We start from the raw sequence: 55214 nt of genomic DNA, 5'->3' as shown, positions 1-55214 counted from the left end.
AAGGCACCGTGACTGCCGCGCAGGTCTCGGCGGCGCGCGCGGCGAAGTAAGGTGCGCGCATGATCGTTCGGACTGGCGAGCGCGGCCTGCCGCCGCGTAACGTCGGCGACCGTGGCTTTGGCGCGGTGTCCATGCGCGTATCTATCGGCGGAGGTCTTTCGGCATGGACGCCATCGATCTCATGGTTTTTCGCGCGGCGCGCGACTGGCGCTCGAACGGCCATCGCATCGTACTGGCCACCGTCGTCAGGACATGGGGCTCCTCGCCTCGCCCTGTCGGCTCGATGAGGGTCCTGCACGACGACGGCAAGACCGTGGGCAGCGTGTCCGGCGGTGCAGCAACTGCTGCCCGATCCCGTCGCGACTCGACTTTGTTCTGGTCAGGTATGGCCTGAAGTAGCGCGCCGTGTATCCGAACGCTGGTTCGGCCTTGCGAGCGTCCGGTTCGGACAGCCTCAGCAAGCTGGATCCGGGCGTAGGCGGACATTTTGAGACATTCGACAACACCCCATCAATCGTCGACAATCATCACCCGATATTTCGATACCGATAAATTCAGTCGAAAGGATACCGAAATAGATGAATAAAAGTATCGAGGAGCTAGTCGCCGATTTGGCCGAACAAGACATACATCTACCTAAAGGGTGCGTTCGAGTTGGTGGATTTGGGGATTCGGAAGCACTTTCGGAGTCGCTGATCGCACTCATTCGTGCCGGCGTAAAACGGGGTACCTGTAGTCTGGCGTGGTCGTGGGACTTCGACGGCGAGTCAATTCCGGATACCGGAGACATTGAAATAGTGCTTGACTGGCATGGTCGACCGGCGCTCGTTCTACGAGTGACTGACGTGCATATCGTGCCTTTCGATTGTGTCGGTGCTGAATTTGCGGCTAGCGAAGGAGAAGGTGATCTTTCACTAACGCATTGGCGGACGGAGCACTGGCGCTTCTTCACAGATGAGTGCAGCCGAATTGGTCGGGTGGCTGAAAGTTCGATGCCTCTCATATGCGAGAGCTTCGAGGTGCTTTACACGCTTACGCCCATTCAGCGCGCGAATGACTGCTCGCGGAGATACTGAAGATCCCTTCCGGGTCGACCTACACCTCTCGCCTCCATACCGCACAACTCCCAGGTTTGCGGCCTGACTGCCCTCTTATAAAGGGTACAAAGAACATCGTGCCATCACAGCGATGATTCCCATCGGCGCCCCTTTCAGGCAGCGCACCGGTGCGACCGCTTTCTGCAGTTCATCGCTGCGCGGCGCTGCAGTGGGCACGCGAGCCAATCCCGACCAACCGGAGATCGTGAAGCGCCGAACCTAACGCCGCTCGAAAAACGACAAAGTCGAGATTCCTGCACACGCCTGAACATCCGTATCGGCACGCTTTCTGCTCGCCAGGCAAAGGCGTCGTTGATGAGTGACCTGCAAGGTGATCCGCACGCGGTCATTCGACGCCTTAGCGCGTGGCGCTGCTCTATTGTGTGACGTTTAGCGCACCGCAAGAACACATTGAACCGGTTTGGTATTCAAAGGAGCGACAAAATGAATGTCCTTTGGCGTTGCTTTACGATCGTCCATGCGCTAATGGCGGCTCTCTTCGCGTGCGCAGCGCTCACGTTGATTGCGATTGCTGCACGCACCGGATGGACGGCGTTCACGGGTGAATGGGACCAGGCGAGCGCGCAGTCCATTATTGAGGCGTTGGGACTGCTGGCCGGTGCTGTTGTCGCAATACAGATCGCCGAGACCATTGTGGAGGAGGAGGTGATTCGCGAGGCTGACGTGAGCGGACCAACGCGAGTGCGACGCTTCATGTCCCGATTTCTGGTTGTTGTGGTCGTCGCGCTCGCGATAGAAGGACTGGTCGCAACGTTCAAGGCGTTACATCAGGACCCATCGCAGCTATGGTACGCAGCGGGACTGATTGTTTCCACGGCCATGCTTCTTGCGGCCTGGGGAGGGTTCGTTCACCTCAACCGGTCTGCGGAAGAACTGGAGCCGGAGGCAATGGCGAAAGCGAAGCGAGAGGACGCGAAAATGCAATAGCTCACACTCCCGCACGGCTAACGGTCTGGGCCCGTGCACTGTCGTGACGCGGCGGTCTCTTGCAGGTTCTACCGCGCGCGAAGGCTGGTGAATGCTAAACCCCAAACAGATGCGTCGGCCCCACAGGCCGGGTGATCATCACCAACAAGAGCCCATCCAGATTTTCGTGGATGTTTAGCCGGCTTCAGGATGCGCTTTGCGAATCTCCATCAACGGGAATCATTTGCCCAGAAATGGAACGTCCGGCATCGGATGCCAGAAAGACTGCGAGCGCTCCAATCTCCGCCGGATCCACGAAATGTTTGATCGACTGATTGGCGAGCGCAGCCGCCTCTTCCTGCGCGACCGTGCGGCCGCTCGCTGATGCCCGGCCAGCGAGCACCTGCTGAATACGCGGCCCCTCCACGGCGCCTGGCAAGATCGCGTTGACGCGTATGCCGAATTCACCCAACTCACGCGACAAGGTCTTGGTGAAACCAATGAGGCCCCACTTTGTCGTGGCGTACGGGCTGCGATTCGGATAGCCGAAGCGGCCGGCCAGCGACGACATGATCAAAATGACGCCCGCACGCGATTGCTTCAGATAAGGGATGGCGTGTTGCGTGACCGTGAACGTACCGGTCAGATTCAAACGCAGTACGGCCTCCCAGGCGTCCGGGTCCATATCCGCGACACTGGCGGTCGGTCCCGCAATGCCCGCGTTATTGATCAGGACGTCCAGACCGCCGAGGGCCGACGCGGCATCGGCGACCATACGCGTAGCCGACGCCCGATCGGCGATGTCGCACACCGACGTTGTCACGCCCGGCAATTGCGCCTGGATCTGTTGCAGTGCGGCTTCGTCGATGTCGCAGATGTGAACGCTGGCGCCTGCCGCTACAAAGGCTTCCGTGATCGCGCGCCCGATCCCTCCGGCGCCGGCGGTGACGAGCACGCGCAGGCCTTTCGATGTGGTCATGCAATCCTCCTTTCCAACTCGATCATGATCGCCGCTCAGTCACACGCGGCACGTATGAATTCAGGCACGCCGACGGCCTTGAGGCGTCCATCGTCCTGTTTGATACACAAGGCGCGAGTCGCGTTACCTTCGCAGATCAGCGTATCGTCGCGCATGATGCGATGGCTTTGGATGAACACTTTGCCCCGCCATTCCTCGACGCGCGTATGCACGGCCAGACGTTCGCCGTAGGTCGCCGAAGTGTGAAAGCGTGTGTGAAACTCCAGGAGCGGCGCGCCGATGCAATTCGGCAGCGCTTGCATCTCACGCCATGGCGGCAGGCCGCACTGTATAAAATAATCGTGCGAAGCGGCGTCCATCCAGCGCGAAAAATTCGGAAAAAAGACGATTCCCGCTGGGTCGCAATCGCCGAATTGCACGTCGATACCATAGATAGTCACTTTACTCACGGATCTATGCTCCTGATTCCAGTTCAGCCATTGTGCGCGTGCTGCACGCGCGACACTGTCGATGCGGCGACATTTCGCGTCGGCCGCGCTGCACTCCACACGGAGGGATGGCAATGACCCGGCAAAAGCGGATGGTCACGCTATCTCTGACGCTCGACGAACTGCTTGCGCAGTCGCCGTGGTTTGCTCGCCTGGACGATGCCGCGAAGGCACGCGTGCGCACAGAGGCGTCGGAGCGCGCCGTTGCAGCCGGTCAGTCTTTAGGGCACCACGGCGAGCGGCAACACGCCTGGTTCGGCGTGCTCGAAGGCCTCGTCAAGTGGTCGATCACCGCTCGCGATGGACAGACTGTGACGTTAGGCGGGCAGTCGGTCGGGAGCTGGTTCGGCGAGGGCACGCTGATCCGGAACGCGCCGCGCGAATCGGATCTCATCGCCTTGCGCGACAGCCGTGTCGCGCAAATTCCCCGCGCAACCTTCAACTGGCTTCGCGAGCAGCAACCCTCGTTCAACGAGTTTCTGCTACTTCAGGTCAACGAGCGCTTGCACTGGTTCATGGGCGCCGTTGCCGCGCACGGGCTGCTCGACACCGACAGTCTGGTCGCCAGAGCGCTGGTGGGGATGGTGCAGCCGCTCTCCAATCCGAGTGGCGCAGCGCATGTGTCGCTGTCCCAGGAAGAACTCGCCAACCTCGCCGCCGTGTCGCGTCAGACATGCAATAAGGCCATGACGCGCTTCAAGAACTCAGGCCTCGTGCGCACCGAATACGGTGGCATCGTCGTGCTCGATTTGCCCGGGCTGAGCGCTTTGGCCGGATAACTTCGCATTGGGCGCGCATGTGCCCGAACGGATCGGTGTTTACGCTGTCCCGAACTGTCGCGCCATAGACAGTCGCGCGGGTGCTCGCCCGAAATAATGCGTGTCATCCATCAGGAGACACGCAATGAATCGCGCCCATTCGCTGCCCCCCGCAGTCGCGCCCGTCGAGAGCCCGTCAGGCCGACGGGTCGAAGATGCCGTCTTTCAAAAGATCAGCTGGCGCATCATGCCGCTCATCTTGATCGCCTACGTCTGCGCATTCCTCGACCGTATCAACATCGGCTACGCGCAGTTGCAGATGAAGCAGGACCTGGCTTTCTCCGACGCGGTCTATGGACTCGGAGCCGGCATCTTCTTCGTCACGTATCTTTTGTTCGAAGTGCCAAGCAATTTGCTGCTCGAGAAAATCGGCGCACGGCTCACCTTCCTGCGGATCATGGTGCTGTGGGGTCTCACCTCCGCCGCCACCGCATTCGTCACGGCGCCGTGGCAATTCTATGGAATCCGGCTGTTGCTCGGTCTATTCGAAGCGGGCTTCTTCCCCGGCATCATTCTTTATTTGACGTACTGGTATCCGAGCCAGCGCCGCGGCCGTGTGACCGGTCTGTTCCTGTTCGGCATGCCGATCACGGGCGTCCTCGGCGGCCCGCTGTCGGGGATGATCATGAGCCGTCTCGAAGGTATGGGCGGCATGCACGGCTGGCAATGGCTGTTCCTCGTCGAAGGCCTGCCGACGGTCCTGATGGGGATTCTGCTGTATTGCCTGCTTCCGGACCGTCCGGCTAGCGCTCCGTGGCTGAACAATGCGGAGAAGGCGCTCATGCAGTCGGTCCTCGATGCCGATCACGGCGGCGAAACCCGCTCCGGACATCATGGCAAGCTCACAGCGGCGCTGGTCGACCCGAAGACCTACGTGCTGGCTTTCGTCTACTTTTGCTGCGCCTGCGCCGTCTACACGCTGACTTTCTGGCTGCCGACGATGATCAAAGGGCTGGGCATCGCCCCGATCGCGACGATCGGCTGGTACACGGCTGTGCCCTATCTCTTCGGCGCGCTGGGCGTGCTCGTCATCAGCCGCAGTTCGGATCGATTCAAGGAGCGCCGCTGGCATGTCGGCGGCACGCTGGTCCTTGGGGTCGCGGTCCTCGCCCTGACCTCTTTCCTCGGCACTGCGGTCGTCCCGGTGATGGTCCTGATGTGCGTGGCCTCGTTCTTCATCTTTGGCGGCGGCTCGCTGTTCTGGTCGATCCCGCCGACCTACCTTGGCCGGGACGCGGCTGCGGCCGGCATCGCGGTCATCAGCTCGCTCGGCATCCTCGGCGGATTCGTCAGCCCGACGCTGATCGGCTGGATCAAAGGGGCGACCGGCAGCATCCAGATGGGCCTGCTTGTGCTGACCGCAGTTGTCATCGGCGGCGGTCTCACGATCCTGCTGGGCCTGCCCAAAAGCGCAGTCCGGGTCGGCCCCGGCGACGATGCGAACGCGCCCTGATCGAGCGGTCATCGCCACCCCTGTTCTTTGCATCCATTTCGACTCTGGAGTAGACCATCATGAGCAAGCCTAAAGTGATCGTAACCGTTGCCCCGACCGGCGGCATGGCCAGCAAGAAAATGAACCCGAACCTGCCGACGCAGCCGCAGGAGATCGCCGACGATACCTACCGCTGCTACAACGCGGGCGCCAGTGTCGTTGCGGTGCATGCACGGCGTCCCGACGACGAGGCCACCTGCGATCCGGCAATCTATAGCCGTATCAACCGGCTGATTCGCGACAAATGCGACATCATCCTGAACAACTCCACCGGTGGCGGCATCAACGGCGACATGGTTCGCGAACTCGACAACGGCCTGTGGGAAATCCAGTGGGAAGAACGGCTGAAGGGCATGCAGGGTGATGGCGTCGAGATGTGCACGCTCGATGCGCAGACCGTGATTGCGAGTTTCGGCGGCAAGGAGATTCTGGTGGCGACGCCGCCCTCGCGAATCCGCCAGATCGCTGAGATGATGAAAGCACGCGGCATCAAGCCGGAATGGGAGGTGTTCGGCCTTGCCGACATCGTCCAGGATGTTCAGCGAGCCATTAATGAGGGGCTCGACGACGCGCCGCACTTTATCAATATCGTGATCGGCGCCAATGCGTTCCAGGGCGCGTTGCCCTACACGCCCCGGTTGCTGCAGACGATGGTCGACCACCTGCCCCGCAACACCGTCTTCAACGTCAGCGCTATCGGCGCAGCGCAGTTGCCCGCCGCGATGAACTCGCTGTTGCTCGGAGGGCATGTGCGCGTCGGGCTCGAAGACAACCTCTACTACCGGCAGGGGCAGTTGGCCACCAATGTGCAACTGGTCGAGCGGCTTGTTCGCCTGGTGCGCGAGATGGGCTATGAGCCGGCCACGCCGGATGAAGCACGGGAAATCATTGGACTGCGGCCGTTGCGCGAAACGATCCACGCTGATTGCCAGGCGGGTTAGGCAATGACATCGCGAGCCCTCAACGTCGCGGTCGTCGGCACGGGCGTCATTGGCGCAGGTTGGGCGACCCACTTCCTGGCTCAGGGTTTTGCCGTCACAACGACGGACCCCGGCCAGGGCGCCGAGTCGCGCATGCGCAACTGGATCGAGGAAAGTTGGCCTGTAGTCGAGAGGCTCGGACTAGCGGACGGCGCCTCGCGGGACAAGTTGATATTCACGACGGACGTGGGCGCAGCGGTCCACAACGCCGATTTCATTCAGGAAAGCGCACCCGAGCGACTGGATGTCCAACATGCGCTGATCGTGAGCATCGAATCGGCGGCAAGGGCAGACACGATCATCGCGTCGTCGTCGTCGGGGTTCGCAATCAGCGACGTTCAGGCAGGCGCGAAGCACCCGGAACGAATCGCGTAGCGCCATCAGCGCTGCGGCAACCCACTCGCATCGATTCCGCGTTTCACCAGACTCTCGTGCGCCGCCTGGATGGCGGACAACGCATTCGGCCACCCCGCGTAGAACGCGAGTTGCAGCAGCAATTCCGAAAGCTCGCCGGGCGTCACGCCGTTATCGAGCGCGCCGTCGATGTAATGGCCGTAGCCGACCTCCTGGCCTCGCGCGACGAGTGCCGCCACGGTCACGAGACTTCGGTCCCGCTTCGAAAGACCTGACCGGCTCCACAGATCGTCGATAACGTGTTTGCGCGTGTACTCCGCCAAAGCCGGCGACACCGCCGCGACCTGCGCAAAATCGACACGCGGCGTGGAATGGTTCTCATGAGTCATGGACAGCCCTCGCAGTGAATATCGGCAGATTATCGATGCGAGCGACGGCCGTTAAAACCGGCGTGGCGGTCGAAGGTGTTTCAACCCGAGGTTGAAACCCGCGCGATGGCACACATGACGTCAGCGTGCGAACTCGTCGAGCGCGGCGAGCGGAATATGCAGCGCGGGATCGGCGGCAAACGCTTCGGTGAGGTAGTCGATCGTGGCCCGCACACGCGGCGCGATCAAGGCACGATGGGGATACTGCAACACCATTTCGTACGTGCCCGGCAGATGCCACGGGTTCAAAACGACAACCAGCGCGCCCGAGCGCAAATGCGCCTGCGCCAGATGCACGCCGACCTGCGCAATGCCCGCGCCATCGCACGCGGCCTGAATTAGCGCTTCCGGCGCGGACAGCGTCAACACGGCCGACTCGGTGGGATCGAACGTCGTCGTGCTGCCGTCTTCGCCCCGGAAATTCCATGCCGAGACGCGCCCGCCCAGAAAGCGTCGGGCAATCAGCGCGTGACGCGCCAAATCGTCGGGCAATTGCGGAATGCCCGCTCGTGCGAGGTAAGCGGGCGAAGCGACAAGCGCGAGATTGATGCGGAAGATCGGGCGCGAGACCAGATTCGAGTCGGGAATCGCGCCGCCGCGCAACGCAATATCGTAGCCGTCGCGCACAAAGTCGACTACACGGTCGTCGAAATCGACGTCGACCGATAAACCCGGATGGCGGGACAGCAGACCCGGCAGCACCGGCATCAGGTGGTCGCGCCCAAACGCGGCACTGGTGGAAATGCGAATCCGGCCACTCGGACCGCTGCGCCTCGCCGCAATCGTATCGACCGCCGCATCGAGCGCCTCCAGCGCCACGCGCGCCTGCTTGAGAAACGCGCTGCCCTCTTCCGTCAACTGCAGCGCGCGCGTCGTGCGATTCATCAGCCTGACGCCCAACGCACGTTCAAGTCCCCCGACGTTCTTGCTCACTGCCGCCGACGTCACGCCGAGCACCCGGCCGGCTGCCGCGAAACTGCCTGCATCGGCCGCCTGGACAAACGACATTATGGCCCGTACCCGCTGGGACGAATCCATCTAACCTCCGTCACGAAAAATGCCGATACCGCGCGATTATCAACCTTGAGTTTAGGGCCATTCAACCGTCCGGCAACTTCTTGGCGGCCATTCAAATGAAGACAATGCATGCACCGAAACGCACAGAGGTTAGTGATGAAAATTGCAATTGTCTACGACAGCGGTTATGGCCACACCGCCAGACAGGCCGAGGCAGTCGCCGACGGCATTCGTCGAGTGGCGGGCGCCGAGCCGCTGCTGATCAAGGTCGCGGAAGGCGAGACGCCGTGGGCTACGCTCGCGGCCAGCGACGCGATCATCTTCGGCTCGCCGACGTATAACGGCACGCTCAGTTCGCGGCTCAAGAAGTTCATGGAGGACAGCACACGCCCGGCGTGGCTGCCGCTCGCGTGGCGCGACAAGGTCGCCGCCGGGTTCACGAACTCGGGCGCGCAAAGCGGCGACAAACTGAACTCACTCATCGCGATGGCGCTGTTCGCCGCGCAGCACGGCATGATCTGGGCGGGCGTCGACATGATGCCTGGCCGTGGAGCCGACGACATGAACCGTCTGGGCGGCTGGCTCGGCGCCATGGCGCAATCCGACGATGTCGCGCCCGAACTGTCGCCGATTCCGAGCGATCTGCGCACCGCCGCGCACCTCGGCGAACGTGTGGCCAAACTGGCCGCGCGGCTCAAGGCGAACGCCTGAGCTCGCCGCGCGCGAGCCCCTCGATTCCCTATCCCCATGAAAGGCAATTCGATGCTGATGATCGAGCGTTTTCCCCTCAACGACGACACCGCCATTCCCGCAGTGGGATTCGGCACCTATCTCATCGCGCCCGGGCAGACGGCCGACGCCGTGAGCACGGCGATCTCCGTCGGCTATCGTCATATCGACACGGCGGCGGTCTACGACAACGAAACGGAAGTGGGACAAGGCGTGCGCGCGGGTCTTCAGCAACTCGGGCTCGCGCGCGCGGATATTTTTCTCACCACCAAACTCTGGCCCGGCTATCCGGGCTGGGGCGAAAAACCCAAATCCGGTGAGGAGACGATCGCGGAATGCCGCGCGAGTCTGCACCGGATGGGCGTCGAGTATGTCGATCTCTATCTGATCCATTCTCCGCACGGCGGCAGCGCACGCGTCGAACAGTGGCAGGCGCTCGTTGAAATCCAGCGAATGGGGCTTGCGCGCAGCATCGGTGTCAGCAACTTCAATCAAGGGCATCTCGATGAATTGAAGTCGCATGGACTGCCCGCGCCCGACGCGAACCAGATCGAACTGCATCCCTGGTCGCAAAAGCCGGATCTCATCGCCCATATGAAGGAACAAGGCATCGCGGCGATTGCCTACAGCAGCCTCGCGCCGATGTCGACATGGCGAACGCAGCCTGGCCAGGAAAGCGGCAAGACGGAAACGATGAAGGCCGAAGCCGGCGTGCTGGCGCGAATGGCGCAGGCCTATGGCGTGACCGAAGCGCAGTTCCTGCTGAAATGGGGCGTTCAGAACGGCTATGCCGTGCTGCCCAAATCGCTCAATGCCGCGCGTATGCGCCAGAACCTCGATCTCGCGGGATTTTCAATCAGCCATGAAGACATGCAAAAGATCGCGACGATGGACCGTGGCCCCGGCATTGCATGGGCGAGCGGCGATCCCAGCCTCGCGTCATAGCGCATCGGTCAACGTCTTTCAACGCCGGAGCGCTTGTGAGCGCTTGTGAGCGCTTGTGACCGTTGATGCCGCCACGCGCCACCTACTCCTGATCGATCTGCAGCGGCCCGGCATCATTACTCGTTCATGATGCTCGGCACTCCATATGACATCGAGAATTGCCATCGTCTGACACGCCGCGCGCACAACGCTTTCACCTACCTCGCGTTTCTGTACACGGTACCGGGCCGTGACTCCAATGCTAGTCAACAGGGAGCAAGCGCCCCGATTGCGGGCACACGGCGGCGGGTGAGCCGTTGGACCAGAGTTGCTCTTTATCGAGTTGCAGCGACGTCTCGGGAGCAATATCGAAATCGACCTTCAGCGCGCTTGCAATATCGGCGTCCTCGATGGGAAGTTCCCACGTCAGGAAAATCTGGACGAAGTCTTGGTCCGGGGCGAAGTCGTCCGCAGAAAAACTGTCGCTGCCGCGCCGAATGACGCCGTGGGGCTGAACCGGATCGAAAATCACGGCTGTTCCCCGCTTGAGGGGGATGCGTTGGCCCGTCAAGGGAAAGTGCACGTCCAGGCCCTTGTCTTCACTCAGGAAGAGATTGCAGAAAGCGTTACCTCCGTACTGTTCGCCATCATGGTGATACCGCGCGCCACGACAGCCCATCAGCGCCATGTCGCTATCGGCGAGCACCGCGGGCAGTCCCAGGGCGACGGTCCACTCCGACATCGCCTGCACGCAGCGCCTGTAATCCGGCCAGCGCATTTGCGTGCGCGCCAGAGGCATCACCTCGACATCCCCAGGTTCCAGAGCGAGCCGCACCGCTATCTCTCTTTGCCAATCCGCGAGCACGGCCGTCGAAGGCGTCGGCAGATCGAGCGTTCCGGATAAAACGATCTCGCTTACGCCGCGACTGCGGATGGCGTCGCCGCTCCAGAAAAAGGAGGTCAGGGTATTTCGCATTCGATTCTGTCGATGGGAACTCGTCGACGCATTGTAACGATTTCACCCTGGCCATCCCGGCAGAGATCGGGCCGAGATCGGAACTCCGGCAGGCGCCCCGCCGCATCGCTAAACGTCGACAGCTGCATCGCCGGGTGCGTACACAAGATAGCCGCCCACTTTGCAAAGGCCGATGAGTTGGTCCGCGATTTTTGCACCGCATCCCCGCGGATCTGCCGCTGGTGCGGTGATTGCCACAAATCAACGCTGGCAGTCACGCGCTTCTCAGGCACCCACTCCAGCAGCCGAAAGCACATTTCGCATTGCGGAATTTGCGCCATTTTTTTGCGATGCCGTCATTTTGCCCGCTGAAAACCTGTTTTGCATCGCAAAAAATGCAGCGTATCTCATTGAATAATAACAACTAATTATGTCTTATGTCTTATATAAGAGTTGGCGCCGTGGCGTTACCATTTAGTCATGCAGTCCACGGGACTACCCCGGTTACCCACGCTTCCCTCTCAGGAGATACTCATGGCCCAATATCAAGACGACATCCAGGCAATCGCCGGATTGAAAGAGCAACAAGGCAGCGCCTGGAACGCAATCAATCCCGAATACGCCGCACGCATGCGCGCGCAGAACAAGTTCAAGACGGGCCTGGACATCGCGAAGTACACCGCGAAGATCATGCGCGCCGACATGGCCGCCTACGATGCCGACCCGGCGAAATACACGCAGTCGCTGGGCTGCTGGCACGGCTTCATCGGCCAGCAGAAGATGATCTCCATCAAGAAGCACTTCAATAGCACCGAGCGCCGCTACCTGTACCTGTCGGGCTGGATGGTGGCCGCGCTGCGCTCCGAGTTCGGTCCGCTGCCGGACCAGTCGATGCATGAAAAAACCTCCGTCAGCGCGCTGATCCGCGAGCTGTACACCTTCCTGCGCCAGGCCGACGCCCGTGAACTGGGCGGTCTGTTCCGCGAACTCGACGCAGCCCAGGGTCCGGCCAAGGCCGCCATCCAGGCAAAGATCGACAACCACGTCACGCACGTCGTGCCGATCATCGCCGACATCGACGCGGGCTTCGGCAACGCTGAAGCCACCTACCTGCTGGCCAAGCAGTTCATCGAAGCGGGCGCGTGCTGCATCCAGATCGAAAACCAGGTGTCCGACGAAAAGCAGTGCGGCCACCAGGACGGCAAGGTCACCGTGCCGCACGAGGACTTCCTCGCGAAGATCCGCGCGATCCGCTACGCCTTCCTCGAACTGGGCGTGGACGACGGCATCATCGTGGCGCGTACCGACTCGCTGGGCGCGGGCCTGACCAAGCAGATCGCCGTGACCAACGCGCCGGGCGACCTGGGCGACCAGTACAACTCGTTCCTGGATTGCGAGGAGCTCTCTGCCGACGCGCTCGGCAACGGCGACGTCATCATCAAGCGCGACGGCAAGCTGCTGCGCCCCAAGCGCCTGCCGAGCAACCTGTTCCAGTTCCGCGCCGGCACGGGCGAAGCGCGCTGCGTGCTGGATTGCGTCACCGCACTGCAAAACGGCGCGGACCTGCTGTGGATCGAAACCGAAAAGCCGCATATCGCGCAGATCGGCGGCATGGTCAGCGAGATTCGCAAAGTCGTCCCGAACGCCAAGCTGGTGTATAACAACAGCCCGTCGTTCAACTGGACGCTGAACTTCCGTCAGCAGGCCTACGACGCGATGAAGGCAGCGGGCAAGGACGTCTCGTCCTACGACCGCGCGCAATTGATGAGCGTGGAATACGACCCGAGCGAACTGGCCCAGATCGCGGACGAAAAGATCCGCACCTTCCAGGCCGACGCGTCGCGCGAAGCCGGGATCTTCCACCACCTCATCACGCTGCCGACGTACCACACCGCCGCACTGTCGACCGACAATCTCGCGAAGGAATACTTCGGCGACCAGGGCATGCTGGGTTATGTGGCGGGCGTGCAGCGTAAGGAAATCCGTCAAGGCATCGCGTGCGTCAAGCACCAGAACATGTCCGGCTCGGATATCGGCGACGATCACAAGGAATACTTCAGCGGCGAAGCGGCCCTGAAGGCGGCGGGCAAGGACAACACGATGAACCAGTTCTGATCGCCGTTGCGACTCAGGCAAAACGCCAACCCAGCCGGGTTGGCGTTTTTTATTTTGCTATCGAACGGCGGCTTCTTTCCTGGGCGCCGCTGACGACTAGGCGAACGACGCTGTCCGCATCAATTCCGACTTCAGCCACAGCGCGATCGTCCCTGGCGTGGACTCCGCCTTCCAGAGCAGATCGAGACCCACCGTCCATTCGGTGAACGGGTAGGCCTCGAGCTTCAACTCCACCAGTTCTCCAGCAGCCAGTTCTGTTTCGATGGACCATCGCGGCACGCTGGTCCAGCCGACGCCGCCTTTCAACAGATCGACGAGCATCGCGTGACTCTGAACGGTCCATGTTCTCGGCGACTTCAAATACTCGGCGGTAAGCAGATGCATGTTCTGTCCCGCCAGCAACAGGTGAAGCTGATCCGACAATTGAGCGAAGCGCACGTTCTCATACCGGGCAAGCGGATGATCGCGATGCGCGACATTCACGAACGTCACCTGTCCCAAGCGGCAAAATCCGATCCCCGCAGGATATTGCGCGCGCGCGCAACCCAGCCCAAGCGAAACACGCTCTTTCAGCACCATTTCGAGGAGATCGTCATCGGAAGGCTGGCGAACGTCGACCTGAACGGCGGGGAAACGCTCAGGCAAACGCTTCAGTACGGGCACCAGCGCCGCGCGCGGAAACGCGTCTTCGACGCCAATCGCAATCTGCGCCTCCTGCTTGCTCGTGAGCGCACTCGCGCGCTCACGCAACCCATCGCAACGCGAAAGCACGGCTTCGGCCTCGGACAACAAGGCCTCGCCTTCGGGCGTGAGCACGGGGTAACGGCCGCGACGGTCAAACAGCGTCACGCCGAAATCGATCTCGAGTTCCCCGATCGCGGTGCTCACCGCGGACTGCGCTTTGCCGAGGCGGCGCGCCGTCGCCGAGAAAGACGGCTCACGCGTCGCCGTCACGAAGACCTCCAGCTGATCGAGCGAGAATTGCATCGGACCTATCTCCCTTTCTGATAGATCCCATTTTTACACAAGCGTTTTGCCTGTCGAAAATACGCAAACAGCGTCTGAAACGCCGTACTTTCCACATGACAGGTTCCCTCATGCACGCCTTGATACTTCACGCCGACCATCTTCTGACGATGGACGCCGACAACACGATCGTGTCCGACGCCGCCGTCCTGATCGGCGACGACGGAAGCATTTCGGCAATAGGCAAAGCCGCCGATCTCCTCGTTCAACACCCGACGATTCCGGTCAAGCGACTCAAGGATCGGCTGCTGATGCCGGGGCTGATCAATACGCATGCGCACTCCGGGCTGTTGCGCGGCACGGCGGAAGGTCTGCCCGTGTGGGACTGGCTACAGCAATATATCGATCCGATGCATCGCGTCGTTAATGCACACGAAGCCCGAATCGCCTCGCAGCTTTGCTACGCCGAAGCCCTGCTGTCCGGCACCACGACCATCGTGGACATGTGGCGCTTCATGCACGGCAGCGCCCAGGCCGCGAGCGATCTCGGCATTCGCGCCGTGCTCGTGCCCTACGTGGCGGAACATCCCGAGCACAACTATTTCGAAACGCTCGACGCCAACGAAGCCTTGATTCAGGAATGGCACGGCGGCGCAAACGGACGCATCAACGTCTGGGTCGGACTCGAACACATGTTTTATGCGACGCCGAACGCGTGGACGCGCGCCATCGACATCAGCCAGCGTTATCGCGTCGGCTTTCATACGCACAGTAACGAGAGCCGCTTCGATGTCGAAGAAACGCAGCGTCGATATGGCGTGCGCCCGATCCAGGCACTGGAACGATTCGGACTCCTCGACGCACCGCACGTACTGCTGGCGCACTGCGTGTGGCTTTCCGACGAGGAAATCGATATTCTCGCGCGTCGCGGCGTCGGCGTGGCGCACAATCCGGTCAGCAATATGAAACTCGCCAGCGGCGCCGCGCCGGTCGAAGCGTTGCTCGCGGCCGGTGTTCCCGTCGGGCTCGGCACGGACGGCGAGAAGGAAAACAACAACCTCGATATGTTCGAGGAGATGAAAACGGCTTCGCTGCTCGCCAAGCTATCGAAGCTCGATGCGTCGGCGCTCGGTGCCTGGCCGGTGTGCCGGATAGCGACGATCGGCGGCGCGCGTGCGCTCGGCCTCGATGCGCAGATCGGCTCGATCGAAGCGGGCAAGCAGGCCGACCTGATCGCCGTGCGCACCGACACGCCGCGCATGACACCGCTGCTCGGCGGCGCCGATGGCAATCTTCACCACAACCTCGTCCACGCCGTGCAAGGAGGCGATGTGACCATGACGATGGTGGCGGGCCGCATCGTGGTGGACGATGGCCGCCTCTGCACGGGCGATTTGCCGGCGCTCATCGACGAAGTCAACCGGGCGGTGCCGGATCTCTTCCGCCGCAGGGCGCAATGGCTGCGCGAACACGGCACGGTCGATGCCCTGCGCGCCTGAACGTTGACACCCACGCGAAAGCGCCGCGCGCGCGACGCCTGCATTATTTTCGTTTGCGCGCGGGCGCAGCCGATTCACTCGCGACCGAAGCCGTTTCGCCGAGTTTTTCCATCGCCGCGATCACCTGCTGCATGACCATTTGCGCGGCACGCGAAAGCTGACGCCGCCGCGCAACGCACAGCGCAAGCGCCAGCGGCCGCACCTTTCGGCCGCGCAACGGCACGAACGCCAGCGCGCCGCTCTCGACGTCGCTGGCCACATCCAGCAGGCTCAACACGCCGATCCCGGCGCCACCGCGAATCAGCGAACGCATCATGCGGATGCTGTTGCACGATACGCTCTCGGTCCCTTCCGCCTGATGACTCGCATAGAGCACGCGCGTGCGCTCGTGCACGATCAGCGGCGCGGCGGGCACGAGTTGCCGATAGTCGAGCAGGCTGCCGAACGTCACGTCGCGGCTCGCGGTCAGCGGATGACCGGGCGGCACCACCGCGCCCAGCGGCACGTCGACCAGCGCGCGAATCTCCAGCCCGCCATGCTCGGTCGGATCGAGCATCAGCCCGAAATCCACCTCCGATGCGGCCACCAGGTCCGCCACGCGCCGGTTCTCCACCACCTGCAAATCGAACGAGAGTTGCGGATACGCGGCACCGACCTGCGCGACCGTATTCGCCACGAGGCCGTCGCTGAGCGCGTCAATCACGGCGATGCTCACATGCCCGCGCCGCAACCCCTGCAACTCGTCGAAACGCTCGACGGTGCGGCGGTACTCCTTGCGCCAGCGCCGCAGATCGTCGAGCAGCAGTTCGCCCGCCGCCGTGAGCTTGAGCCCGGACGGCAGACGTTCGAACAATTCCGTTTCGAGTTCGCGCTCGGCCAGCAGGATCTGCCGGTCGATCGCCGAGGCGGAGACGTGCAGTTCCTCCGCGGCCTTGCGCAGACTGCCCGACTGGGCGACTTCAACGAAGTAACGGGCGAACCGCGAGAATGGCAGCATGGTCGAGGTGTACGAATTTTTGCAACAGGTTCCTGAATTATCTCTGATGGATTGCAATGGGCAATATTCTTAAAGTGGGACTCAACGAAACCCGCCAGACAACGAGCCCCCACACTCATGAGCGAACTTGCCCCCGTCATCATCCCGATCAGCCCGCCGGTTTCCGCGACGCCTATTCGCGCGCTGCCGCCGCATTGCACGTTCGACGCCGACGACTGGCATCGGCTGTCGCGTCACTGGTATCCGGTGGCGCACGCCGACGCAATCGGTGAAGCGCCCTTCAAGGCCACGCTGCTCGACGAAAACCTCGTGCTCTATCGCGCCGACGGCGAACTGGTCGTGGCGCGCGACGTCTGTCCGCATCGCGGCGTGCCGCTCACGCTCGGCACGCACGACGGCCAGGGCGTCGTCTGTCCGTATCACGGCCTGCGCTTCGGCGGCGGCGGACGCTGCAACCGCGTGCCGTCGAGCCCCGACCAGGCGATTCCCGCCAAGCTGCATCTGGCGACGTATCCGGCCGTCGAGCGCTACGGTCTCGTCTGGACCTGCCTCGCGCCCGAAGCCGGCGCGGAGCCGGCCATTCCCCGCATGCCGCACTGGGACGATGCGGACTTCCAGCAGATCGTCTGCCCGAAGTTCGATGTCGCGGGTTTCGCGGGGCGTCAGGTCGAAGGCTTTATCGATGTCGCGCATTTCGCGTGGATCCACACCGAGACCTTCGCCGATCCCGACAACCAGACCGTGCCGCCCTATCAGCCGAAAGACACGCCGGAAGGCTTCGAGGTGGACTACCGCAGTTTCGTCGGCAACTATCCGATCGGCGTCGACGGCCGCGCGCCCGCCGAATTCGAATGGCTGCGCCATTTCGAGGTCCATCTGCCCTTCACGGCCACGCTGACGATCCACTTCCCCGAGAACGCGCGCCTCGTCATCATGAATGCGGCGTCGCCGGTCTCGGCGCGCAAGACGCGCCTGTTCGCACCGATCGCGCGCAACTTCGACAAGCATCTGCCGATCGAGGACGTGCACGCGTTCAACCTCAAGGTGTTCGAGGAAGACCGCCTGATGGTCGAAACCCAGCAACCCGAGCGCCTGCCGCTCGACCTCACGCTCGAAGCGCACATTCCGGCCGACCGCAGTTCCATCGCGTATCGGCGCGGACTCAAGCGCATGGGCTTCGGCGACTTCTTCCTGGTGTGATCGTCATGTCGACTATTGCGGTGATCGTGGACACACTCAGCGCGCAGGGCCGCGGCAATCTGGCCGTGCGGCTGGTCTGCGCCGACGGCAGCGCGCTGCCGCCATTCGATGCGGGCGCGCATATCGACGTGCATTTCGCTCGCGGTTTGATCCGCCCGTATTCGATTGCGAGCGCGCCGCACGAGCGCGACCACTATGTGCTGTGCGTGAAGCGCGAAGCGGCGTCGCGTGGCGGATCGGCTTACGTGCATGAGCGGCTGCGCGTGGGCGACCGGCTCGATGTGTCGCTGCCGCGCAATCTGTTCGGATTGCGCGAAGGCAGCCGGCATGTGCTGATGGCCGGCGGCATCGGCATCACGCCGCTGCTGTCGATGGCGGAGAGTCTGGAGAAATCAGGCGTGCCGTTCGAATTGCACTACTACGTGCGCGAGCGGATCGACACGGCGTTCAAGGCGCGCTGGGCCGCCGGATTCACGCATGGGCGCGTGCACGTTCATAGTTCGATCGACGGCGAGAGCGCACGCGACGCCCTACCCGCCGCGCTGCACGCGCCGGTCGATGGCATGCAGCTTTATCTCTGCGGGCCGGATAGTTTCATGCGTCACGTGGCGCAATCGGCGCGCGAATTCGGCTGGCAAGCCGGGGCGATCCATCAAGAAGCATTCGGCGCGCCGGCCGTGCAAACGCGCACCGACGACGAAAGCTTTCAGGTCGTGCTCGCATCCAGCGGCCGGACGTTCGAAGTGACGGCGCAGCGCAGTATCGCTTCCGTGTTGCTGGAGGGCGGCGTGAGCGTGCCGCTTTCGTGCGAGATGGGCATTTGCGGCGCGTGCCTCACGCCGGTGATCGACGGCGTGGCCGATCACCGCGATACGGTGCAAAGCGACACGGAAAAGTGCGCGGCAAATCAGCAGATCGCGCTCTGTTGTTCGCGTGCGCGGACGCCGAGGATCGTTATCGGCCTCTGACGGCAAGCCGCCGGTCCCTCACGGCGCGACGCCATACATCCGCTCGCACAGAGCCACGCTGGCGCCGAGTTTCCGCGACAACTCCGACGCACCCCGCAGCATCTGTGCCGCGACATCGCCGGACGTTCGCGCCGCATCGAGCCGCGAAGCCGGACCGGAAAGTGTGAGCGCCGCCATGAACTTGTCGCCGGCCCCGAAGATCGGCGCGGCAAACGCCGCCGTGTGCTGGTCGCGCGCTCCCGACGTGAAGAGTGGCAATTCCGGCGTCGTGTCGAACACCGCCTCGCCGAGCCCCCAGAATCGCAACACCAGACCGATGGCCGTATCGTCGAGCGGAAACAACGTGCCGGGCAAGCGCGTCTCGCGCAACCCTTCGGACGGCTCCGCGCGGAACAGGCAAAGCCGCTGCGCGTGATCGATGACGTAGTACGACGCGCTCTCTTTCGTCGATGTCGCCAGCGCATGCAGCGCCGGTTCGACCACCGACGACAGATGAAACGACTGCTCGTAAAGCTTGCCGAGATACAGCACGCGCGGCCCGAGCGAGTACGAGCCGCTCTCAGCGCGGATCACGTAATTCATCCGCTCCAGCGAATTCATCAGCCGATACACGGTCGTCTTGTGCATGCCCGAGGCCTGCGAGAGCGCCGCGAGCGACAGCGACTCCGCGCCAGGCTTGAAGATGTCGAGCAGCGATAACGCCTTCTCGACCGACTGCACGCCGTCGTTACCCATCATCCCCTCCGTTTTTTCCGTTTCGGGATTGTACATCGTACAACTTTCCAGTCTTTTTGTTTTACTCTGTACACCCATGTTGTACATCGTGGAGGGTAAACGAGGATGGCAAGCCAATCCGCTGCGCCGTTATAGTGATTTCACTTTGTACACTATCGTTGTACTAGGTACAACTCAATCGAAGAGGTCGAATCACCATGAGCGCATTTCCCAACACCACGCCGTCCATCGTCCGCGATATCACGCGCGTTTCGCCCGAGCTCGTGCAAGCCGCCGCGCAGTTCCAGGCGGCCATTCTCGCCGACGTCGCGGGCCGCCGCGGCACGCTGCACGGCCGCGTCAAGCCCGTCGCGCCCGGCATGAAGCTCGCCGGCCCGGCCATCACCGTCGAAGTGCGGCAAGGCGACAACCTGGCGATTCACGCCGCGCTGGCAATCGCCCAGCCTGGCGACGTGATCGTGGTCGACGGCAAAGGCGATCTGTCCTGCGCGCTGATCGGCGAAATCATGACGACGCAGGCGCAGGAAAGCGGGCTCGGCGGTCTGGTCCTCGACGCCGCCGTGCGCGACTCCGCCGAACTCGCGAAGAACGGCTTTCCCGTGTTCGCCGCCGGCCTCAACCCGTGCGGCCCGACGAAAAGCGTGGCCGGCCGCGTCAACTTTCAGATTTCCGCCGGCGGCGCGACGATCAATCCGGGCGATCTGATCGTCGGCGACGCCGATGGCGTCGTGGTGATCCCGCGCGAAGACGTCGAACGCATTCTCGTGCTGGCCCAGAAAAAGGTCGATGCCGAAACCGCCCGCATCGCCGCCATCCGCAAGCGCGAGGCGCTGCGTCCGGCCTGGCTCGACAAGGAACTGCGCGCCGTGGGCATGCTGGCCGAAGGCGAGGTTCTGTAATGAACGCGTCGACGCACAAGCCGGTTCTGATCGTCACCGGCAACGATCTCGCCCCTGAAGCGCTCGAGATGTTGCGCGATTTTGAAATCGTGTACGCGGGCCGCACCCCGACCGAAAGCGATCTGGTCACGCTCTGTTCGGCGCACAAGCCGACCGCCATCATCGTGCGCTACGGCAAGATCAACGCGCGGGTGATGGATGCGTGCGGCGGCCAGTTGCAGGTGATCTCGAAGCACGGCAGCGGCATCGACGTGATCGATCAAAGCGCCGCGGCCGAGCGCGGCATCGCGGTGCGCGCCGCCGCGGGCGCCAACGCGGCGGCCGTCGCCGAGCATACGTGGGCGCTGATTCTCGCCTGCGCGAACTCCGTCCCGCAGCTCGACGGACGCATGCGCGCGGGCCACTGGGACAAGTCCACGCACAAGTCGCTCGAACTGGCGGGCCGCACCATCGGTCTCGTCGGCCTCGGGGCGATCGGACGGCGCGTCGCGGCGGCGGCCAGCGCGTTCGACATGCGCGTGCTCGCGCACGACCCGTATGCGAAGGAAGCGCCGGACGGCGTGTCGCTCGTCGGCCTCGACGAACTCTTCGCCAGCGCCGACATCGTCTCGCTGCACTGCCCGTTGACCGACGAGAACCGCCAGATGATCAACGCCGCGACGCTCGCCCGATTCAAACGCGGTGCGATTCTCGTCAACACGGCACGCGGCGGCCTGATCGACGAAGTTGCGCTCGCCGCCGCGCTGTCGAACGGGCAACTGCTTGCCGCGGGCCTCGATAGTTTCGACGTCGAGCCGATGCCCTCGCCCCACGTTTTCCAGGGCCTGTCGAACGCAATCCTGTCGCCGCACATCGGCGGCGTCAGCGACGCGGCCTACGTGAACATGGGCAAAGGCGCGGCCGCGAATGTGCTCGCCGTCGTCGATTCGCACGCGCACAGCGCTGCGTAGTCCTGAACGAAATCGCAGGTTCGACATGTTTTATCTCAAGCAGCCGGAAGTCAGCACCGCCGACGTATTCACGCGCATGCCCGAGCGTTTTCGCAAGCCGGACGTGCAAACGGACTGGTCGCGCGCGAATCGCGGCGGCCAGCCGACCGACTCGTTTCTCGAAGGTCCGGTGTGGAGTCCCGCCGGCCATCTGTATGTGACCGACATCCCGCACGGCCGCGTGTTTCGCATTTCGGCCGATGGCGACTGGGAACTCGTCGTCGAATACGAAGGCGAGCCCAACGGCATGAAGCTCGTCGACGACGGCCATCTGCTCATTACGGATTACCGCAACGGGCTGATGCTGCTCGACATCGCGCGCGGCGTCGTCACGCCGTATCTGGAGCGCCGCAACACCGAGCGCTTTCGCGGCGTCAACGACCTCACGTTCGATTCGAAGGGCAACCTGTACTTCACCGATCAAGGTCAGACCGGTCTGCACGATCCGACCGGCCGAGTCTACCGGCTCTCGCCGGCAGGCAAGCTGGACATGCTGCTCGGCAACTGCCCGAGCCCGAACGGCCTCGTGCTGTCTCCCGACGAAAAAGTGCTGTACGTCGCGATGACGCGCGGCAACTGCGTGTGGCGCGTGCCGCTTCAGGCCGACGGTTCGGTCAGCAAGGTGGGCCAGTTCTTCACGTCATATGGTCCGAGCGGCCCGGACGGTTTGACGATCGACAGCGCAGGACGCCTGTTCGTCGCCAATCCGGGGCTCGGCCGCGCATGGGTGCTGAACCACCTGGCCGAGCCCGAGCGGATTCTGCTCAGCCCGTCCGGCGCATCGCTGACGAACCTGTGCTTCGGCGGCCCGGACATGAAGACGCTGTTCATGACCGAGTCCGTCTCCGGCACCGTGCTCAAGGCCGAACTGGACATTGCCGGGCCGTTGCACCACCAGGCCCAAGCCACGCGCTGACTCGCGCGGCAAAACCATGACCTGCCCGGCGGCGCGCACGCGAGCGCCGGCGCCAAGACAGCAAGTTGCATCCGACCGAGATGCAACGGAGGAGCGCACATGCACATTTCCCAGCCCATTCGCGCGGAGAATTCGCCGGTGGCGGCACATCCGCAGGACGAGACCGATGCATCGACGTCGGCCGCGATGACGGCCGCGATGACACCGGATCAATTCGCCGCCAGCGAACGCACGCTCGAAAAAGCGTTCCGCCGCATCCTGCCGTTCATTTTCGCGTGCTACGTGATCAGCTATCTCGACCGCACCAACGTCGGGTTCGCCGCGCTCACGATGAACAAGGATCTCGGCCTCACCGCGCAGCAATTCGGACTGGGCGCGGGGCTGTTCTTCATCGGCTATTTTCTGTTCGAGATTCCCAGCAATCTGATCATGCAGAAGGTCGGCGCGCGCATATGGATCGCGCGCATCATGATCACGTGGGGCGTGATTTCGATGGCGACGGCCTTCGTGGCCGGGCCGAAAAGTTTCGCCGCTGCGCGCTTCCTGCTCGGCGTCGCCGAAGCCGGTTTCACGCCGGGCATCTACCTCTATTTCACGCAGTGGTTTCCGGGCAAGTGGCGCGCGAAGGTCACGGCCGCGTTTCTCGTCGGCATTCCGGTGGCGAACATGATCGGCTCGCCGGTGTCCGGCGCGCTGCTGCAACTCGGCGGTCTGCATGGCTTGCGCAGCTGGCAATGGCTGCTGCTGATCGAAGGACTGCCCGCGATCGCATTGGGCGTCGCGTGCCTCTTCATCCTCGCCGACCGCCCCGAACGCGCGCGCTGGCTGAGCCGCGACGAAAAGGACGTGCTCGCACAGCGGCTCGCACTGGAACAGCGCAGCATCGCGGGCAAGCACGGCTCCAGCCTGCGCGACGCCATGACGAACTGGCGCGTCTTCGTGCTCGCGCTCGTGAACTTCTGCGGCATCGTCGGCTCGATCGGCGTGGGACTCTGGATGCCGCAAATCATCAAGCAGTTCGGCGTGGGCCACGCGACCATCGGCTGGCTCACCGCCATTCCCTATGCGCTGGGCGCCGTGGTGATGCTCGCCTGGGCCCGTCTTGCGAATCGCTCGGCGCGCCGCATCCCCTACGTGGCGGGCGCGCTTCTCGTCGCCGCCGCTGCGCTCGCGGTCAGCACGATGCTCGATGCGCCGGCGCTCAAGCTCATCGCATTGTGCTTCACCGTGAGCGGCATTCTCGCGTTCCAGGCCACCTACTGGGCGATTCCCTCCGGCTTTCTGACTGGCCGCGCCGCCGCGGGCGGCATCGCGCTGATCGTCTCGATCGGCAATCTCGGCGGCTTCGTCGGACCGTCGATGATCGGCGCAATCAAGGAGCTCTCGGGCGGCTTCACCGCCGCGCTGCTCGCCGTGGCCGCCGTGCTGCTGATCGGCGCGCTGATGATCGCCTGGCTCGGCGACCCCGGCGCGGGCGTCGGCGAAGAACCGCACGCCTGAACCCGCTTCACGCTTTTCGCTTCACCTTGTTTCGCTGCTCACTTCTCGCCCATACCAACACAGATAAACACATCAACGGAGACACCATGCAGGAACGCTTTTCCCCGACGTCGAAGGTCATCAAGCGCATGTCGAGCGCCACGGTCACGGTCACGGTCTCGGCGGCCGCGGCCACGCTCGCCCTCGCGCCGCATGCCGCCCACGCGCAAAGCAGCGTGACGCTCTATGGCATCGTCGATGTGGGCATCGAACATATCAACAACACGCAGAGCGGCGGCGCGCTCACGCGTGAGGCGTCGGGCAATCTCTCGGGCTCGCGCTGGGGACTCAAGGGCGTCGAGGATCTCGGCGGCGGACTGAAAGCGATTTTCACCCTTGAAAATGGCTTCAACGTCAACGACGGCACCAGCGCGCAATCGACCAAAGGCCTCGGCTCGAACGCCACGACCACGTCGCGCCTGTTCGGCCGCCAGGCGTGGGTCGGTCTCACGACGCACGGTCAGACGCTCACGCTCGGTCGCCAGAACTCGGTGCTCTACGATCAGGCCGTCGTGTTCGATCCGATGACCGCATCGTCGCGCTACTCCACGCTGTCGATCGACTACGCGATGGCGGGCCGCATCGACAACTCCGCGAAATACGTGGGCGTGCTCGGCCCCGTGACCGTGGCCGCGATGTACAGCACGCGCTACGACACGGGCTATGGCAGCGAAGTGGCGGGCGCCCAGCTGACCGGCCGCTACTTCGGCGGCGCGCTCACGTATGCGCGCGGCCCCTTCGCCGCCAGCCTCTCCTACGAGCAGCGCAACAGCAACACGGTCGCGACCAACACCGGCTCGGAACGCCGCGCGACCGCCGCCGCCACCTATGTGATCGGCGGCTTGAAGGCCTTCGCGGGCTATCGCTATCTGCAGGCTTCGCGCGCGTTCGTGCCCGCGAACCCGATTCTGATCACCGCCAACGGGTCGCAATCGAGCTCGGCGAATCTCTACTGGGCCGGCGCGAACTACATGTTCACGCCTGCGTTCTTCATGACGGCGGCAGCCTATTACCAGGACGTGCACTCGACGGGCGCCGATCCGTGGATGGCGGTCCTCAACGCCGATTACCTGCTCTCGAAGAGTACCGACATCTACGCCACGGCCGCGTTCGCGCGCAACAAGGGCGGCTCGGCGCTGGGCGTGAACGGCTATGGCACGGTCGCGGCGAACGATGACCAGACCGGCATCGTGATCGGCATGCGCAAGAAGTTCTGAGCGGATCGACCATGCAGATTGTCCACGCCCCGCACCTTCCCGTCCGCGACGACTGGCTCGCGCTGCGCGAAGAAACCGCGTTGCAGCCCGACTTGCCGATCGTCGATGCGCATCATCATCTCTGGGACCGGCAATCGGGCCGCTATCTCGCCGACGAACTGCGCCGCGACATCGAAGGCCATCGCATCGTCTCGACGGTGTACGTGCAATGCCGTTCGATGCTGCGCGCGAGCGGTCCCGAAGCGATGAAACCCGTTGGCGAAACCGAATTCGCCAACGGCGTCGCGGCGATGTTCGCGAGCGGCGCCTACGGAACGACGCGCGCCTGCGAGGCGATTGTCGGCGGCGCCGATCTGTCGCTGGGCGGCGATGTCGCGCCGGTCATCGAAGCGATGCTCGCCGCCACGGGCGGCCGCCTGCGCGGCATGCGCAATCCGCTCGCGTGGCACGCGAGCGAGGCCGTGCGTTCGAGTCCGGTCGTGCCGCCCGCCGATCTGATGGAGCGGGCGTCGTTTCGCGCGGGCGTGAGAACGCTCGCGCGCTATGGCCTCGTGCTCGACGTCTGGGTCTATCACACGCAGCTCGACCAGCTCTACGCGCTCGCCGCCAGCGCGCCCGAAGTGACGATCGTGATCGATCACTTCGGCGGCCCGGTGGGCGTGGGACCGCACGCGGGCCAAAGCGTACAGACGCGCGCGGCGTGGACGGCTTCGCTGCGCCGTCTCGCGAGCCTTCCCAACACGCGCATGAAGCTCGGCGGCGCGGGCATGGGTGTATTCGGCTTCGACTTCGCCACGCACGCGCTGCCGCCCTCGTCCGAAACGCTGGCGCGCGCCTGGGCGCCGCTCGTCGAAACCTGCGTCGAACTGTTCGGCGCGCGGCGCTGCATGTTCGAAAGCAATTTCCCCGTCGACAAGGGCATGGTCGGCTACACGGTGCTCTGGAACGCCTTCAAGCGCATCGCGAGCGGCGTGTCGCCCGACGAGCGCGCCGCCCTCTTCAGCCAGACGGCCGCCTCGACCTACGGACTGGATCTCCCTGGAGACAACACGTGAAGTCAGACACCCTCAATCCCGAAGCGCGCCTCGCTACGCCTGCGGCGGGCCACGCAAAGGGCACCGCACCGGGCACCGCGACGAACGACGCCAGCAAGCGCGTCACGGCCCCCGAATGGCGAGCGCTGTCGCTCGCCGGTCTCGGCTGGACCTTCGAGAGCTACGACTCGTTCCTGCTCTCGCTGCTGCTGCCCACGCTCGCGCTGCAGTTCAGCCTCACGAAAGCGCAACTCGGCCTCTTCACGAGCATCACGGCCGCCGGGCAGATCATCGGCGGCATTCTGTTCGGCTATGTCTCCGACCGGATCGGACGCGTGCGCACGGCGCTGCTGTGCATCGGCATCTATTCGCTGTTTTCGGGGCTGCTCGCGTTCGCGCCGAACGAACACTGGTTCGCGGCGGCGCGTCTGTGCGGCGCGCTCGGCATGGGCGGCATGTGGACGGCGGGCGCGGCGCTGGTGGCGGAAACGTGGCACGCGAGCCGTCGCGGCAAGGGCGGCGCGCTGATGCAGATGGGCCTGCCCGTCGGCGCGATCATCGCGATCACGATCTCGGCCGTCGTCAGCGGCATCAACGGCGGTCTCGCGCACGACGGCTGGCGCGTGCTGTTCCTGATCGGCGCGCTGCCGTTCTTCATCCTGTTCTGGGTCGCGCGCAAGACGCCCGAATCGCCGATCTGGCTCGAACGCCGCCCCGCGCGACAGCAGGCAGGCGCACGCGCCAAAGAAGCCGCCTCGCAGGAAAAATCACCACTCAACGTGCGCGGCCTGCTCACCGCCTTCACGTTCATTTTCTTCCTGCAATACCTCTATTGGGGCGTTTTCACGTGGACGCCCACCTTCCTCGTGACGGTGAAGCATCTCGACTTCGTGCACAGCCTCAAGTTCGTGCTCGCGTTGCAGTTCGGCGCTATCACCGGCTTCCTGTTGTTCTCGGCCTTTGTCGACCGGCTCGGACGCAGGCCGATGTTCATCGCGTATCTGCTGGTGGGCGCGGCGGCGGTCGGCGTCTATATCGTCAGCGCGAATGCGTGGCTGCTGATGGCGGCGATCTTTCTCACGGGATTCGGCGTAAACGGGATCTTCGCGGGCGCGGGCCCGTTTCTCGCGGAAGTGATCGGCGATACGGCCTCGCGCGGCTTTCTCATGGGGCTCGCCTACAACGGCGGCCGGCTCGGCGGCTTTATCGCGCCGCTTGTGATCGGCGCGCTGGCCTCGACCTCGGGCGGCTTCACGATGGGACTCGCCACCACGATCGTCGCGTTTCTCGCGGCGGCGATCGTCGTGCTGTTCGCCCCCGAAACGCGCGGCAAGACGCTGGCATGAGCGCGACGCCCGACAACACGGCTCGCGCGCGGCAGGGCGCGGGCCTGTACGGCCGCCTCTTCCCCGCGCTCGCGGAACCGGCGCTGCGACGCTATGCGTGCGGGCAGGTGGTCTCGGTGCTCGGCAGCTGGACGCAGAACATCACGCTCAACCTGCTGGTCTATCACCTCACGGGCATGGCCTCGGTGCTGGCGCTGCTGAACTTCCTGCTCTACGGACCGCAGCTCGTCGTGGCGCCGCTCGCGGGCTCGCGCATCCGCTCGGGCAATGCGCGGCGCGCGACGCTCTGCGTGCTGGCGACCTCGACGCTGCTCACGCTCAGCCTGCTCACGCTCTGGATGCTCGGCTTGCTCGGCGTGAAGCTGATCCTGCTGCACGCGCTCGCGATCGGCATCTCGAGCGCGATCGAAACGCCCTCGCGCCAGATGCTGCTCGTGACGAGCCTGCGCGATCCGCGCCTGACCTCGAACGCCGTCGCCATGAACACCACGGTCTACAACGTGGGCCGCATGGTGGGGCCGAGCATCGCGGGCTTCGTCTATCCGGCGTTCGGTCCCGGCGCATCGTTCGGCCTCTATGCCTGCGCGCTGGCCGTCATGGCCCTGTGCGTGCGCTCGATGCCGGCGGGCGGCGCGGCGCGTCCGTCACGCGGCGACAGCAGCCTGCGCGATGCCGTGGGCTACGTGATGTCCGATGCGTTTTCGGCGCGCTATCTGCCCACGCTCGCCTGCATGGGCCTGTTCGCCGCGAGCTACCAGACGCTCGTGCCGCTGCTCGCCGATCACGCCTTTCACGATGCGGCCCATTACACCGGCCTTTTTTTCGCGGCGGCGGGCAGTGGCTCGCTGAGCGCGGCGCTTCTGCTTTCGTCGGCATGGGGGCCGAAGGCGAGCGAGCGCTGCATCGCGCTCGGCCCGTGGAGCGCCGTGGCCGCGCTGCTCGTGCTTGCGTGGACAAACGCCGCCGCGCTCTCGATTCCGGCGTTCTGTCTGCTCGGCTTCAGTCTCACCTTTTCGGCGACGTCCACCAACGCGACGATCCAGCAGCGCTGCCCCGAGCACGTGCGCGGCGGGCTCGTCGGCATGTACGGCATGGCCTACAACGGCACGATGCCGTTCGGCTATCTGCTCGCAGGCACCGCTTCCGAAGCGCTCGGCGTGCGCAGCACGTTCAGCGTCATGGCCCTCGTGCTGGCCGCGTGCGCCGTCGCCATCAACGTTTTCCATCACATCAGGCAGCGTCGCTCTGGCGCACAATAAACGCAGGAGACATTCATGCACATGCAATCCCGGCCCGACGCCTCCGCGCTCGAACAGCGCACCCTCCGCAAGGTGGTCTGGCGTCTCGTGCCCTTTCTCATGATCTGCTATCTGCTCGCGTTCATCGACCGCGGCAACGTCGGTATGGCGTCCCTGCAGATGAATCACGATCTCGGCCTCACCGCGCGCGTGTTCGGCTTCGGCAGCAGCCTGTTCTTCGTCTCGTACTTCTTCTTCGAGGTGCCGAGCAACATGGCGCTGCAACGCTACGGCGCACGCCTGTGGATTGCCCGCATCATGATCACATGGGGCCTGATCTCGGCGGCGACGGCGCTCGTCAGCACGCCCACGGCCTTCTACGCGCTGCGCTTCCTGCTCGGCGCGGCGGAAGCCGGCTTTTTTCCCGGCGTGCTGCTGTATCTCTCGTACTGGGTGCCGGCACGCTATCGCGCGCGCATCATCGCCACGTTCATGGTCGCGATTCCGGCCGCGAGCTTCATCGGCTCGCCCATTTCGGCGGCGCTGCTGCAAATGGACGGCTTCGCGGGCCTGCGCGGCTGGCAGTGGCTTTTCATCCTCGAAGGCATTCCGACTGTGCTGCTCGGCTTCGTGTGCCTCGCGCTGCTGACCAACAAACCGGCTGAAGCGCGCTGGCTCGACGACGACGAGCGGCAGTGGCTCACGGCGGAAATCGGCGGCGAAGCGCGCGCGCCCGCCAAGGTGGCGTCGATGCCGCTCACGAAGCTGTTCCGCAACCGCTACGTGCTGTGCCTCGCGCTGGTCGATGTGTGCGCTTCGGGCGCGGGTAGCACGCTGTCGGTCTGGCAACCGCAACTGCTCAAGTCGTACGGACTGAGCGTGATGGAAACCGGCCTGCTCAATTCGGTGCCGTACGCGCTCGCTTCGGTGCTGATGGTCTGGTGGGGCCGACGCTCGGATCGCCGCCAGGAACGCCGCTGGCACACCGTGATTCCGATGCTGTTCATCGGGCTGGGCCTGTTCGGCACCTCGCTGAGCGGCTCGCTCGTGCCCACCATGATGATGCTCTGCGCGGTGCTCGTGGGCGCCTACGCGTTCAAGGGTCCGTTCTGGGCGCTCGCCTCCAGCATGTTGTCGAACACGACGGCCGCCGCCGGGCTCGCGACCATCAACGCCATCGCCAATCTGCTGGGCGGCGGGCTGATGGTGAACGTCTACGGCTGGGTGAAGGAAGCCACGGGCAGCTACGCGCTCGCGCTGATGCCGCTCGGCATCCTGACGCTCGTGAGCGTCCTCACCTTGCTGCTGCTGAGCCGCACGAGCCGCCGCGTCGAAAACAAAGTCGGGGTGGCCTGAGATGAGCGCATTCGATCGACGCGCCTTTCTCGGCGCGCTGGGCGCGGGCTCGCTCGCGGCGGCGCTGCCGCTTCGTGCGGGCGCCATGGAAACCTGGTCCAGCGGCGCCGAAGCGCCCGCGTTCCGCTTGCCCGAAGGCGCCGTGGACTGCCACATGCACATCTACGACGACCGCTTCCCCAGCGCGCCGGGCACGCAATTGCGGCCGCCCAACGCGAGCGTCGCCCAGTATCGCGCCTTGCAGCAGCGCCTGGGCGTGCGCCGCAACGTCTGCGTGACGCCCTCGACCTATGGCACCGACAATCGCTGCCTGCTCGACGCGCTGGCGCAATTCGGCGCGAACGCGCGCGGCGTGGCCGTCGTCGATACCTCGGTCAGCGACGCCGATCTCGCGCAGATGCACCAGGCAGGCGTGCGCGCGATCCGCTTCAATCTGAGCTATCCGGGCGCAACCACCATCGACATGCTCGCGCCGCTGGCCGCGCGCGTTGCGCCGCTCGGCTGGCACATCGAACTCGTCGTGCAGGGCGCGAAGTTGCCCGCACTGGAAAAGAACCTGAGCGCGCTGCCGTGCCCGCTGGTGCTCGACCATATCGCGCATATCCCGCAGCCGGACGGGCTCGATTCCGAGGCGATGAAAACCGCGCGGCGTCTCGTCGACGGCGGCAATACCTGGGTCACGCTTTCGGGTCCGTATGTCGATACGAAACGCGGCGCCCCCGACTATGCCGATGTCGCGCCCGTCGCCAGGGCGTTTGTGGCGATGGCCCCCGAACGCATGCTCTGGGGCAGCGACTGGCCGCATCCAACGGAAAAGACCCGCAAGCCCGACGATGCCGCGCTCATCGATGTCATCGCCTCATGGATCGGACGCGCCGACTGGCAACGGATGATCTTCGCCGACAACCCGGCGCGGCTGTATGGGTTCACGGTGTAGATGTTGTGCACGCGCGATGGTGATCGGGTCGCTACGACTTTATGTGAACACGATCGCGCGCATTGCGGCTGCAAACCCATAAAGGCTTGATCGCCGGATCACCGCGCCAGCTCACTGTTTTCCACTATCGTTCGGAGGCGGATAAACGCCTGCAAGCCGCGCGATCAAAATGGCAACGAACAGGGCACCGACAATCTGCTCAACCACACAAATGCCGCGTGCCTGGCGACTGATGGGCGTAATGTCGCCAAAACCGGTGCTGGTCAAAACGGTGAAACTAAAGTACACGAAATCATAGAACGTCAATGACGTTTGATTTCCAAAGAGCGCAAATGATCCTTCATAAAAATAAGCGACCAGTGCGTAGATAAATGACCAGAAGACCGCCAGAAGCAGATACGCGGATGCCGCACCGAACAGCTTGTCGGCGGTCATCACCTCATGCCGAAAGACGTAACGCAGCAGATAGATGATGGTTGTCGCGTACAGCAACGCGCCAAAGCACCACGATTTGGCGACGGCGTGCGGATCGGTACCGGACACCGCAATCCATTGAAACGCCAACGCAGGACTGGCAAGAAGTACGGCGATCACGAACGATAGCGTCGAGCGGCCGACTGAAGCCACTGTCGCAATGATAATCAACGCGTTCGAACAGTTGATCGTGAAACGTCCGATCGGCGTCGGCTCGACGAACGGCGCGGTGCAGATGAAGACCATCAGCACGACGAACAAATAGAAGCATCGCTGGAAAAAAATTCTTCCGAAGAATGCCCCTACTGCATTAATTAACATGTCGATACCTCTGGGTCTTCGCCGCCAGGCGGACTAGTCAACGCATCAACAGAAGTTCAACAGCCCGCTGGAATGCGCGTCTGTAAGACCAAGGTCCGATTGACGTCAAATCCCTACGCAACAAGATAGCGCCACGGGCTCGCTGACTCGCGATCAGACTGGATCGTGGTCGATTCGCGGCCCGCTTCAGGTCGTGCGCCCTGCCGCACCCTCGCCTGCATGATTCCGCAATTGCACAGTCCCGATGCACAGACTGGCTCCCGTTTCTGCGGTTCGTCGTCCGCACTTCAGAAGGAGGCAATCATGAATCGTCGCGCAGTGATCTTGATGTTAGCTTTCTCGTTTGCGTTGCCACAGATCGCGCTCGCCGCCAGCAAGGAAGAAAAACAGGCCGAAGTTAAAAAGGCCGCTCGAGACGCATTGAGTGCGCTCTACGCGGCCCAACCGTCCGCACGCAAAGCGGTGCAATCTGCCGCGGGTTACGCGGCCTTCAGCAACTTTGGCATGAAGATCCTCCTCGCCGGCAGCGGCAAGGGCGAGGGCCTCGCGGTCAACAACAAGTCCAAGGCAACGACCTACATGAAAATGGCCGAGTTCCAGGCGGGCCTGGGAATGGGCGTCAAAAAATTTCAGCAGGTCTGGGTGTTTGAAAACGAAAGCGCCCTGAACCAGTTCATTACTTCCGGATGGCAATTCGGCGGGCAGGCGACGGCCGCGGCAAAATCGGGCGACACCGGAGCCGCATACGAAGGCGCCATTGCGGTGGGGCCGGGCGTCTGGCTTTATCAAATTACGGAAAAGGGTCTCGCGGTCGAATTCACCGCCAAAGGGACCAAATACTATAAGGACGATGAACTCAATTGACCGCATTTCGGCACAACCCTTTCGTGGATGAACAGGGAAAGCCGAAACGCCACGGGGATGTCGTATCGCTCTCGCATTGCGCGAGAAGATGTGGTGCTTTTTAAACTTGAATGAGAGGCCACTGCCATGAGACATCTGATCGTTATTTCCACACTTGCCGTCGCCGCGTGCGCCGCACCGGCACCCGACACCAGTATTCAATCGCTGGGCCAAAGCGCCCACCCGCCAGCCGCCGTCGCGCAATGTATCGCCGCCAACTGGGCCAACAGCTCGGGGCAAACGGTGTATATGCAGCACGTACTCGCGAACGGCACGGCATTCGACGTCTACGCGCCTGGCCAACAACCGCCGGGCGGCACCGCGGCTGTCGTCCGGCCCGCCATGAGCGGCCCGGGATCTTCGGTAGGCTTGCGTGGCAGCGGCGGCAACGCGGCCGGATCAGTCAACACCTGCCTTTGAGCGGAAGAAGCGATGCCGCGGTCGAGCCCGGTTTGAACAGCGCCTGTCATGTGCCCCTTCCGTTCTCCGTTGCTTGTCGCGGCGCTCGCTGCCATCGCATTGGCGGGTTGCGCGCGTTCTCCGCCGATCAGCGCGGCATCCGACTATCAAAGCCGCGCCGTCACGCGTACCGACGGCGCCGTGATGATTTCAGCCGCAACGCTCTCGGCAGACGAGAGTCAGGCGATTTATGGTGTCGCTCTCGCGGAACACGGCATTCAGCCCGTCTGGATCGAAGTAAAAAACGGCGAAGATCGCGGCTACTTTCTGCTCTCGCCGGGCGTCGACCCGCGCTTCTTTCCGCCTTCCGAAGTCGCCGAAACCTTCGCCGGCGCGCAGTCCCAAAACGCCCTCGCGGCACTCGATCTCCACTTCAGCGAACTCGCCTTTCACAATCCCGTGGCCCCCGGCCAAACAACGTCTGGATTCGTGCTCACGCATCTCGACGAGGGCGTGAAGTTCGTGCAGGTCGATCTGGTCGCGAGCCGGCGCGCGAGGACCGCTTCGCTGTTCACCGTGGTGCCCGGTTTCCAGGCCGATTACAAAACGAGCCGGGTGTTTTCGCAGGATCTCCATGCACACGGAAGCGCCGAAAACTACACCGACGACGAGGCCTTCAGGACAGCGCTCGAAGCGCTCCCTTGCTGCGCGACCAACGCGAGCGGCACGGAAAACGGCGACCCGCTCAATCTGGTGATCGTGGGCGGCCTGGACGACGCGTTCCCCGCACTCGTGCGGCGCGGCTGGGCGCCCACCGAAGAAAAATGGTCCGGCGCGATCATGAAGATGGTGGGGTCCTTCCTGGCGGGCAAGCCCTACCTCAACGCGCCGGTCAGCGACCTTTACCTGTTCGGTCGCCCGCAGGATCTCGCGTTGCAGACCTCGCGCGAAACGATTCACGAACGCAATCATCTCCGGCTCTGGCTAAGCCCGATGCGATACCACGACAAGCCCGTGTGGATCGGCCAGATCAGCCGCGACATTGGCATACGCATCACGACGCGTTCGCCTACATTCACCACGCACAAGATCGATCCCGATGTCGACGAAGCGCGCGCGGCGCTCACGGAGGACATGGCGTACTCGCAGAATCTCGTGAAGATCGGCGCCGTGAAGGGCAGCGCCGCCGCGCCCCAGAGCGCGCCGAAAGATAACCTGACCGGCGACCCGTACTACAGCGACGGATTGCGCGTGGTGCTCGTGTTCGATCAGCATCCCACGTCGCTGGCCGGCATTGCCTTTTTCGAATGGAGCGAAGGCAACGACGGACAAGGGGCAATCCCAGGAGCCGGTCGATGACGATGCGATGGCTATCGGCTTTCGCGTGGCGGCGCGCCTGCATCGGGCCCATCCTGCTGCTTGCACTCGCGGGCTGCGCGACGTGGCACGAACCCGCAAGCGTCGACGACACGCCGCTGCGCGAACGGGCCGTCTCGGCGACGAACCGGGGCGTCCAGGTGCGCGCCGCCGTGCTCGGCAAGGACGACACGAAGCGCATGCTCGGCGCCGACCTGGCCAATACGCATGTGCAGCCGCTATGGGTCGAAGTCAGCAACGGTACTTCGCAGACTGTGTGGCTGCTGCGCACCGGCACCGATCCGCGATATTTTTCGCCGCGCGAGGTTGCGTGGTCGCTGCACTCCACATTCGGCGGCGACAGCAACGCACGCATCGACGCCTGGTTCGACAAACTCAGTTTCAGAAACCCGATCCCGCCGGGCACCACGCAGGCGGGCCTGCTGTTCACCAATCCCGATCGCGGAACGAAGCTCTGCAACATCGACCTGTTCGCAAACAGGACGCTCATTCCGTTCTCGCTCTTTCTGCCGGTGCCGGACGATGTCGGCGATCCACGATTCGCGGAAACGCAATACCGTTACCCCGAATACGCCGTCACCGACTACCACGATGCCGGCGCGTTCAGGGCCGCGCTCGAACGCATGCCGTGCTGCGCGACCGATTCCACCGGCACCGTGCACGGCGATCCGCTCAACGCGGTCTTCGTCGGCAAGATCGACGATCTGGCGACCGCGCTGGTCAGACGCGACTACCACGGCTACACGCGCGCGGATGATCTGAGCCAGCGCTTCGACGGCCGCGTGCCTGATGTCGTGCTGCGCAAGGAGTCGACGCGCGCGGCGCCCGCGACGTGGCTGCGCATGTGGATCGCGCCGCTGCGCTTCAACGGCGAGCCGGTCTATCTGGTGCAGATCGGCAGACCTATCGGCGGCCGGTTCACCTCGCCCGAGAGAACGATTTTCATCTTGCAGCAGAACGTCGACGAGGCCAGAAATCACTTCGTTCAGGACATGGTGTATTCGGGCGGTCTGGAAAAGATCGGCTTTGTGAATGGCGTCGAGCCCGCGCCACGAACGCGCCCGAACACCACGCTGGATGGCGCGAGCTACCATACCGACGGTTTGCGCGCCGTGCTGTTCTTCACCACTCGCCCGTTGAGCCTGACCGACGTCGAGTTTCTGGACTGGGTGCCGTATCTGCAACCGCACGAGTCACTGGATGAGGGGGCGGACGACAATGCCAATCCGTGACCGCATCGAGGGTATTTTCCATTGGGTTTTCCATTCGTCCCGCGCGTTATGTCGTGCGTGCGTTGCGGTTGAAGCGCTCGTGCTGATCGTCGCATTCAGCGCCTGTGCGACGAAGCCGCTGGCGCCCTTCTCGACCGACACGCCGCCGCTGATCCTCGTTCCCGCCGCGCAAGCGGGCGTGATTGACCAGCGAGCGCGATTTCGCGAGATCTACTGTGCCGTGCTGAACGCACACGGACGCGACCTGCCCGATTACCGCCCCTGCGACGACGCCCTCACGCGCGTGGGCAGCGAAACGGCGGGCACGGGCAAACCCGTCGATCTCGGGCCGTCGCGGCAACGGCTGGTCGCCGCGATCGTGGCGGGCGTGGGATACGAATGCTTCGAATCGTGGCTGAATCCGGCCGGTTCCGTTGCCGTGCATCTGCGCGAGTACGGCTATGACGCGATGCTGCTGCCCGTCGACGCGTTGTCGGGCTCCGCGCACAACGCACGCCAGATACGCGACGCGGTCATGGCCATGCCGGTGGAACCGGGCGCACCGAAGCTCGTCTTGATCGGCTATTCAAAGGGCGCGCCCGACATTCTGGAAGCACTGGCCGACTATCCGGAGATACGTCCGAGAGTCGCGGCGATGGTGAGCGCGGCGGGCGCGGTCGGTGGCTCGCCGCTCGCGAACGACGCCGACCAGTCACAGGCGGAATGGCTGCAATACTTTCCGGGCGCCACCTGCACCAAGGGCGACGCGGGCGCTGTGGAAAGCCTGCGGCCCGCCACGCGCAAGGCGTGGCTCGCGCAGCACGCGCTTGCACCCGGCCCGCGTTATTACTCGGTCGTCACGTTTCCGCAACCCGAGCGCATCTCGTCGATTCTCAAAGGAAGCTACGACAAACTCGCGCGTATCGACGCCCGCAACGATAGCCAGATGATCTTTTACGATCAGGTGGTGCCGGGCAGCACCCTGCTCGCTTACGTCAACGCGGATCACTGGGCGATTGCCGTGCCGGTTGCACGCACGCATTCCACCATCGGCGCGATCTTCGTCACGGGGAATGCCTACCCGCGCGAGGCGTTGGCCGAAGCGATCCTGCGTTTCATCGAGGAAGACTTGGCGTCGGCACCGCGCTGAATATCGGCGCAGAGTACGGCCAAAATTATCAGTTATGCAGAGCACTTCCAAATGCAGACCGATACGCACGATGTGAATCGCGATGTGCGTCGAGATGAACGAGGTCAGGCAGCGAATTCGCCCCCATCTTTTCCATCACCCGCGCGCGATGAATCTTGATTGTTTTCTCGGCCGCGCCCAGTTCGTCGGCGATGACCTTGTTGGCCCGGCCCGCGACGACGAGTTCCATTACCTCACGTTCGCGCGGCGTCAAAGTGGCAACACGACGCTGGATTTCCTCGCACAACTTCCGGCGTTCGAAGCAACGCCTTCCCGCTTCAAGCGCGCGCTCAACCGCGTCGAACAGGACGGACTCGTGAACGGGTTTTAAAAGGTAATCCATCGCGCCAGCCTTCATTGCCGCGATTGCGGGCGCAAATTCGTCCCGGGCCGAAATGAATACGATTGGCACATTGCCGTCGAGCTGCCGTTGCAACTCGATTCCGCTGATGTCCGGCAACTGGAGATCGAGCAAGAGGCACGCCGGTGCGAGCTTCAGATCCGCTTCGTGAATAAAAGCGCTGGCGCTCTCATAGATCTGGACGCTATAGCCGTTCGAGCGTAGCAACCGCCCCAGGGCATTGCGGACATGCTGATCGTCATCCACAACGAAGACCACGGGATTGGGCGTATTCATGGTGACGTCCACGAGTTCGCTGTCGCGCGTGCCGTTCAGAATTCACGAAGGAAGAACACGCTGCGATCGGCGTTGCGCGCGGTTGGCCGCATTGATTGAGTGGCCGGACGTAAGCGCAATACTCGCTTGCCGACCTGGCCCCGACGAGTCCGCTAAACCGCCCGATGGCTCCTTACGCTTTCTTTCATGAAACGGTTCCGAGCGAGAATATAGGAAAAGAATTCCGCCTGACAAGCCGCAATTCGCGCGTTTCAGAAAATTATTCCCGCTGCATAATTTACGGTACCAAAACGTTTTCAAATATGGACGGAATCGGGAGTGGGTGATAGTTTGTGCGCTGATTGCGTTTTGACACTCCGCAATCATCGGCGCCCCGGCGCCGGCGTGTGAACTCGCCGTCGCGTCGGCTAGATGCGGCGGCCTTTTTTTTCTGGCAATCACCGGTGGCTCTCTCTCTGCCGGGAACTCGCCAGGGCCGCCGCACTGAAACGTTGCGGCGGTTTTTTCCTGTCACCGATAGAGCGCCGCCCCGCTACATCGACACCAAGGCGGCTGGGCATGGTCTCGGCTATCGAAGACGAGTCGAACGGCCATACCGACGCAGAAGGCGACGGCATCCTCTCTCGTTAGCTATCGCCGCATCGTTACGTTCGAGTTACGCGACGCGAAAACGGCCCGGAACCCACAGGCAATCGTCGGATCAATCCATGACTATTCTGTGGCCTGCACAATGCCGCGATCGCGGACCCAAATCCTTTCGGAGTGCCACAAATCTATTGGACCAAAGTCCCATTGCGAAGCGGAACGGTCTGTGCCAATACTTTGAGACATCGTTGACGTCTCCCGTTACTCCGATCGATGAGGAAGGGATAACACATGAGCACAAAACGACCCATGCTGCGAGGCCTCAGCTCTGCTTGCCTCGTCTGCGCGCTCTGTACGATGGGCGGCCTGCCAGCTTATTCGCAACAGAACTCGACAGCCAATCCGAATCGAACCGCCGCCGCGAAACCGAGCGCATCGCAGGAGGAAGCCCGGGCGATCCTCATGAAGATGGCGGAGTTCCTTGGCAGCGCCAATGCGTTCAGCGTCAACTTGCGCAGCGGCTATGACGCCGTCCAGCCTTCCGGGCAGAAAATCGAATTCGGCGAACTGCGAACGATCACCGTAAGCCGGCCGGACCGGTTACGCGTTGAAAGCGAACGCAGCGACGGCACCAGTACCTTGGCTGTATTCAATGGCAAAGACATCACCGTGGTCGACTCTGTGAATAAGGTCTATGCGACCGAGCCACAGACCGGTGACGTGGACGCCACGCTCGTCCATTTCGTCCGGGATCTCCATCTGCGCTTTCCATTAGCGATGCTGTTGACGACCCGGCTGCCCACGGAATTCGAAGATCGCGTGCGGCAGGTCGATTATGTGGAAAAGACCAATATTGAAGGCGTGCCCACGCATCACCTTGCCGCGCGCACCGATACGGTGGATTTTCAGGTCTGGGTCGCCGACGGTAACAAACCTTATCCGGTCCGCGTTGTGCTGACTTATAAGGATGCGCCAGGCCAGCCCCAGTTCTGGACGCAGTTGTCGAACTGGGACTTCGCGCCAAAGCTCACCGACGATACGTTCACCGTGAAAATCCCCGACGGCGCGCAGAAGATCGCGTTCGCCGCCGAGATTCCCACGATGCCCTCCACGGCACGCAGACCGCCCTCGGCCAAAGGAGCCACGAAATGAAAAGCCTTTCATGGAGCCGCGTCGGCACCGTGGTGCTGGCTAGCCTTGTTCTAGCTGCGGGCATGCTCGACGCCGATGCAGCGGGTCGTGGTGACCGTGCTGAACGCGGCGGCCGCGCTGGCGGCGAGCGCGGCGGCGGCGAAGGGGGTTTCTCGCGTGGCGGCGCTGCGGCCGGCGGATCGTTCTCGTCGGGGCGTGGAGGAGGAGCGAGCGCCTCGGCATCCAGCGCAGGCGGCGGGCAAGCAGCCGGTCAGCGCAGGCAGGCGGCCGGTGAAAATCAGGCGCAACGGCAGTCCGCAGCGACGCAGGCGCAACAGACATCGGGCGCCAATCAGGCGCAGCGGCAAGCCTCGGTCAACCAGGCACAACAGACGTCGAGCGCCAATCAGGCACAGCGGCAAGCTGCTGCCAGCCAAAACCAGTCACAACGGCAAGCCGCCGCTAGCCAGAACCAGTCGCAACGGCAAGCCGCCGCCAGCCAGAACCAGTCGCAGCGACAAGCAAACGTCAACAACAACTGCTACAACTGCGGCAACTCCGATTGGGACAACGACGCAGCCGCCGGATTTGTCGCGGGCGCGATGGTGGTCGGCACGACGGCAGCCATCGCGAACGCGGCGACGGCGCCGCCTCCCGTGAGCACCGCGGCGCCCATGCCCGCCCCGCCACCGCCAGCGGCGCCACCGCCCTGCAACGTCGCCCCGATCCAGGTCAACGGCGCCGCTTATTACAAATGCGGGGCGACGTGGTACACGGCGGGGTACGGAAGCGGCGGTGTGGTGTACGTGCCGACCCAGCCGCCACCGGGACAGTCATAGCGGCGTGGGCGTTCAAGCGCACGGGTGAACCGGGCTAAAGCGCCCGCCTGCTTGCCAACCGATCACGCAGCGCGTTGCGGTTTCGAGGCAGTCCGAGCCGCATTCAGAAGCGGAAGATCACATTCACGCTCGGACCGCTGAAGCGCAGTGTTTGCACGAGCTGATCGCCCGAGCCGTAGAAGGCCAAATATCGGTAGGTCAAGCTGAGGTCGCCCCACTTCATCGCGTAGCCTATCCCGGTCATCGCCTGCCATGTGAACGCCGACGTTCCCGCGCCCACGTCGAGATAGAACGGCACGTACCAGCGGCCGTCGCCCGTGATCGACACGCGTCCCCGCACGCCCGCGAAACCGTCGTAAATGTTCTGCACCTGCGAAATGTCGAGTTGCCGGTTCGCGCCGACGCCCGCACTCGTGGTCGACACGGCGGTCGCATCGAGCGTGCCCCTGACGCCGAGATAGCGCATCCCGACGACCGCATCGACATAGCCCCACGACTGCCGCATGACCGTGTACCCGCCACCGATCTCGACCAGCGTGCCGCGAAAGCTCGTCTTGACGTTCTGCTGCGTTTCGCGCGGCCCGAACAGGCCGTTCGCCGCGTTCACTGTGCTTCCATGGCGCCCGAAATCCAGATAGATCCCGTCGGCGAAGATGCTCCAGTCGCCCTTGCGCGCTTCGCCCTGAATCATGAAAACAAACTTGAGATTCTGCAGATAATCGTAGGGACCGGTGGACGCATCGGCGCCGCCGCCGGGCACCGAGAAGTGCATCGTCCCGTCCACGGATGGGAGCCACAGGTAGGGCGCTACGGAGAAATGCCACGCGTTGTCCGCATCGTTTTGCGGCGGCGCAGTGTCCGACGCATGGGCGGTCGTCGCGACGAACGCGAGGGCGGCAAAGCATCCGCAGTATCCACGCATGAAAGGCCTCTCCTCTGCTTCCGCTCGCATGCATGAACGCGTGGCGCGTTGGCCTGGCTGCGTCAGCCGCCTCAGGAATGGGCGCTCAACGAAGCCGTGTACACCGTGCGCCTTGTCGCCATGTCGGCCTGCAACGCAAGCCTATATCGTGACTGCATGATGTCAAATGACGGCACCTGGACCTATCGGACTTTGGGCCTATATCACGCCGGTCACGACAGGTGGGTGTAATGCGCGGATCGGCGATGCGATGAGAAGTTTCGAGGTGAGCGCGAGGCAATTTGGCGTTCGCGCTGCCGGTTGCTGGCGCAACGATCGGCACGCTACTTTCCTGCGAGATCATGCTGAAGCAGTCGTCTCCCGCAAAAGACGACTGCTGTTCCGCTAGCGCATCAGAAGCGATGCATGATGCCGACGCGATACACCATCTGGTTCACACCCGACGATGCGCCCGCCGACGCATCGACAATCTGCGCCTCGTCGAAGTCCGTGCCGGTGTGCGCGCTGACCACGTGCTGCCATGCGCCCTGAACATAAAGCGACGTGCGTTTGCTCAGGTCATAGTCGAGCATGACGCTGATCTGATGCCACTTGGGCACGTAGCTGCCGGCCGTCGAGGACAGATGCGCCATCGTGAAGGTGTAGGCCGTTCCGAGCCAGAGCGTCGGCGTGAAGAAGTATTGCGAATTCAGTTCGAAGTTGTCGAACTTCCACGCATTCCAGCTTGCGCCGTTCGAAAGGCTCGTGTTGTTCAGCCAGACATTGCCGGTCGGATCGTACACATCGACATGCGACCACGCGGCCGCAACGGCCACCTTCGGGAAGCGATAGCTCGCCGAGAGACCGATCGTCTGCTGCGATGCGCCGTCGAACAGATCGCCGGTCGGAATCGCGCCGGTCGTGGTCAGGCCCGGGTTGTTCATCTTCAGATACGAGGCTGCGGCCGTAAAGTTGCCGTTCTGATAGTTGAGCGTCGCGCCCCACATGCGGTTGTCGGCAAAGCCGCCCGCCTCGTTGCTGAAGCCGTACATCGCTTCGCCGGTCAGGCCACGCCATGTCGGCGAGACGTATTTGACGGCGTTGTTGACGCGGTAATCCCAGTCGGCGTTGTCGTTGTCGAACGGATGGGCGGAGATATCGCCGGCCCAGTTACCCGCTGCAGTCAGGCTGGCGAAGCCGTAGTCGTCGACGCTCGTATCGTATTGCCGCCCCAGCGTGAGCGTGCCGTAACGATCCGACGACAGTCCCACGTAGGCCTGACGACCGAACATGCTGGAGTCCTGACCGAGCTTGCCCGTGTTGATATTGAAACCGTTTTCCAGTTTGAAGATGGCCTTGTAGCCCCCGCCCAGATCTTCGCTGCCCTTCAGGCCCCAGCGGCTGCCCGCGGTGTCACCGCTCGACATGGCCCATGCCGAATGCCCTCCGGCATTGCTGGTGAAATTGAGACCTTCATCGATGAGGCCATACAGCGTCATGCTGCTCTGAGCGTGCGCAGCGCTCGCGAGAAGAAAAAGCGGCATCACCGCTGCTACCGACATTGCGGTCTTTTTGATTTTCATCGAAACCCTTCGAGACATATTGGATTAATGAAGATGATTGCCGGTGCACCGTCGTGGCGGTCTTGTGCGGCCCTGCTGCGCGTTGCGGCAACAGCAGAACGGGCAGTCTAGGTTTAATCAAAAGTCGCGAGAAATCAGGGATTGAAATTCTGAATTCAAGAAATCGGAATTAGCCGAGGATCGGCGGCAAAGCGCGTCTGCGCGGGCCTTTCGTGTCGCGACTCACTTTTTTGGCGGCGGCGAAGCTGTTGGAATTTCGCCAAAGACGAGAGCGATCGGACCGCGAAGTTCGCTTCATAGTCCGCTTCATTTTCATTCGGCGATCGATCCCCGACTCTGGAATTCCGTTGGCGAGCACGCCAAATTTCTCGACGTCAAATGAGGACGCGTTAGGAGCCACAGGAAAAACGATAGAAAAAATGCTTCGCTCGCGACGCCGCTCGACGGCGCATCATGTCGGATTGTCCTTCACCACAGATGATGCTCATGTCTCACCCGCTGCCCCGCTTCGGTGTCTGGGCCCTGGTCCACGGCAGCCGCGCCGCCCTGCAAGATCCCGACGAGCCCTACGACGCGTCGTGGGCCCGCAACAAGGCCCTCGTGCTGGAGGCCGAGCGCCTCGGCTACGACTCCGTGCTGGTGGCCCAGCACACGATCAATCCGCACGATCCGCAACTCGACCAGCTCGAAGCCTGGACCGCTTCGGCCGCACTCGCGGCGCTCACGGAGCGCATCGAGATCATCGCGGCGATCAAGCCTTATCTTTACCACCCCGTCGTGCTCGCGAAGATGGCGCAGCAGATCGAACACATCAGCGGCGGCCGCTTTGCGATCAATCTCGTCAACGCATGGAACCGGCCGGAACTGGAGCGTGCCGGTATCGGCTTCGCCGAGCACGACGCGCGCTATGCCTACGGCCGCGAGTGGATCACGGTGGTCGACGCGCTATTGCGCGGCGAGCGCACGTCGTTCGCCGGAGAACACTTCCGCATCGACGACTACGCGCTTCGCCCCGCCGACCCTTATCGCGAGCGTCCGCGCATTTACGTGGGTGGCGAATCCGAACCGGCGCGCCAGCTCGTGGCGGATAAAGGCGATGTGTGGTTCATCAACGGCCAGCCGCTCGACGACGTGCAGCGCCTCATCGGCGACGTCGGCGCCCGCGCGCGCCCCGCAGGACGCGCCGCGCTGAATTACGGACTGTCGGCCTTCGTGATCGCGCGCGACACCGATGAGCAAGCGCACGCACATCACGCGCATCTGTTCGCGCTTGCCGAGAAGGACCGTCCGCTGCGCGAGCGCCAGCAGGCGAACATCGATCCGAAAGCCGTCATGTTCCAGACCTTCGCGCAGTCAGCCCGCGTGGGTTCGAACGGCGGCACGGCGGCGCAACTCGTGGGCAGCTACGACACGGTCGCGCAACGCATCGCCGAATTCCATCGCGCAGGCGTCGAATTGTTCATGCTGCAATTCCAGCCCTTCGAGTCGGACATGCGAGCGTTCGCGCAACACGTCATTCCGCGCGTGAAGGCCCTGCTCGGCTAAGGCCGTCGAAGCCGCGAGATTTCGCGGCTCAAACACTCTCACTTTGATCAGTCATCCTATGGATATCCGCCGTCGCCGATTCGTCAATACCCTGACTGCCGCCACCTTCGGCGCCGTCGCCGTACCCACGTTCATGTCGCTCGCGCACGCGGCCGAGACACGCACGTTGCGGATCGGCTACCAGACGTTCAACACGCTCAACATTCTCAAAGGCACCGGCAATCTCGAACGCGCGCTCGAACCGCTGGGCTGGACTGTGCGCTGGTCCGAGTTCACCGCCGGGCCGCAACTGACGGAAGCGCTCAATGCGGGCGCGCTCGATTTCGGCCACGCCGCCGATACGCCGTCGGCCTTCGCCAACGCGGCGGGCGTCAACGCCGTCTATCTCGGCGCCGAGCAACCGTACCCGAAGGGCATCGGCATCTTCGTGCCGGACGGCTCGCCGATCCGTTCGATTCGCGATCTGCGAGGCAAAAAAGTGGCGATCGGGCGCGGGTGGAACGTGCAATATCTACTCGTGCGAGCGCTGAACGAAGCCGGATTGCAGTACACGGATATCCAGCCGGTCTACCTCACGAGCGCCGCCGACGTGAGCGCAACGTATCTGTCCGGCAACGTGGACGCAGCCGGTCTCTGGGACCCGTTCCTCGCCAGCCAGCAACTCGCCACGTCGCCGCGCGTGCTGCGTGACGGCACCGGGCTCTCCAATAACCGCACGTTCCATCTCGCGCGGCCGGAATTCGTGAAAGACAACCCGGATGTGATCCGCCTGCTGTTTCGCGAGCTGCGCAATGCGAACACGTGGACGCAGAGCCATCCCCAGGAGACGGCCCGACTTCTCGCGCCGCAACTGGGCGTACCGCCCGCGGTACTCGAACTGTCGACGGAACGCCGCCATTACACGACCGTCGCCGTGACGCCCGACATCGTCAAGGAGCAGCAGGACATCGTCGATACGTTCCATGGCCTCGGGCTCATCAAGGAGCGCGTCGATGTGGCGCGCTTCGTGTATCCGCAGGTCTTCGTCTGAAATCAATCGGAAAATTGCCCGGCATAAGGCGCTTTTCGCAAGCGTCGTAGCCGGGATTGGCGCCGATCATCCGGCTCGCCGCACGCCGGACAGTGATTCAGGGCGCCAGCGCCGAATAAGCGCCAGCGCCCTGACCCGAAGGCTAGCGCCGAGACGCGAGCCGCCTCACCACCGCCACCAGCGCATCGACCTCGTCGCAGGTGTTGTAGAACGCAAGCGACGGACGCACGCTCGCTTCGAGACCGAAGCGCCGCAAGATCGGCTGCGCGCAATGATGGCCCGCGCGCACGGCGATGCCTTCCTCGCTGAGCGCCTGCCCCACTTCCGCCGTCGTATAGCCCTTCAGCACGAACGACAGCACGCTCGCCTTGTCGCGCGCCGTGCCCACGAGCCGCACGCCGGGCACGGGCGCGAGCACACTCGTCGCGTAGGCCAGCAGATCGTGCTCGTAGCGAGCGATGTTCTCGATGCCGATGCGGTTCACGTAGTCGAGCGCCGCGCCCAGCCCCACCGCGTCGGCGATGTTGCCGGTGCCCGCCTCGAAACGCGCGGGCGGGCCATGAAACACCGTGCGCTCGAAGGTCACGTCCTCGATCATGTTGCCGCCACCCTGCCAGGGCGGCATGTCGTCGAGCACCTCGCGCTTGCCGTACACCACGCCGATGCCCGTCGGCCCATAGATCTTGTGGCCCGAGAACACGAAGAAGTCCGCGTCGAGCGCCTGCACGTCCACACGCATGTGCGAGATCGATTGCGCGCCGTCCACGAGCGCCTTCGCCCCCGCGCGATGCGCCAGTTCGACGATCTCGCGCACCGGCACCACGGTCCCGAGCGCGTTCGATACCTGGGTAACCGAAACAATTTTCGTGCGATCGTTAAGCAGCTTTCGGTACTCGTCGAGCAGCACCTGGCCCGAATCGTCGACGGGAATCACGCGCAGACGCGCGCCCTTCTGCGCGGCCAGTTGCTGCCACGGCACGATGTTCGCGTGATGTTCGAGATGCGACACGATGATCTCGTCGCCCTCGCCCACGTTCTGCGCGCCCCAGCTTTTGGCGACGAGATTGATCGCCTCGGTGGTGCCGCGCACGAACACGATTTCATCCGGCGACGACGCGTTGATGAAGCGTTGCACCGTCTTGCGCGCGTGCTCGTAGGCGTCGGTCGCGCGCGCCGCCAATGCATGCGCGGCGCGGTGGATGTTCGAGTTCTCGTGCGCGTAGAAATACGCGAGCCGGTCGATCACGGCCTGCGGCTTGTGCGTCGTCGCCGCGTTGTCGAACCAGATCAGCGGCTTGCCGTTCACGCGCTCCTGCAAGATCGGAAAGTCGCGGCGCACGGCGTTCACATCGAACGGCGGATGCGCCGACGATTTCAATCCGTGCGGCACGGCCGCCTCGCGATCGTCGATGAAATAGCGCGCGTTTGTGCCGGGTACGCCCGCGTCGCGCTGCTCAAAGCTGACGAGATCGCGCAACGTGTCGTCGCCGGGCAGGCCGAACGCTTGCGGCGAGGCCAGGCCGTGCGCGGGCACGCCGATGTCCTGCGCTTGCCCCTGCCAGCCGTTCTGCGCGCCGTGCAGAAAGTAGAACGGCGACGGACTCGCCGGCACCGGCGCGGCGCTCGCGGCATCGTGCGCCTGCGGCACGCCGAGCAGCGCGCCGCCCGCGCGCGGTTCGAGCGCGGGCGCAATCGAAACGGCCTGGTCCGGCAATCCGTTCGCGGCGGCGGCATGCGGGGCGAGCGCGGGCGCGCGATTGCCGAGCGAGAGCACGTGAGTTGGCGCGGACGGCGCGAGGTTCAGGCCCGCGACCTTGCCTTGCGGCGGCGCGAAACCGGGCACGCCCGTGCCCGTGCCGCCCGGCCCCGCCAGGGGCGAACCGGCCGGCGCGGGATTGCCGACCGAGGCCAGAATCGGCGCGGCAGCCGGCAGCGCCGACGGCACGCCGCCCACCGCGCCACTGCCTGCGGAAACGCCGGGCGTCGCTACGCCGGGCGTCGCTCCACCCGGCAGCGAACTGAAGAACTCGTTGGCGAGCCGCGCCAGCGTCGCCGGGTCCGGCAAACCACCCGGCAGCGGCGGATGCGCGATCGCCTCGGGATTAACGGTAGGTGTCGGGGTAGTCATGGAACTTGGCGATCTCCACATCATCGAGGACGGCCAGCGCATCAGGAGAATGCACCGCGAGCGAGCAGTACAACGAGATCAGATACGAAGCGATCGCCTGATTGTTGATGCCCATGAAGCGGACCGACAGCCCCGGCCCCTGCTCGCCCGCCACGCCCGGCTGGTAGAGGCCCACCACGCCCTGGCGCTTGTCGCCCACGCGCAGCAGCAGGATCTTGGTCTTGCCGTCGGCGACCGGCACCTTGTCCGAGGGGATCAGCGGAATGCCGCGCCACGTGAGGAACTGCGAGCCGAACAGGCTGACCGTCGGCGGCGGCACGCCGCGTCGCGTGCATTCGCGCCCGAACGCGGCAATCGCGAGCGGATGCGTGAGAAAGAACGCGGGCTCCTTCCACACCTTCGTCAGAAGTTCGTCGAGATCGTCGGGCGTGGGCGCGCCGGTCAGCGGGAAAATGCGCTGTTCTTCTTCGACATTGGCGAGCAGGCCGTAGTCGGGATTGTTGATCAGTTGGCTCTCCTGCAACTCCTTGATCGTCTCGATCGTGAGGCGCAACTGCTCCTTGATCTGATCGTGCGGACTGCTATAGAGATCCGAAATACGCGTATGCACGTCGAGCACCGTGCTCACCGCGTTCAGGAAATACTCGCGCGGCTGCTCCTCGTAAGGCACGAAGGTCGTCGGCAAGGTACCTTCGTCTTCGCGCGCGGTGCAGGCCGCGCGCACCGCTTCGGGATCCTTGACGCGATTCAGGCGATAAATGCCCGCCTCGACCGGCACCCATTGCAGCAGATGCGTGAGCCAGCGTGGCGTGATCGTGGAAAGCTGCGGGACAGTCTTGGTGGCGTTCGCCAATTGACGCGCGGCGTTATCGCCGAGCGCCGTCTGACTGCTCAAAGTCGTGGACATGGACAAGGGCTCCGGTTGCTTAGAACAAAAAACACATTGCTTATAACGAGTGGCGATTATGAAAAACCGTTTTGCGCGCTTCAACCGGCTATAGGCGTCAACGCGCAGCGCGGATGCGTTCGCGCACGCGCAAGGTCAAACAATCAGGTGGGAGAGAAACAGACTCAGGGGCGCAAGCCGCCTGCCGCGCGCGCGAGTTCGCCCGAGACGAGCAAGGCCGATCCGGCCAGCAGTTCGGCCACGCCCACGCCGAATGCGAGCGCGAGCTTCTCGACAGTGACAATCGACGCAATCACGGTCCCGCGCTCGATCTCGCCGACGTAAGTGCGATTCAGGCCCGCGTGTTCGGCGAGGCGTTCCTGCGACCAGGCGTGCGCCTCGCGCAGGCGCCGCACCGTCGCGCCGAAGTCGTGAACGATGGCGCTCATGAAGGCACACCCGCGCGCAAATCCGCCGATGTGGCCGATGCCGCCGACGCACGCGTCTCATGACGCGTCACCGCCTGCGTGACGTGCGAAAACGGCGGCACGCTCTCGGTGAGCCAGACGTTGCCGCCGATCACCGCGCCGCGACCGAGCGTGACGCGGCCCAGAATGGTCGCGCCCGCGTAGATCACGACGTCGTCCTCGACGATCGGATGACGCGCGAGGCCTTTTTCGAGGTTGCCCGCCGCGTCGCGCGGAAAGCGTTTCGCGCCTAGCGTGACGGCCTGATACACGCGCACGCGCTCGCCAATCACGGCCGTTTCGCCGATCACCACGCCGGTGCCGTGGTCGATGAAGAACGCGCTGCCGATCTGCGCGCCCGGATGAATGTCGATGCCGGTCGCCGCGTGCGCGAGTTCGGAAATGATGCGCGCGAGCAGCGGCAGGCCGAGCCGGTAAAGCTCGTGCGCGAAGCGGTGATGAATGATCGCGAGCACGCCCGGATAGCAGAGCAGCACTTCGTCCACGCTGCCCGCCGCCGGATCGCCCGTGTAAGCCGCGAGCACGTCGCTGTCGAGCAGCGTGCGGATCTCGGGCAGACGCCGCGCGAACGCCTGCACCGCCGCCGCCGCGCGCGCGTCGATGTCGGCGGAGAGATCGGCATCGGCGCGCCGCGCCTTGTAGCGCAGTTCGAGCCGCGCCTGCGCGAGCAAGCCGTGCAGCGCCGCATCGAGCGCGTGGCCCACGTAGAAGTTTTCGCTTTCCTGACGCAGATCGGGCGGGCCGAGCCGCATCGGGAACAACACGCCCTTGAGCGTTTCGACGACCTGCGCGAGCGCCTCGCGCGCGGGCAGATCGCGGCCGCCCGGTTCCAGCGCGCGGCGCTGGCGCTCGCGCCACTGCTGCCTGACGGCCTGAAGCGCGTCGACGATTTCAGTCACATGGAAAGCGGTCACGCGGGGTTCCTCTCTCTGATGGTTCGGGATGTGGCGCGCGGGATCGAATCCGATCTGCGATCAGTCCTGCACCCACGGCAAGCCGCGGAAACGCCAGCCATTGCGCTGACCTCGGTGGCGCGTCTCGTCGAGATCGCCTTCGAAGCCCTCGCTCACATTGAAAACGTGCGCAAAGCCCGCTTTCGCCGCCGCCTCGGCTGCCTGCGCCGAGCGGTTGCCGCTGCGGCACAACAGCACGATCGCGGCGGACTTGCCCGTCTTCGCTTCCAGCTCGCGCACGAAGCGCGGATTGCGCGAGAGGCTCGTGCCCGTCGCCCACGGCACATGCAGCGTGTCGGGCACGTGTCCGACGAATTTGCGCTCCTCCGCCGTGCGCACGTCGACGATCACCGCCTCGCCCGCGCCGTGCAGCGCCCACGCCTGCTGCGGCGTCACGCTGCCCGCGTAGGCCAGCCCCGCCGATTGCGCGGCGGCGCGCGCCGCTTCGAGATCCGCGTGCAGCGGCTTTTCATGCAACTCCACCGTCATGTGTGCCTCCATGAGAACAGCGGCAGCGTGCCGGCCATCCCGGCCGCTGCCGTCTATAGACGTCTGGATTCCACTATGCGAGCAAAGTGCAGGGCGCCCAACCAATAAAAGCTGCTATCCAAATACGCGCGCCGACGCTGGCGTGCACGCGATTGAGTCCACGATCGATTCCACGATTGATTCCACGATTGATCCGAGGATTGATTCGGTACTTGAGCGCGCCAACGGTCACGAACGATCGGCGAAAGCAGCGACCCTTTCCACGAATACCGCGCAACGGTCGGCGGGCTGGGTCAGGCGGTCGTGACGCAGACACAAGCGGCTCTCGCCAACGCTCGCGCCATACGCCGAGCCAAACGAAGCCAGCCCCGTGATGCGCGCTTCGAGCAACGCGCGGTCGTCGGCCCAATGCACGCAGCGTGCGCATCCCACGCATTGCGCGCCACACGAGCGAGCCTCGGCCGCGTGGCCGTTCGTCGTGCCAGCGGACGCGCTCATTGCCCGAGCACGAGCCAGTAAGGCGCGAACACATGCACCGACAGCACGTAGCCGATCACCACGTTCACCGCGACGCCCGCCGTGAACGCCGCCAGCGGTTTGAGTCCAGTTGAGGACAGCGCCGCGAAACGCGTCGTCAGGCCGATGCTGAGAAAGCAGAACGTAAACGCCCAGGTGCGTAAGGCGACGATCGGCGCGACGAACGCGGGCGTCATCACGCTGCGATAGTCGGCCAGTGTGTAGTGCGAAGCGATCCAGGTGACCAGCGCCGAAGCAATCACGAAGCCGATCACGAATTTCGGAAAGCGCGTCCAGATTTCCTTCGCGCGCGTGTGCGTCTGCACGTCGGCGCCCGCCTCGCGGTCCCAGCGCGTCGTGGCGACGATGGCGAGCACGAAGGCCCAGATGCCGATCCAGATGTCGCGGCCCACCACCTTCATCAGCACGAAGGCCTGTAGCGACGCGTCGGGCGCACCGGCCACCGCGCCAGTGGCGTGACGCGCGAAATCGCCATACGCCTGCGCCGCCGCGATGCCCGCCGCATCCGCGAACTCGGATGTGCCGATCCACGCACCGGCGACGCCCGTGGGCAAACCGAACGCCCGCGACAGCGCAGGCAGCGCGAACACCATGACGATCGCCCAGACCACCACCAGCGAGATCGCCACCGAGGCCTGCTCGCGCCGTGCGCGCACGGCGCCCGCGATGGCGATGGCCGCCGATACGCCGCACACCGCGCCGCCCACGCCGAGCACCGCCGCGAAGCGCTGCTCGATTTTCAAGGCGCGCGCCACGCCGTAAATCACGAAGAAGGTCGCGAGCGACACGATAGTCGCCTGACCGATGGCCACGGGGCCGGCCCACACGATCAGCGTGAGCGGCAGCGTTGCGCCGAGCAGCACGATGCCGACCTTGATGTAGAACTCCACACGCAACGCAGGCAAGAGCCACGCGGGCAGCTTGAACAGATTGGAGACGATCAGGCCGAGCGCCAGCGCGATCAGCGGCGGCTCGAAGTTGTAGCGGCTCGCCTCGCTCCAGGCGCCGAGCGCGAAGATCGCCGCCGAGACGACGAACACCACCGCGAAGCCCGCCACGAATTGCAGGACCGGGAAGCCCAGCACTGCAATCGCCACGGAAAGCACCACGGCGAAGGCCGCGAACAGCGCCAGATACGCACCCGCGTGCGCGCCCAGATCGCGTCCAAGCGCGCCGAGTTCAGACCAGCGCGCGGGCGCGACGGCGAGCGCCTTGATGCTGCCGCCCGAAGCGAACAGCAGGTACGCCACAACGATGGCGAACAGGCCCACCGCCACGGCCCACCAATCCTCGGTTCCGAACGGCTTGCGCCGCTCCTGCACCGCCGCGGCGCTCGCGGCCGCCTCCTTGTTCGCGCTCCCGGCAATCGACGTCTGACTCATGCATGACCCCTGTCTGGTTTGTACGCTATCGGCGCTGGATTTCCACTCGTTCTACGCGAGTGCTGATGGCTAGCCGAGTATAGAAAGCGTGCACACCGCACTCCAATAACGGATTGGCAATTCGATATCGCACGATTGCTGCAATCGATATGGCGGGTCGTGTGGGTAATGCGTCGAAAAAAACGGCACGCCGTTTTCTATAACGAAGTCTTCGCGCTCTGCTCGAAGAGAGTCATCCAGTTTTATTGAGCGATTGCTGTATGTTTTGCTCCGCGCGAGGCGCACGCTTATGCCGGACTGGAGCATGACGGTGCGGTGAATGCGTCGTCCAACGACTCTGCGCCGCTCACCGGTTGGGGCGACCGGTTATCTCAAGTGCGCGCCGCCCACGACGCGTTCGTGCGCGCGGGCGCCGATGTCGTGACGACCAACCAACTCAACGCGACGCGTTGACCGTCAGTCCCGGGTGTCGCTTGCGCGTCTGCATCACGGCGGCCACGAGCAGCGCGCCCAGCACGAGTCCGCCCGCCACCACATACAGCGCGACGTCGGTGCGGCCCGTCATCTGCTTGAGCGAGCCGATCATGTACGGCGAGACAAAGCCCGCGAGATTGCCGATCGAGTTGATCATCGCGATGCCGGCGGCAGCCGTCACGCCGCTGAGGAACGAGGTCGGCACGGCCCAGAACAGCGAGGGAATCGACAGCACGCCCATGTTGGCGACGCACAGCGCGACAATGCCGAGCACCGGCTCGCTCTGCCACACGACGCTCAGCACGAAGCCCACCGCCGCCATCGAAAACGCCACGATCAAATGCCATTTGCGCTCGCGGAAGCGGTCGGCGCTATAGCCGAACGCCAGCATGCAGACGATCGCGCAAAGACCCGGCACGGCGTTCAGCAGGCCAATAGCGAGCGCGTCCTTCGCGCCCATGCGCTGAATGAGCGTCGGCATCCAGAAGCTGATCGCGTACAGCCCGACGTTGTAGAGAAAGTAGATCGCGACGAGCGCCCACACATAGCCGTTCGCGAGCAGCCCGCCGAAACCGTGCGCCACCTTCGCGCGGTCTTCGGCGGCCATCGCGTCGCTGAGCCAGTTCTTCTCGTCGTCGCTCAGCCAGTTGACGGTGCGAATCTGTTCGCTCATGCGCATGAAGATATACACGCCGAGCACGATGGTGGGCACGCCTTCACAGAGAATCAGCCATTGCCAGCCGCTCAGGCCGCCGAGCCCGGAGAAAAATTCGAGAATCGAGCCGGAAATCAGCCCGCCGATCACGCCCGACGACGCCAGCGCGATATAGAACGTGCCCCAGGCGCGTCCGCGCCGCGCGGCGGGAAACCATTGCGACATGTAGTAGATCGCGCCCGGAATGAAGCCCGCTTCGGCGAGACCGAGCAGGAAGCGCATGACGTAAAACTGCATCGGCGTGCGCACGAAAATGGTCGCGCACGACAGCAGGCCCCACGTAATCATGATGCGCGAGATCCAGCGTCGCGCGCCTACGCGATGCAGGATGACATTGCTCGGTATTTCCAGCAGAAAGTAGCCGACGAAGAAAATGCCCGCCCCGAAGCCATACACGGCGTCGCTGAATTGCAGCTCGTTCGCCATCTGCAATTTCGCGAAACCGACATTCACGCGGTTCAAATAGGAAAAGAAAAAGCCGAGCATCAGCACCGGCAAGATGCGTAACGACACTTTGCGAAACAGGGCGTTTTCGTCGATGGACATGCTTGTCTCCTGATATATATTTTTTGCGCGCAGCGCGTGCGCCACTTGATCGAGCGTTGCTCGTGCGCCGCTCGTGTATTGCCTTATCAACCGACGCGATAAAAGCGCTGCGCCGTGCCCGCGAACAGCGCGCGCAACTCGCTTTCGGTGGCGTGGGGCAAAGCGCCGACCACATCGGCGACGATCTCGGTGAAGCTCGCCGAGAGATTGCCCACCGGCAGATTGCTCGCGAACATCGACCGCTCGAAACCGAACAGATCCACGGCCTCGCGAATCACGCGGCGGTTGCTCGCGCTGTCCCACGTCCCGTTCGGCAGACCTAGTTCGGAAACCTTAAGAAATACATTGGGACAATCCGCCAATGCCTGCATGCCGCGCCGCCAGATCGCCACGCCCGCGTCCGAGCGGTCGAGCGGCAGACCCAGATGGTTCGTCACGATGGGCGTATTCGGGAACGCGCGCGCGACTTCGGCGGCTTCTTCCAGATGCCAGTACGGCACGCGCAAATCCCACGAAAAGCCGAAGCGTTCGAGCATGGCGAGACCGCGCAGCCACGCCTCGTCCTGCATCGTGCCGGGCTGGCCGCGCACCGACTCGCCGGGACCCGACGAGATTTCCGGCTTCGAGCGTACGCCGCGCGCGAGCGGGCTTTTCGCGTGCCCCGCGAGGACCGCTTCGCAGTCGGGCTGCACGAAGAACACATGACCGACGATGGCGCTCGGCAAGCCCGTTGCCGCGTTCAGGCGCGTGAGAAATTCGGTTTCCTGCACCTGCTCGCTGCGCGAGCGTTCCGCTTCCACGTGCACCGTGCCGATCACGTCGAAGCCCGCCGTCGCCGCGCGATACTGCGGCGGCAGGAAGTTCTGGCACATGCGGCGGTAGTCGCCGAGGAAGAAGTGCTCGTCGTAGTCGTCGGTGAGCCACGGGAAATGGCCGTCGTCGAGATCCCAGAAGTGATGGTGCGCGTCGAAGATCGGCAGATCGAAACCGAGCGCGTTGGCCGATGCGTTGCCGCTTGCCGTGGAAGTCATCGTGAAGTCCTTGCAGGAGGATTCGACAGGTCGACGGGCCGGTACACCCGCGTCGCCGTGTCGTGAAAAAAGGCGCGCTGCTCCGCGGCGCTCCACGCCGACACCAGCGTTTTAAAGCCGTCGATGAGCGCGTCGAGCGAGAGAAACAGGCCGTCGACGGGAAAATTGCTGCCGAACATGAGCCGTTGCGCACCGAACAGTTCGCGCAGCGTGCCGAGCACTTCGCGGTTCGCTTCCACGCTCCACGGCTGGCCGGCTTCGCACAGACCGGACACCTTCACGGCGGTATTCGGCCGCGCCGCGAGCGTTGCGAGCGCTTCG

Annotated in this window: 57 protein-coding genes (2 of these 57 running past the window's edge); 34 read left to right on the top strand and 23 right to left on the bottom strand. The window is 63.8% G+C overall.

Features of this window, described 5'->3' with window-relative positions; all coding sequences use genetic code 11:
- From U4Y88_RS24385 to U4Y88_RS24370, 4 genes are all read left to right on the top strand, one after another.
- Window positions 1–50: the 3' end of a cytochrome c gene (locus tag U4Y88_RS24385; RefSeq protein WP_321787000.1), read on the top strand. 1273 nt of this gene lie to the left of the window's left edge; only the last 50 of its 1323 coding nucleotides appear in the window; its start codon lies beyond the left edge, outside the window; the stop codon is at window positions 48–50.
- Between the two features lie 113 nt (window positions 51–163).
- Window positions 164–394, top strand: a complete 231-nt coding sequence (locus U4Y88_RS24380; protein ID WP_321786998.1) for an XdhC family protein — start codon at window positions 164–166, stop codon at window positions 392–394.
- A 184-nt stretch (window positions 395–578) separates the two neighbouring features.
- Window positions 579–1076 (top strand): ASCH domain-containing protein, encoded by a 498-nt coding sequence (locus U4Y88_RS24375; RefSeq protein WP_310631393.1) that lies wholly within the window; start codon window positions 579–581, stop codon window positions 1074–1076.
- Window positions 1077–1541: 465 nt separating this feature from the next.
- On the top strand, window positions 1542–2045 hold the full coding sequence (locus U4Y88_RS24370) for a hypothetical protein (RefSeq protein ID WP_224011112.1): 504 nt from the start codon (window positions 1542–1544) through the stop codon (window positions 2043–2045).
- Between the two features lie 184 nt (window positions 2046–2229).
- Here U4Y88_RS24370 and U4Y88_RS24365 read toward each other — a convergent pair whose 3' ends face one another.
- Window positions 2230–3003, bottom strand: coding sequence for an SDR family oxidoreductase (locus tag U4Y88_RS24365; protein ID WP_321786996.1), 774 nt, complete (start codon window positions 3001–3003; stop codon window positions 2230–2232).
- Between the two features lie 35 nt (window positions 3004–3038).
- Complete coding sequence (locus U4Y88_RS24360; RefSeq protein ID WP_224011115.1) at window positions 3039–3452, bottom strand: acyl-CoA thioesterase; 414 nt, start codon at window positions 3450–3452, stop codon at window positions 3039–3041.
- A gap of 113 nt (window positions 3453–3565) precedes the next feature.
- Between U4Y88_RS24360 and U4Y88_RS24355 the strand changes: the two genes are divergently transcribed.
- The 4 genes from U4Y88_RS24355 (at window position 3566) to U4Y88_RS24340 (ending at window position 7156) form a co-directional block, all read left to right on the top strand.
- Window positions 3566–4270 (top strand): Crp/Fnr family transcriptional regulator, encoded by a 705-nt coding sequence (locus U4Y88_RS24355; RefSeq protein WP_321786994.1) that lies wholly within the window; start codon window positions 3566–3568, stop codon window positions 4268–4270.
- Window positions 4271–4394: 124 nt separating this feature from the next.
- Window positions 4395–5762, top strand: a complete 1368-nt coding sequence (locus U4Y88_RS24350; protein WP_321786991.1) for an MFS transporter — start codon at window positions 4395–4397, stop codon at window positions 5760–5762.
- A 59-nt stretch (window positions 5763–5821) separates the two neighbouring features.
- Window positions 5822–6742 carry a 3-keto-5-aminohexanoate cleavage protein gene (locus U4Y88_RS24345; RefSeq protein ID WP_321786989.1) on the top strand — a complete coding sequence of 307 codons (921 nt, stop codon included), beginning with the start codon at window positions 5822–5824 and terminating at the stop codon, window positions 6740–6742.
- A gap of 3 nt (window positions 6743–6745) precedes the next feature.
- Complete coding sequence (locus tag U4Y88_RS24340; protein ID WP_321786987.1) at window positions 6746–7156, top strand: 3-hydroxyacyl-CoA dehydrogenase NAD-binding domain-containing protein; 411 nt, start codon at window positions 6746–6748, stop codon at window positions 7154–7156.
- Window positions 7157–7161: 5 nt separating this feature from the next.
- On the opposite strand, the gene U4Y88_RS24335 is transcribed toward U4Y88_RS24340, so the two are convergent.
- Both U4Y88_RS24335 and U4Y88_RS24330 read right to left on the bottom strand, forming a co-directional pair.
- Window positions 7162–7524, bottom strand: a complete 363-nt coding sequence (locus tag U4Y88_RS24335; protein WP_321786985.1) for a carboxymuconolactone decarboxylase family protein — start codon at window positions 7522–7524, stop codon at window positions 7162–7164.
- 120 nt (window positions 7525–7644) lie between these two features.
- Window positions 7645–8601, bottom strand: coding sequence for a LysR family transcriptional regulator (locus tag U4Y88_RS24330; protein ID WP_321786983.1), 957 nt, complete (start codon window positions 8599–8601; stop codon window positions 7645–7647).
- Between the two features lie 135 nt (window positions 8602–8736).
- Between U4Y88_RS24330 and U4Y88_RS24325 the strand changes: the two genes are divergently transcribed.
- Together U4Y88_RS24325 and U4Y88_RS24320 are read left to right on the top strand one after the other, a co-directional pair.
- A complete protein-coding gene (locus U4Y88_RS24325; protein WP_310631402.1) occupies window positions 8737–9291 on the top strand; it encodes a flavodoxin family protein in 555 nt (184 codons plus the stop codon).
- A 36-nt stretch (window positions 9292–9327) separates the two neighbouring features.
- The gene (locus U4Y88_RS24320) at window positions 9328–10254 is read left to right on the top strand and encodes an aldo/keto reductase (protein WP_321786981.1); all 927 of its coding nucleotides are present in this window, start codon (window positions 9328–9330) and stop codon (window positions 10252–10254) included.
- A 241-nt stretch (window positions 10255–10495) separates the two neighbouring features.
- Here the strand turns inward: U4Y88_RS24320 and U4Y88_RS24315 are convergent, their stop codons facing one another.
- Window positions 10496–11209, bottom strand: a complete 714-nt coding sequence (locus U4Y88_RS24315) for a hypothetical protein (RefSeq protein WP_321786979.1) — start codon at window positions 11207–11209, stop codon at window positions 10496–10498.
- A 172-nt stretch (window positions 11210–11381) separates the two neighbouring features.
- On the opposite strand from U4Y88_RS24315, the gene U4Y88_RS24310 reads away from it, so the two are divergent.
- Both U4Y88_RS24310 and U4Y88_RS24305 read left to right on the top strand, forming a co-directional pair.
- Window positions 11382–11606, top strand: coding sequence for a hypothetical protein (locus U4Y88_RS24310; protein WP_321786977.1), 225 nt, complete (start codon window positions 11382–11384; stop codon window positions 11604–11606).
- A gap of 116 nt (window positions 11607–11722) precedes the next feature.
- A complete protein-coding gene (locus U4Y88_RS24305) occupies window positions 11723–13303 on the top strand; it encodes an isocitrate lyase (RefSeq protein ID WP_224009288.1) in 1581 nt (526 codons plus the stop codon).
- A 96-nt stretch (window positions 13304–13399) separates the two neighbouring features.
- Here U4Y88_RS24305 and U4Y88_RS24300 read toward each other — a convergent pair whose 3' ends face one another.
- Together U4Y88_RS24300 and U4Y88_RS24295 are read right to left on the bottom strand one after the other, a co-directional pair.
- On the bottom strand, window positions 13400–14290 hold the full coding sequence (locus U4Y88_RS24300) for a LysR family transcriptional regulator (protein WP_321786974.1): 891 nt from the start codon (window positions 14288–14290) through the stop codon (window positions 13400–13402).
- A 5-nt stretch (window positions 14291–14295) separates the two neighbouring features.
- A complete protein-coding gene (locus U4Y88_RS24295; RefSeq protein WP_321786972.1) occupies window positions 14296–14604 on the bottom strand; it encodes a hypothetical protein in 309 nt (102 codons plus the stop codon).
- Between U4Y88_RS24295 and U4Y88_RS24290 the strand changes: the two genes are divergently transcribed.
- Entirely contained in the window at window positions 14581–15768 is a 1188-nt protein-coding gene (locus U4Y88_RS24290) for an amidohydrolase (protein ID WP_321786970.1), read from the top strand. The two genes, U4Y88_RS24295 and U4Y88_RS24290, sit on opposite strands and share 24 nt — an antisense overlap.
- A gap of 43 nt (window positions 15769–15811) precedes the next feature.
- Here the strand turns inward: U4Y88_RS24290 and U4Y88_RS24285 are convergent, their stop codons facing one another.
- Complete coding sequence (locus U4Y88_RS24285) at window positions 15812–16765, bottom strand: LysR family transcriptional regulator (protein WP_310632700.1); 954 nt, start codon at window positions 16763–16765, stop codon at window positions 15812–15814.
- 117 nt (window positions 16766–16882) lie between these two features.
- On the opposite strand from U4Y88_RS24285, the gene U4Y88_RS24280 reads away from it, so the two are divergent.
- Together U4Y88_RS24280 and U4Y88_RS24275 are read left to right on the top strand one after the other, a co-directional pair.
- A complete protein-coding gene (locus U4Y88_RS24280; protein WP_321786968.1) occupies window positions 16883–17965 on the top strand; it encodes an aromatic ring-hydroxylating dioxygenase subunit alpha in 1083 nt (360 codons plus the stop codon).
- 5 nt (window positions 17966–17970) lie between these two features.
- A complete protein-coding gene (locus tag U4Y88_RS24275; protein ID WP_321786966.1) occupies window positions 17971–18933 on the top strand; it encodes a PDR/VanB family oxidoreductase in 963 nt (320 codons plus the stop codon).
- Window positions 18934–18951: 18 nt separating this feature from the next.
- Here the strand turns inward: U4Y88_RS24275 and U4Y88_RS24270 are convergent, their stop codons facing one another.
- Window positions 18952–19668, bottom strand: coding sequence for an IclR family transcriptional regulator (locus U4Y88_RS24270; protein WP_310632710.1), 717 nt, complete (start codon window positions 19666–19668; stop codon window positions 18952–18954).
- A gap of 197 nt (window positions 19669–19865) precedes the next feature.
- Here U4Y88_RS24270 and U4Y88_RS24265 point away from each other — a divergent pair, with 197 nt between their 5' ends.
- From U4Y88_RS24265 to U4Y88_RS24220, 10 genes are all read left to right on the top strand, one after another.
- Entirely contained in the window at window positions 19866–20567 is a 702-nt protein-coding gene (locus U4Y88_RS24265) for an RraA family protein (RefSeq protein WP_224009300.1), read from the top strand.
- A complete protein-coding gene (locus U4Y88_RS24260) occupies window positions 20567–21517 on the top strand; it encodes a hydroxyacid dehydrogenase (RefSeq protein WP_321786964.1) in 951 nt (316 codons plus the stop codon). Before U4Y88_RS24265 ends, U4Y88_RS24260 begins: the two co-directional genes overlap by 1 nt.
- 25 nt (window positions 21518–21542) lie before the next feature.
- Window positions 21543–22472, top strand: a complete 930-nt coding sequence (locus U4Y88_RS24255) for an SMP-30/gluconolactonase/LRE family protein (RefSeq protein ID WP_321786962.1) — start codon at window positions 21543–21545, stop codon at window positions 22470–22472.
- Window positions 22473–22571: 99 nt separating this feature from the next.
- On the top strand, window positions 22572–23972 hold the full coding sequence (locus U4Y88_RS24250; RefSeq protein ID WP_321786960.1) for an MFS transporter: 1401 nt from the start codon (window positions 22572–22574) through the stop codon (window positions 23970–23972).
- A 128-nt stretch (window positions 23973–24100) separates the two neighbouring features.
- A complete protein-coding gene (locus tag U4Y88_RS24245) occupies window positions 24101–25228 on the top strand; it encodes a porin (protein WP_321787084.1) in 1128 nt (375 codons plus the stop codon).
- 11 nt (window positions 25229–25239) lie between these two features.
- Window positions 25240–26283, top strand: coding sequence for an amidohydrolase family protein (locus tag U4Y88_RS24240; RefSeq protein WP_321786958.1), 1044 nt, complete (start codon window positions 25240–25242; stop codon window positions 26281–26283).
- Window positions 26280–27608, top strand: coding sequence for an MFS transporter (locus U4Y88_RS24235; RefSeq protein WP_321786956.1), 1329 nt, complete (start codon window positions 26280–26282; stop codon window positions 27606–27608). Before U4Y88_RS24240 ends, U4Y88_RS24235 begins: the two co-directional genes overlap by 4 nt.
- Complete coding sequence (locus tag U4Y88_RS24230; RefSeq protein ID WP_321786954.1) at window positions 27605–28867, top strand: MFS transporter; 1263 nt, start codon at window positions 27605–27607, stop codon at window positions 28865–28867. Before U4Y88_RS24235 ends, U4Y88_RS24230 begins: the two co-directional genes overlap by 4 nt.
- Window positions 28868–28888: 21 nt before the next feature.
- Entirely contained in the window at window positions 28889–30202 is a 1314-nt protein-coding gene (locus U4Y88_RS24225; RefSeq protein ID WP_321787082.1) for an MFS transporter, read from the top strand.
- A gap of 1 nt (window position 30203) precedes the next feature.
- Window positions 30204–31139: an amidohydrolase family protein gene (locus U4Y88_RS24220; RefSeq protein WP_321786952.1), complete on the top strand. Its 936-nt coding sequence runs from the start codon at window positions 30204–30206 to the stop codon at window positions 31137–31139.
- 111 nt (window positions 31140–31250) lie between these two features.
- Here the strand turns inward: U4Y88_RS24220 and U4Y88_RS24215 are convergent, their stop codons facing one another.
- A complete protein-coding gene (locus U4Y88_RS24215) occupies window positions 31251–31934 on the bottom strand; it encodes a potassium channel family protein (protein ID WP_224009316.1) in 684 nt (227 codons plus the stop codon).
- 303 nt (window positions 31935–32237) lie between these two features.
- Here U4Y88_RS24215 and U4Y88_RS24210 point away from each other — a divergent pair, with 303 nt between their 5' ends.
- The 5 genes from U4Y88_RS24210 to U4Y88_RS24190 all read left to right on the top strand — a co-directional run bounded on the left by U4Y88_RS24210 (window position 32238) and on the right by U4Y88_RS24190 (window position 36974).
- Complete coding sequence (locus U4Y88_RS24210) at window positions 32238–32798, top strand: YSC84-related protein (protein WP_310632690.1); 561 nt, start codon at window positions 32238–32240, stop codon at window positions 32796–32798.
- A 126-nt stretch (window positions 32799–32924) separates the two neighbouring features.
- The gene (locus tag U4Y88_RS24205) at window positions 32925–33257 is read left to right on the top strand and encodes a hypothetical protein (protein ID WP_224009319.1); all 333 of its coding nucleotides are present in this window, start codon (window positions 32925–32927) and stop codon (window positions 33255–33257) included.
- 183 nt (window positions 33258–33440) lie between these two features.
- Window positions 33441–34595 carry an LssY C-terminal domain-containing protein gene (locus U4Y88_RS24200; RefSeq protein ID WP_321786950.1) on the top strand — a complete coding sequence of 385 codons (1155 nt, stop codon included), beginning with the start codon at window positions 33441–33443 and terminating at the stop codon, window positions 34593–34595.
- A complete protein-coding gene (locus tag U4Y88_RS24195) occupies window positions 34592–35845 on the top strand; it encodes an LssY C-terminal domain-containing protein (RefSeq protein ID WP_321786948.1) in 1254 nt (417 codons plus the stop codon). Before U4Y88_RS24200 ends, U4Y88_RS24195 begins: the two co-directional genes overlap by 4 nt.
- Window positions 35846–35924: 79 nt before the next feature.
- Entirely contained in the window at window positions 35925–36974 is a 1050-nt protein-coding gene (locus U4Y88_RS24190; RefSeq protein ID WP_321786946.1) for a hypothetical protein, read from the top strand.
- Between the two features lie 28 nt (window positions 36975–37002).
- Here the strand turns inward: U4Y88_RS24190 and U4Y88_RS24185 are convergent, their stop codons facing one another.
- Entirely contained in the window at window positions 37003–37650 is a 648-nt protein-coding gene (locus tag U4Y88_RS24185) for a response regulator transcription factor (protein ID WP_310633680.1), read from the bottom strand.
- Window positions 37651–38526: 876 nt separating this feature from the next.
- Between U4Y88_RS24185 and U4Y88_RS24180 the strand changes: the two genes are divergently transcribed.
- Together U4Y88_RS24180 and U4Y88_RS24175 are read left to right on the top strand one after the other, a co-directional pair.
- Window positions 38527–39387, top strand: coding sequence for a DUF2092 domain-containing protein (locus U4Y88_RS24180; RefSeq protein WP_321786944.1), 861 nt, complete (start codon window positions 38527–38529; stop codon window positions 39385–39387).
- Entirely contained in the window at window positions 39384–40205 is an 822-nt protein-coding gene (locus tag U4Y88_RS24175; protein WP_224009331.1) for a hypothetical protein, read from the top strand. The genes U4Y88_RS24180 and U4Y88_RS24175 overlap by 4 nt, the downstream gene beginning before the upstream one ends.
- Before the next feature lie 103 nt (window positions 40206–40308).
- Here U4Y88_RS24175 and U4Y88_RS24170 read toward each other — a convergent pair whose 3' ends face one another.
- Together U4Y88_RS24170 and U4Y88_RS24165 are read right to left on the bottom strand one after the other, a co-directional pair.
- Entirely contained in the window at window positions 40309–40989 is a 681-nt protein-coding gene (locus tag U4Y88_RS24170) for a hypothetical protein (RefSeq protein WP_321786942.1), read from the bottom strand.
- A 530-nt stretch (window positions 40990–41519) separates the two neighbouring features.
- Window positions 41520–42650, bottom strand: a complete 1131-nt coding sequence (locus U4Y88_RS24165) for a porin (RefSeq protein WP_310633684.1) — start codon at window positions 42648–42650, stop codon at window positions 41520–41522.
- Window positions 42651–43175: 525 nt separating this feature from the next.
- On the opposite strand from U4Y88_RS24165, the gene U4Y88_RS24160 reads away from it, so the two are divergent.
- Window positions 43176–44234, top strand: coding sequence for an LLM class flavin-dependent oxidoreductase (locus U4Y88_RS24160; protein WP_310632212.1), 1059 nt, complete (start codon window positions 43176–43178; stop codon window positions 44232–44234).
- A 58-nt stretch (window positions 44235–44292) separates the two neighbouring features.
- Entirely contained in the window at window positions 44293–45264 is a 972-nt protein-coding gene (locus U4Y88_RS24155; RefSeq protein WP_321786940.1) for a sulfonate ABC transporter substrate-binding protein, read from the top strand.
- A 142-nt stretch (window positions 45265–45406) separates the two neighbouring features.
- Here U4Y88_RS24155 and U4Y88_RS24150 read toward each other — a convergent pair whose 3' ends face one another.
- The 10 genes from U4Y88_RS24150 to U4Y88_RS24105 form a co-directional block, all read right to left on the bottom strand.
- Window positions 45407–47392 (bottom strand): family 2A encapsulin nanocompartment cargo protein cysteine desulfurase, encoded by a 1986-nt coding sequence (locus U4Y88_RS24150; protein ID WP_321786938.1) that lies wholly within the window; start codon window positions 47390–47392, stop codon window positions 45407–45409.
- On the bottom strand, window positions 47367–48299 hold the full coding sequence (locus tag U4Y88_RS24145; protein WP_224009343.1) for a family 2A encapsulin nanocompartment shell protein: 933 nt from the start codon (window positions 48297–48299) through the stop codon (window positions 47367–47369). Before U4Y88_RS24145 ends, U4Y88_RS24150 begins: the two co-directional genes overlap by 26 nt.
- 164 nt (window positions 48300–48463) lie before the next feature.
- The gene (locus U4Y88_RS24140) at window positions 48464–48727 is read right to left on the bottom strand and encodes a helix-turn-helix domain-containing protein (RefSeq protein WP_224009345.1); all 264 of its coding nucleotides are present in this window, start codon (window positions 48725–48727) and stop codon (window positions 48464–48466) included.
- Complete coding sequence (gene epsC, locus U4Y88_RS24135) at window positions 48724–49680, bottom strand: serine O-acetyltransferase EpsC (protein ID WP_321786936.1); 957 nt, start codon at window positions 49678–49680, stop codon at window positions 48724–48726. The genes U4Y88_RS24140 and epsC overlap by 4 nt, the downstream gene beginning before the upstream one ends.
- Window positions 49681–49740: 60 nt before the next feature.
- On the bottom strand, window positions 49741–50208 hold the full coding sequence (locus U4Y88_RS24130) for a rhodanese-like domain-containing protein (protein ID WP_321786934.1): 468 nt from the start codon (window positions 50206–50208) through the stop codon (window positions 49741–49743).
- 228 nt (window positions 50209–50436) lie between these two features.
- Window positions 50437–50706, bottom strand: a complete 270-nt coding sequence (locus U4Y88_RS24125) for a hypothetical protein (protein ID WP_321786932.1) — start codon at window positions 50704–50706, stop codon at window positions 50437–50439.
- Window positions 50703–52127, bottom strand: coding sequence for a YeiH family protein (locus U4Y88_RS24120; protein ID WP_321786930.1), 1425 nt, complete (start codon window positions 52125–52127; stop codon window positions 50703–50705). The genes U4Y88_RS24125 and U4Y88_RS24120 overlap by 4 nt, the downstream gene beginning before the upstream one ends.
- A 436-nt stretch (window positions 52128–52563) precedes the next feature.
- Window positions 52564–53862, bottom strand: coding sequence for an MFS transporter (locus U4Y88_RS24115; RefSeq protein WP_224009364.1), 1299 nt, complete (start codon window positions 53860–53862; stop codon window positions 52564–52566).
- An 86-nt stretch (window positions 53863–53948) separates the two neighbouring features.
- Complete coding sequence (locus tag U4Y88_RS24110; protein WP_321786928.1) at window positions 53949–54893, bottom strand: amidohydrolase family protein; 945 nt, start codon at window positions 54891–54893, stop codon at window positions 53949–53951.
- Window positions 54890–55214, bottom strand: the final stretch of a protein-coding gene (locus U4Y88_RS24105; protein WP_321786926.1) for an amidohydrolase family protein. The gene runs 605 nt beyond the window's last position; the window shows 325 of its 930 coding nt (coding positions 606–930); the start codon falls outside the window, past its right edge; it ends in the stop codon at window positions 54890–54892. The genes U4Y88_RS24110 and U4Y88_RS24105 overlap by 4 nt, the downstream gene beginning before the upstream one ends.

The sequence above is a fragment of the Paraburkholderia sp. J94 genome, assembly GCF_905220285.1.
Classification (GTDB): domain Bacteria; phylum Pseudomonadota; class Gammaproteobacteria; order Burkholderiales; family Burkholderiaceae; genus Paraburkholderia; species Paraburkholderia tropica_A.
The sequence above is the reverse complement of the archived record's forward strand: the minus strand, read 5'-3'. Positions and strand labels throughout refer to the sequence as shown.

What these genes read in the sequence shown, in the direction of transcription:
- U4Y88_RS24380 (WP_321786998.1), top strand. Translation starts at nt 164, where the DNA reads ATGGACGCCATCGATCTCATGGTTTTTCGCGCGGCGCGCGACTGGCGC.
- U4Y88_RS24375 (WP_310631393.1), top strand. Translation starts at nt 579, where the DNA reads ATGAATAAAAGTATCGAGGAGCTAGTCGCCGATTTGGCCGAACAAGAC.
- U4Y88_RS24370 (WP_224011112.1), top strand. Translation starts at nt 1,542, where the DNA reads ATGAATGTCCTTTGGCGTTGCTTTACGATCGTCCATGCGCTAATGGCG.
- U4Y88_RS24365 (WP_321786996.1), bottom strand. Translation starts at nt 3,003, where the DNA reads ATGACCACATCGAAAGGCCTGCGCGTGCTCGTCACCGCCGGCGCCGGA.
- U4Y88_RS24355 (WP_321786994.1), top strand. Translation starts at nt 3,566, where the DNA reads ATGACCCGGCAAAAGCGGATGGTCACGCTATCTCTGACGCTCGACGAA.
- U4Y88_RS24350 (WP_321786991.1), top strand. Translation starts at nt 4,395, where the DNA reads ATGAATCGCGCCCATTCGCTGCCCCCCGCAGTCGCGCCCGTCGAGAGC.
- U4Y88_RS24345 (WP_321786989.1), top strand. Translation starts at nt 5,822, where the DNA reads ATGAGCAAGCCTAAAGTGATCGTAACCGTTGCCCCGACCGGCGGCATG.
- U4Y88_RS24340 (WP_321786987.1), top strand. Translation starts at nt 6,746, where the DNA reads ATGACATCGCGAGCCCTCAACGTCGCGGTCGTCGGCACGGGCGTCATT.
- U4Y88_RS24335 (WP_321786985.1), bottom strand. Translation starts at nt 7,524, where the DNA reads ATGACTCATGAGAACCATTCCACGCCGCGTGTCGATTTTGCGCAGGTC.
- U4Y88_RS24330 (WP_321786983.1), bottom strand. Translation starts at nt 8,601, where the DNA reads ATGGATTCGTCCCAGCGGGTACGGGCCATAATGTCGTTTGTCCAGGCG.
- U4Y88_RS24325 (WP_310631402.1), top strand. Translation starts at nt 8,737, where the DNA reads ATGAAAATTGCAATTGTCTACGACAGCGGTTATGGCCACACCGCCAGA.
- U4Y88_RS24320 (WP_321786981.1), top strand. Translation starts at nt 9,328, where the DNA reads ATGAAAGGCAATTCGATGCTGATGATCGAGCGTTTTCCCCTCAACGAC.
- U4Y88_RS24315 (WP_321786979.1), bottom strand. Translation starts at nt 11,209, where the DNA reads ATGCGAAATACCCTGACCTCCTTTTTCTGGAGCGGCGACGCCATCCGC.
- U4Y88_RS24310 (WP_321786977.1), top strand. Translation starts at nt 11,382, where the DNA reads ATGAGTTGGTCCGCGATTTTTGCACCGCATCCCCGCGGATCTGCCGCT.
- U4Y88_RS24305 (WP_224009288.1), top strand. Translation starts at nt 11,723, where the DNA reads ATGGCCCAATATCAAGACGACATCCAGGCAATCGCCGGATTGAAAGAG.
- U4Y88_RS24300 (WP_321786974.1), bottom strand. Translation starts at nt 14,290, where the DNA reads ATGCAATTCTCGCTCGATCAGCTGGAGGTCTTCGTGACGGCGACGCGT.
- U4Y88_RS24290 (WP_321786970.1), top strand. Translation starts at nt 14,581, where the DNA reads ATGCCGGGGCTGATCAATACGCATGCGCACTCCGGGCTGTTGCGCGGC.
- U4Y88_RS24295 (WP_321786972.1), bottom strand. Translation starts at nt 14,604, where the DNA reads ATGCGTATTGATCAGCCCCGGCATCAGCAGCCGATCCTTGAGTCGCTT.
- U4Y88_RS24285 (WP_310632700.1), bottom strand. Translation starts at nt 16,765, where the DNA reads ATGCTGCCATTCTCGCGGTTCGCCCGTTACTTCGTTGAAGTCGCCCAG.
- U4Y88_RS24280 (WP_321786968.1), top strand. Translation starts at nt 16,883, where the DNA reads ATGAGCGAACTTGCCCCCGTCATCATCCCGATCAGCCCGCCGGTTTCC.
- U4Y88_RS24275 (WP_321786966.1), top strand. Translation starts at nt 17,971, where the DNA reads ATGTCGACTATTGCGGTGATCGTGGACACACTCAGCGCGCAGGGCCGC.
- U4Y88_RS24270 (WP_310632710.1), bottom strand. Translation starts at nt 19,668, where the DNA reads ATGGGTAACGACGGCGTGCAGTCGGTCGAGAAGGCGTTATCGCTGCTC.
- U4Y88_RS24265 (WP_224009300.1), top strand. Translation starts at nt 19,866, where the DNA reads ATGAGCGCATTTCCCAACACCACGCCGTCCATCGTCCGCGATATCACG.
- U4Y88_RS24260 (WP_321786964.1), top strand. Translation starts at nt 20,567, where the DNA reads ATGAACGCGTCGACGCACAAGCCGGTTCTGATCGTCACCGGCAACGAT.
- U4Y88_RS24255 (WP_321786962.1), top strand. Translation starts at nt 21,543, where the DNA reads ATGTTTTATCTCAAGCAGCCGGAAGTCAGCACCGCCGACGTATTCACG.
- U4Y88_RS24250 (WP_321786960.1), top strand. Translation starts at nt 22,572, where the DNA reads ATGCACATTTCCCAGCCCATTCGCGCGGAGAATTCGCCGGTGGCGGCA.
- U4Y88_RS24245 (WP_321787084.1), top strand. Translation starts at nt 24,101, where the DNA reads ATGTCGAGCGCCACGGTCACGGTCACGGTCTCGGCGGCCGCGGCCACG.
- U4Y88_RS24240 (WP_321786958.1), top strand. Translation starts at nt 25,240, where the DNA reads ATGCAGATTGTCCACGCCCCGCACCTTCCCGTCCGCGACGACTGGCTC.
- U4Y88_RS24230 (WP_321786954.1), top strand. Translation starts at nt 27,605, where the DNA reads ATGAGCGCGACGCCCGACAACACGGCTCGCGCGCGGCAGGGCGCGGGC.
- U4Y88_RS24225 (WP_321787082.1), top strand. Translation starts at nt 28,889, where the DNA reads ATGCAATCCCGGCCCGACGCCTCCGCGCTCGAACAGCGCACCCTCCGC.
- U4Y88_RS24220 (WP_321786952.1), top strand. Translation starts at nt 30,204, where the DNA reads ATGAGCGCATTCGATCGACGCGCCTTTCTCGGCGCGCTGGGCGCGGGC.
- U4Y88_RS24215 (WP_224009316.1), bottom strand. Translation starts at nt 31,934, where the DNA reads ATGTTAATTAATGCAGTAGGGGCATTCTTCGGAAGAATTTTTTTCCAG.
- U4Y88_RS24210 (WP_310632690.1), top strand. Translation starts at nt 32,238, where the DNA reads ATGAATCGTCGCGCAGTGATCTTGATGTTAGCTTTCTCGTTTGCGTTG.
- U4Y88_RS24205 (WP_224009319.1), top strand. Translation starts at nt 32,925, where the DNA reads ATGAGACATCTGATCGTTATTTCCACACTTGCCGTCGCCGCGTGCGCC.
- U4Y88_RS24200 (WP_321786950.1), top strand. Translation starts at nt 33,441, where the DNA reads ATGATTTCAGCCGCAACGCTCTCGGCAGACGAGAGTCAGGCGATTTAT.
- U4Y88_RS24195 (WP_321786948.1), top strand. Translation starts at nt 34,592, where the DNA reads ATGACGATGCGATGGCTATCGGCTTTCGCGTGGCGGCGCGCCTGCATC.
- U4Y88_RS24185 (WP_310633680.1), bottom strand. Translation starts at nt 37,650, where the DNA reads ATGAATACGCCCAATCCCGTGGTCTTCGTTGTGGATGACGATCAGCAT.
- U4Y88_RS24180 (WP_321786944.1), top strand. Translation starts at nt 38,527, where the DNA reads ATGAGCACAAAACGACCCATGCTGCGAGGCCTCAGCTCTGCTTGCCTC.
- U4Y88_RS24175 (WP_224009331.1), top strand. Translation starts at nt 39,384, where the DNA reads ATGAAAAGCCTTTCATGGAGCCGCGTCGGCACCGTGGTGCTGGCTAGC.
- U4Y88_RS24165 (WP_310633684.1), bottom strand. Translation starts at nt 42,650, where the DNA reads ATGCCGCTTTTTCTTCTCGCGAGCGCTGCGCACGCTCAGAGCAGCATG.
- U4Y88_RS24160 (WP_310632212.1), top strand. Translation starts at nt 43,176, where the DNA reads ATGTCTCACCCGCTGCCCCGCTTCGGTGTCTGGGCCCTGGTCCACGGC.
- U4Y88_RS24155 (WP_321786940.1), top strand. Translation starts at nt 44,293, where the DNA reads ATGGATATCCGCCGTCGCCGATTCGTCAATACCCTGACTGCCGCCACC.
- U4Y88_RS24150 (WP_321786938.1), bottom strand. Translation starts at nt 47,392, where the DNA reads ATGACTACCCCGACACCTACCGTTAATCCCGAGGCGATCGCGCATCCG.
- U4Y88_RS24145 (WP_224009343.1), bottom strand. Translation starts at nt 48,299, where the DNA reads ATGTCCACGACTTTGAGCAGTCAGACGGCGCTCGGCGATAACGCCGCG.
- U4Y88_RS24140 (WP_224009345.1), bottom strand. Translation starts at nt 48,727, where the DNA reads ATGAGCGCCATCGTTCACGACTTCGGCGCGACGGTGCGGCGCCTGCGC.
- U4Y88_RS24130 (WP_321786934.1), bottom strand. Translation starts at nt 50,208, where the DNA reads ATGACGGTGGAGTTGCATGAAAAGCCGCTGCACGCGGATCTCGAAGCG.
- U4Y88_RS24125 (WP_321786932.1), bottom strand. Translation starts at nt 50,706, where the DNA reads ATGAGCGCGTCCGCTGGCACGACGAACGGCCACGCGGCCGAGGCTCGC.
- U4Y88_RS24120 (WP_321786930.1), bottom strand. Translation starts at nt 52,127, where the DNA reads ATGAGTCAGACGTCGATTGCCGGGAGCGCGAACAAGGAGGCGGCCGCG.
- U4Y88_RS24115 (WP_224009364.1), bottom strand. Translation starts at nt 53,862, where the DNA reads ATGTCCATCGACGAAAACGCCCTGTTTCGCAAAGTGTCGTTACGCATC.
- U4Y88_RS24110 (WP_321786928.1), bottom strand. Translation starts at nt 54,893, where the DNA reads ATGACTTCCACGGCAAGCGGCAACGCATCGGCCAACGCGCTCGGTTTC.